This is a genomic window from Sterolibacterium denitrificans (assembly GCF_900174485.1).
GTDB lineage: Bacteria > Pseudomonadota > Gammaproteobacteria > Burkholderiales > Rhodocyclaceae > Sterolibacterium > Sterolibacterium denitrificans.
Map to the genome: position 1 here is coordinate 55,810 of NZ_LT837803.1, position 57,303 is coordinate 113,112.

The 57,303-nt window shown below is 65.6% G+C and carries 50 protein-coding genes, 1 tRNA gene and 1 riboswitch (2 of these 52 cut by a window edge); of the genes, 29 read left to right on the forward strand and 22 right to left on the reverse strand.

Going from position 1 to position 57,303, the window contains the following annotated elements; translation table 11 throughout:
* From rpoD to SDENCHOL_RS00305, 5 genes are all read left to right on the forward strand, one after another.
* A protein-coding gene (rpoD, locus tag SDENCHOL_RS00285) for an RNA polymerase sigma factor RpoD (protein ID WP_420031041.1) crosses the window boundary here: on the forward strand, positions 1-2,042 show its 3' portion. Its footprint begins 73 nt before the window's first position; the window shows 2,042 of its 2,115 coding nt (coding positions 74-2,115); the start codon falls outside the window, past its left edge; its stop codon occupies positions 2,040-2,042.
* 15 nt (positions 2,043-2,057) lie between these two features.
* A tRNA-Ile gene (locus SDENCHOL_RS00290) sits at positions 2,058-2,134 on the forward strand.
* 169 nt (positions 2,135-2,303) lie between these two features.
* On the forward strand, positions 2,304-2,579 hold the full coding sequence (locus SDENCHOL_RS00295) for a type II toxin-antitoxin system Phd/YefM family antitoxin (protein ID WP_154715638.1): 276 nt from the start codon (positions 2,304-2,306) through the stop codon (positions 2,577-2,579).
* Entirely contained in the window at positions 2,579-2,920 is a 342-nt protein-coding gene (locus SDENCHOL_RS00300) for a type II toxin-antitoxin system RelE/ParE family toxin (RefSeq protein ID WP_154715639.1), read from the forward strand. Before SDENCHOL_RS00295 ends, SDENCHOL_RS00300 begins: the two co-directional genes overlap by 1 nt.
* 296 nt (positions 2,921-3,216) lie before the next feature.
* The gene (locus tag SDENCHOL_RS00305; RefSeq protein WP_154715640.1) at positions 3,217-4,794 is read left to right on the forward strand and encodes a hypothetical protein; all 1,578 of its coding nucleotides are present in this window, start codon (positions 3,217-3,219) and stop codon (positions 4,792-4,794) included.
* A gap of 3 nt (positions 4,795-4,797) precedes the next feature.
* On the opposite strand, the gene SDENCHOL_RS00310 is transcribed toward SDENCHOL_RS00305, so the two are convergent.
* Entirely contained in the window at positions 4,798-6,426 is a 1,629-nt protein-coding gene (locus SDENCHOL_RS00310; RefSeq protein WP_154715641.1) for an AMP-binding protein, read from the reverse strand.
* Positions 6,427-6,443: 17 nt separating this feature from the next.
* A complete protein-coding gene (locus SDENCHOL_RS00315; protein ID WP_154715642.1) occupies positions 6,444-7,667 on the reverse strand; it encodes a thiolase family protein in 1,224 nt (407 codons plus the stop codon).
* Positions 7,668-7,839: 172 nt separating this feature from the next.
* On the opposite strand from SDENCHOL_RS00315, the gene SDENCHOL_RS00320 reads away from it, so the two are divergent.
* A complete protein-coding gene (locus SDENCHOL_RS00320; RefSeq protein WP_154715643.1) occupies positions 7,840-8,538 on the forward strand; it encodes a DUF4336 domain-containing protein in 699 nt (232 codons plus the stop codon).
* 39 nt (positions 8,539-8,577) lie between these two features.
* Here the strand turns inward: SDENCHOL_RS00320 and SDENCHOL_RS00325 are convergent, their stop codons facing one another.
* Together SDENCHOL_RS00325 and SDENCHOL_RS00330 are read right to left on the reverse strand one after the other, a co-directional pair.
* Complete coding sequence (locus SDENCHOL_RS00325; protein WP_154715644.1) at positions 8,578-9,366, reverse strand: nitroreductase family protein; 789 nt, start codon at positions 9,364-9,366, stop codon at positions 8,578-8,580.
* Between the two features lie 12 nt (positions 9,367-9,378).
* Complete coding sequence (locus tag SDENCHOL_RS00330; RefSeq protein WP_154715645.1) at positions 9,379-10,593, reverse strand: acyl-CoA dehydrogenase family protein; 1,215 nt, start codon at positions 10,591-10,593, stop codon at positions 9,379-9,381.
* Positions 10,594-10,760: 167 nt separating this feature from the next.
* On the opposite strand from SDENCHOL_RS00330, the gene SDENCHOL_RS00335 reads away from it, so the two are divergent.
* Together SDENCHOL_RS00335 and SDENCHOL_RS00340 are read left to right on the forward strand one after the other, a co-directional pair.
* Complete coding sequence (locus SDENCHOL_RS00335) at positions 10,761-11,390, forward strand: TetR/AcrR family transcriptional regulator (protein ID WP_172954953.1); 630 nt, start codon at positions 10,761-10,763, stop codon at positions 11,388-11,390.
* A gap of 21 nt (positions 11,391-11,411) precedes the next feature.
* A complete protein-coding gene (locus SDENCHOL_RS00340; RefSeq protein WP_154715647.1) occupies positions 11,412-11,984 on the forward strand; it encodes a Gx transporter family protein in 573 nt (190 codons plus the stop codon).
* On the opposite strand, the gene mtgA is transcribed toward SDENCHOL_RS00340, so the two are convergent.
* From mtgA to thiC, 8 genes are all read right to left on the reverse strand, one after another.
* A complete protein-coding gene (mtgA, locus tag SDENCHOL_RS00345; protein ID WP_154715648.1) occupies positions 11,929-12,636 on the reverse strand; it encodes a monofunctional biosynthetic peptidoglycan transglycosylase in 708 nt (235 codons plus the stop codon). The genes SDENCHOL_RS00340 and mtgA overlap by 56 nt on opposite strands.
* Entirely contained in the window at positions 12,633-13,442 is an 810-nt protein-coding gene (gene aroE / locus SDENCHOL_RS00350) for a shikimate dehydrogenase (RefSeq protein WP_154715649.1), read from the reverse strand. The genes mtgA and aroE overlap by 4 nt, the downstream gene beginning before the upstream one ends.
* Positions 13,443-13,459: 17 nt before the next feature.
* Positions 13,460-14,338: an energy transducer TonB gene (locus SDENCHOL_RS00355; protein WP_231912880.1), complete on the reverse strand. Its 879-nt coding sequence runs from the start codon at positions 14,336-14,338 to the stop codon at positions 13,460-13,462.
* Between the two features lie 32 nt (positions 14,339-14,370).
* Positions 14,371-16,368, reverse strand: coding sequence for a ribonuclease catalytic domain-containing protein (locus SDENCHOL_RS00360; protein ID WP_154715651.1), 1,998 nt, complete (start codon positions 16,366-16,368; stop codon positions 14,371-14,373).
* Between the two features lie 69 nt (positions 16,369-16,437).
* Positions 16,438-17,259 (reverse strand): undecaprenyl-diphosphate phosphatase, encoded by an 822-nt coding sequence (locus tag SDENCHOL_RS00365; protein WP_154715652.1) that lies wholly within the window; start codon positions 17,257-17,259, stop codon positions 16,438-16,440.
* A gap of 104 nt (positions 17,260-17,363) precedes the next feature.
* The gene (locus SDENCHOL_RS00370) at positions 17,364-17,621 is read right to left on the reverse strand and encodes a YkgJ family cysteine cluster protein (protein ID WP_154715653.1); all 258 of its coding nucleotides are present in this window, start codon (positions 17,619-17,621) and stop codon (positions 17,364-17,366) included.
* A complete protein-coding gene (locus SDENCHOL_RS00375; RefSeq protein WP_154715654.1) occupies positions 17,618-18,556 on the reverse strand; it encodes a hypothetical protein in 939 nt (312 codons plus the stop codon). Before SDENCHOL_RS00375 ends, SDENCHOL_RS00370 begins: the two co-directional genes overlap by 4 nt.
* A gap of 46 nt (positions 18,557-18,602) precedes the next feature.
* Positions 18,603-20,480 carry a phosphomethylpyrimidine synthase ThiC gene (gene thiC, locus SDENCHOL_RS00380; protein WP_154715655.1) on the reverse strand — a complete coding sequence of 626 codons (1,878 nt, stop codon included), beginning with the start codon at positions 20,478-20,480 and terminating at the stop codon, positions 18,603-18,605.
* A 148-nt stretch (positions 20,481-20,628) separates the two neighbouring features.
* Positions 20,629-20,855, forward strand: a riboswitch (cobalamin riboswitch).
* 145 nt (positions 20,856-21,000) lie between these two features.
* On the opposite strand from thiC, the gene SDENCHOL_RS00385 reads away from it, so the two are divergent.
* The 9 genes from SDENCHOL_RS00385 to SDENCHOL_RS00425 all read left to right on the forward strand — a co-directional run bounded on the left by SDENCHOL_RS00385 (position 21,001) and on the right by SDENCHOL_RS00425 (position 29,818).
* On the forward strand, positions 21,001-22,938 hold the full coding sequence (locus SDENCHOL_RS00385; protein ID WP_154715656.1) for a TonB-dependent receptor: 1,938 nt from the start codon (positions 21,001-21,003) through the stop codon (positions 22,936-22,938).
* 142 nt (positions 22,939-23,080) lie between these two features.
* Complete coding sequence (gene cbiB, locus SDENCHOL_RS00390) at positions 23,081-24,010, forward strand: adenosylcobinamide-phosphate synthase CbiB (protein WP_154715657.1); 930 nt, start codon at positions 23,081-23,083, stop codon at positions 24,008-24,010.
* Positions 24,003-25,016, forward strand: a complete 1,014-nt coding sequence (gene cobD, locus SDENCHOL_RS00395; protein ID WP_154715658.1) for a threonine-phosphate decarboxylase CobD — start codon at positions 24,003-24,005, stop codon at positions 25,014-25,016. The genes cbiB and cobD overlap by 8 nt, the downstream gene beginning before the upstream one ends.
* Positions 25,004-25,528: a bifunctional adenosylcobinamide kinase/adenosylcobinamide-phosphate guanylyltransferase gene (cobU, locus tag SDENCHOL_RS00400; RefSeq protein ID WP_154715659.1), complete on the forward strand. Its 525-nt coding sequence runs from the start codon at positions 25,004-25,006 to the stop codon at positions 25,526-25,528. Before cobD ends, cobU begins: the two co-directional genes overlap by 13 nt.
* The gene (gene cobT / locus SDENCHOL_RS00405; protein ID WP_154715660.1) at positions 25,525-26,583 is read left to right on the forward strand and encodes a nicotinate-nucleotide--dimethylbenzimidazole phosphoribosyltransferase; all 1,059 of its coding nucleotides are present in this window, start codon (positions 25,525-25,527) and stop codon (positions 26,581-26,583) included. The genes cobU and cobT overlap by 4 nt, the downstream gene beginning before the upstream one ends.
* Positions 26,580-27,212 (forward strand): histidine phosphatase family protein, encoded by a 633-nt coding sequence (locus SDENCHOL_RS00410; protein WP_154715661.1) that lies wholly within the window; start codon positions 26,580-26,582, stop codon positions 27,210-27,212. Before cobT ends, SDENCHOL_RS00410 begins: the two co-directional genes overlap by 4 nt.
* Positions 27,209-27,988 (forward strand): adenosylcobinamide-GDP ribazoletransferase, encoded by a 780-nt coding sequence (locus SDENCHOL_RS00415; RefSeq protein WP_154715662.1) that lies wholly within the window; start codon positions 27,209-27,211, stop codon positions 27,986-27,988. Before SDENCHOL_RS00410 ends, SDENCHOL_RS00415 begins: the two co-directional genes overlap by 4 nt.
* Before the next feature lie 49 nt (positions 27,989-28,037).
* A complete protein-coding gene (locus SDENCHOL_RS00420; RefSeq protein WP_154715663.1) occupies positions 28,038-29,027 on the forward strand; it encodes a FecCD family ABC transporter permease in 990 nt (329 codons plus the stop codon).
* The gene (locus SDENCHOL_RS00425) at positions 29,024-29,818 is read left to right on the forward strand and encodes an ABC transporter ATP-binding protein (RefSeq protein WP_231912881.1); all 795 of its coding nucleotides are present in this window, start codon (positions 29,024-29,026) and stop codon (positions 29,816-29,818) included. The genes SDENCHOL_RS00420 and SDENCHOL_RS00425 overlap by 4 nt, the downstream gene beginning before the upstream one ends.
* Positions 29,819-29,845: 27 nt before the next feature.
* Here SDENCHOL_RS00425 and SDENCHOL_RS00430 read toward each other — a convergent pair whose 3' ends face one another.
* A complete protein-coding gene (locus SDENCHOL_RS00430; protein WP_154715664.1) occupies positions 29,846-30,748 on the reverse strand; it encodes a cobalamin-binding protein in 903 nt (300 codons plus the stop codon).
* Positions 30,749-30,911: 163 nt separating this feature from the next.
* Here SDENCHOL_RS00430 and SDENCHOL_RS00435 point away from each other — a divergent pair, with 163 nt between their 5' ends.
* Positions 30,912-32,651: a proline--tRNA ligase gene (locus SDENCHOL_RS00435; protein WP_154715665.1), complete on the forward strand. Its 1,740-nt coding sequence runs from the start codon at positions 30,912-30,914 to the stop codon at positions 32,649-32,651.
* Between the two features lie 5 nt (positions 32,652-32,656).
* On the forward strand, positions 32,657-33,265 hold the full coding sequence (locus SDENCHOL_RS00440; RefSeq protein ID WP_420031042.1) for a lytic transglycosylase domain-containing protein: 609 nt from the start codon (positions 32,657-32,659) through the stop codon (positions 33,263-33,265).
* Between the two features lie 16 nt (positions 33,266-33,281).
* Here SDENCHOL_RS00440 and SDENCHOL_RS00445 read toward each other — a convergent pair whose 3' ends face one another.
* From SDENCHOL_RS00445 to SDENCHOL_RS00465, 5 genes are all read right to left on the reverse strand, one after another.
* Complete coding sequence (locus tag SDENCHOL_RS00445) at positions 33,282-34,118, reverse strand: DUF2145 domain-containing protein (protein WP_154715666.1); 837 nt, start codon at positions 34,116-34,118, stop codon at positions 33,282-33,284.
* Positions 34,119-34,127: 9 nt separating this feature from the next.
* Positions 34,128-34,931 carry a 16S rRNA (adenine(1518)-N(6)/adenine(1519)-N(6))-dimethyltransferase RsmA gene (rsmA, locus tag SDENCHOL_RS00450; RefSeq protein ID WP_154715667.1) on the reverse strand — a complete coding sequence of 268 codons (804 nt, stop codon included), beginning with the start codon at positions 34,929-34,931 and terminating at the stop codon, positions 34,128-34,130.
* Complete coding sequence (gene pdxA / locus SDENCHOL_RS00455; RefSeq protein ID WP_154715668.1) at positions 34,928-35,890, reverse strand: 4-hydroxythreonine-4-phosphate dehydrogenase PdxA; 963 nt, start codon at positions 35,888-35,890, stop codon at positions 34,928-34,930. The genes rsmA and pdxA overlap by 4 nt, the downstream gene beginning before the upstream one ends.
* Positions 35,887-37,209 (reverse strand): peptidylprolyl isomerase, encoded by a 1,323-nt coding sequence (locus SDENCHOL_RS00460; protein WP_231912882.1) that lies wholly within the window; start codon positions 37,207-37,209, stop codon positions 35,887-35,889. Before SDENCHOL_RS00460 ends, pdxA begins: the two co-directional genes overlap by 4 nt.
* 82 nt (positions 37,210-37,291) lie before the next feature.
* A complete protein-coding gene (locus SDENCHOL_RS00465; RefSeq protein WP_197706796.1) occupies positions 37,292-39,706 on the reverse strand; it encodes an LPS-assembly protein LptD in 2,415 nt (804 codons plus the stop codon).
* 96 nt (positions 39,707-39,802) lie between these two features.
* Between SDENCHOL_RS00465 and SDENCHOL_RS00470 the strand changes: the two genes are divergently transcribed.
* From SDENCHOL_RS00470 to hemF, 10 genes are all read left to right on the forward strand, one after another.
* Positions 39,803-40,816, forward strand: coding sequence for an aminoglycoside phosphotransferase family protein (locus SDENCHOL_RS00470; protein ID WP_154715670.1), 1,014 nt, complete (start codon positions 39,803-39,805; stop codon positions 40,814-40,816).
* A gap of 3 nt (positions 40,817-40,819) precedes the next feature.
* Entirely contained in the window at positions 40,820-42,100 is a 1,281-nt protein-coding gene (locus tag SDENCHOL_RS00475; protein ID WP_154715671.1) for an Eco57I restriction-modification methylase domain-containing protein, read from the forward strand.
* Positions 42,097-42,798, forward strand: coding sequence for an N-acetylmuramate alpha-1-phosphate uridylyltransferase MurU (murU, locus tag SDENCHOL_RS00480; RefSeq protein WP_154715672.1), 702 nt, complete (start codon positions 42,097-42,099; stop codon positions 42,796-42,798). Before SDENCHOL_RS00475 ends, murU begins: the two co-directional genes overlap by 4 nt.
* A 34-nt stretch (positions 42,799-42,832) precedes the next feature.
* A complete protein-coding gene (pepP, locus tag SDENCHOL_RS00485) occupies positions 42,833-44,152 on the forward strand; it encodes a Xaa-Pro aminopeptidase (protein WP_154715673.1) in 1,320 nt (439 codons plus the stop codon).
* Positions 44,145-45,389 (forward strand): FAD-dependent monooxygenase, encoded by a 1,245-nt coding sequence (locus SDENCHOL_RS00490; RefSeq protein WP_154715674.1) that lies wholly within the window; start codon positions 44,145-44,147, stop codon positions 45,387-45,389. Before pepP ends, SDENCHOL_RS00490 begins: the two co-directional genes overlap by 8 nt.
* 210 nt (positions 45,390-45,599) lie before the next feature.
* Positions 45,600-46,649, forward strand: a complete 1,050-nt coding sequence (gene dusB, locus SDENCHOL_RS00495) for a tRNA dihydrouridine synthase DusB (protein ID WP_154715675.1) — start codon at positions 45,600-45,602, stop codon at positions 46,647-46,649.
* Positions 46,646-46,879, forward strand: a complete 234-nt coding sequence (locus SDENCHOL_RS00500) for a helix-turn-helix domain-containing protein (RefSeq protein ID WP_154715676.1) — start codon at positions 46,646-46,648, stop codon at positions 46,877-46,879. The genes dusB and SDENCHOL_RS00500 overlap by 4 nt, the downstream gene beginning before the upstream one ends.
* Positions 46,880-46,923: 44 nt before the next feature.
* The gene (gene purH, locus SDENCHOL_RS00505) at positions 46,924-48,537 is read left to right on the forward strand and encodes a bifunctional phosphoribosylaminoimidazolecarboxamide formyltransferase/IMP cyclohydrolase (protein ID WP_154715677.1); all 1,614 of its coding nucleotides are present in this window, start codon (positions 46,924-46,926) and stop codon (positions 48,535-48,537) included.
* A gap of 82 nt (positions 48,538-48,619) precedes the next feature.
* On the forward strand, positions 48,620-49,927 hold the full coding sequence (gene purD, locus SDENCHOL_RS00510) for a phosphoribosylamine--glycine ligase (protein WP_154715678.1): 1,308 nt from the start codon (positions 48,620-48,622) through the stop codon (positions 49,925-49,927).
* Positions 49,928-49,956: 29 nt separating this feature from the next.
* Positions 49,957-50,910 (forward strand): oxygen-dependent coproporphyrinogen oxidase, encoded by a 954-nt coding sequence (gene hemF / locus SDENCHOL_RS00515; protein WP_154715679.1) that lies wholly within the window; start codon positions 49,957-49,959, stop codon positions 50,908-50,910.
* 31 nt (positions 50,911-50,941) lie between these two features.
* On the opposite strand, the gene SDENCHOL_RS00520 is transcribed toward hemF, so the two are convergent.
* The 4 genes from SDENCHOL_RS00520 to SDENCHOL_RS00535 form a co-directional block, all read right to left on the reverse strand.
* Positions 50,942-51,268: a DUF2149 domain-containing protein gene (locus tag SDENCHOL_RS00520; protein WP_154715680.1), complete on the reverse strand. Its 327-nt coding sequence runs from the start codon at positions 51,266-51,268 to the stop codon at positions 50,942-50,944.
* Positions 51,265-51,834, reverse strand: a complete 570-nt coding sequence (locus SDENCHOL_RS00525) for a MotA/TolQ/ExbB proton channel family protein (protein ID WP_154715681.1) — start codon at positions 51,832-51,834, stop codon at positions 51,265-51,267. The genes SDENCHOL_RS00520 and SDENCHOL_RS00525 overlap by 4 nt, the downstream gene beginning before the upstream one ends.
* Complete coding sequence (locus SDENCHOL_RS00530; protein ID WP_154715682.1) at positions 51,831-56,003, reverse strand: cobaltochelatase subunit CobN; 4,173 nt, start codon at positions 56,001-56,003, stop codon at positions 51,831-51,833. Before SDENCHOL_RS00530 ends, SDENCHOL_RS00525 begins: the two co-directional genes overlap by 4 nt.
* 87 nt (positions 56,004-56,090) lie before the next feature.
* A protein-coding gene (locus SDENCHOL_RS00535) for a TonB-dependent receptor plug domain-containing protein (RefSeq protein WP_154715683.1) crosses the window boundary here: on the reverse strand, positions 56,091-57,303 show its 3' portion. Its footprint extends 926 nt past the window's final position; only the last 1,213 of its 2,139 coding nucleotides appear in the window; its start codon lies beyond the right edge, outside the window — the gene reads right to left on this strand; its stop codon occupies positions 56,091-56,093.

Here is a 57,303-nt window from a genome sequence, read left to right on the forward strand (position 1 = left end):
TTCTGGCGAAAGCTGCTTCCAAGCAGAAGCCCGCGCCCAATGCCGCCGCCAAATCCGCCAAACCCGCAAAGCCTGCGAAGGTTGCGGCGGTCGAAACGCCCGTGGACACCGCCGCCACTCCCAGGCCGGCAGCGGACAAAGGCAAAAAGTCCTCCGGCAAGCGCGGCAAGGACAAGCTCATGCTGTCCTTGCCCTCCGTGGCGCCACTCGATCTGGATGCCCGCCGCACCCGTCTGAAGAGCCTGATCACCCTCGGCAAGGAACGCGGTTATCTGACCTATGCCGAAATCAACGACCACCTGCCCGACGATATGATCGACGCCGAGCAGATCGAGTCGATCATCAGCACCTTCAACGACATGGGCGTGCAGGTTTACGACGAGGCGCCCGATGCCGAAACCCTGCTGCTGACCGAAGCCACGCCGGCCGTCGTCGATGCCGCCGAAGTCGAGGAGCAGGCCGAACAAGCGCTGTCCACCGTCGACTCCGAGTTCGGCCGCACCACCGACCCGGTACGCATGTACATGCGCGAGATGGGCACGGTCGAACTGCTCACCCGCGAAGGCGAAATCGAAATCGCCAAGCGCATCGAGGACGGCCTCAAGCACATGATCATGGCCATTTCGGCTTGTCCGACGACCATTGCCGAGATCATCGACATGGCCGGCAAAGTGGCGCGTGATGAAATCCGCATCGATGAACTGATCGACGGCCTGATCGACCCGAACCAGCCGGACGATTTCGACGCCATGAGCGACGACGAAGACATGGCTGGCGACATCGACGACGACGACGATGGCGGCACAGCCATCGCCGCAGCACTCTCCAAGCTCAAGGAAGACGCGCTGGAACGCTTTACCGTCATCGTGCATCTCTACGAGAAGATGCGCACCGCGCTGATCAAGAAAGGTTCGCAGGACCGCACCTATCTCAAGCTGCGCCAGCAGATCACCAATGAGCTGATGAACATCCGCTTCACCGCCAAGTCCACCGAGCGCCTGTGCGACTCGGTGCGCAACATGGTCGAGGACATCCGCAAGCATGAGCGCAAGATCCTGCAACTGTGCGTAGACAAATCGCACATGCCGCGCCAGCACTTCATCAAGGTATTTCCCGGCAACGAAACCAACCTCGAATGGCTGAAACAGGAAATCTCCTCCTCGAAATCCTACGGCAGCCAACTGATGCGCGCCGCCCCGGCGATCATCGAAGAACAGCAAAAGCTCATCGAACTGCAGGCGCGCGTCGGTCTGCCGCTCAAGGAACTCAAGGACATCAACAAGCAGATGACCACCGGCGAAGCCAAGTCGCGCCGCGCCAAGCGCGAAATGACCGAAGCCAACCTGCGCCTGGTGATTTCCATCGCCAAGAAATACACCAACCGCGGCCTGCAGTTCCTCGACCTGATCCAGGAAGGCAACATCGGCCTGATGAAGGCGGTCGACAAATTCGAATACCGCCGCGGCTACAAATTCTCGACCTACGCCACCTGGTGGATCCGCCAGGCCATCACCCGCTCGATCGCCGACCAGGCGCGCACCATCCGCATTCCGGTGCATATGATCGAAACCATCAACAAGATGAACCGCATCAGCCGTCAGATCCTTCAGGAAACCGGCTCCGAGCCCGATCCGGCCACGCTGGCGATCAAGATGGAAATGCCGGAGGACAAGATCCGCAAGATCCTCAAGATCAGCAAGGAACCGATCTCGATGGAAACGCCGATCGGTGACGACGACGATTCCCACCTCGGCGATTTCATCGAGGACGCCGTCACCCTGGCTCCGGCCGAGGCGGCGATGTACACCGGCCTGCGCGAAGTCACCAAGGACATCCTCGACAGCCTCACCCCACGCGAAGCCAAGGTACTGCGCATGCGCTTCGGCATCGAAATGAACACCGACCACACGCTGGAAGAAGTCGGCAAGCAGTTCGACGTCACCCGCGAGCGCATCCGCCAGATCGAGGCCAAGGCCCTGCGCAAGCTGCGCCACCCGACGCGCTCGGAAAAACTGCGCAGCTTCCTCGACTCCGAAACCTGAACCCGCAAAATCACCGGGCCCGTAGCTCAGTTGGTTAGAGCAGAGGACTCATAATCCTTTGGTCCACGGTTCAAGTCCGTGCGGGCCCACCAATATTCAAGAAGCCAGCCTCGCGCTGGCTTTTTCTTTATCTGCCGCAGACTCCACTGGCTAGCTCATCGCCTTCAATTCCTTGATGGTGCCACCGCATCCGATTCGGACATCTTGTCACAAGACCATAAAAAGACTACATTAAGCCCAGACTGAATCTGGAGTACTGTCATGCGCTATTCATCACAAGTCAAGCCGATCAGCTACCTCAAAGCCAACGCTGCCGAGGTTCTGGCGCACCTTGCGGAGCAACGTGAACCCATGGTCATCACCCAAAATGGTGAAGCCAAGGCTGTCCTGCAGGACGTCGCCTCGTTCGAAGAAACGCAGGAAACCCTGGCGCTGCTGAAAATCCTCGCACTCGGCAACCAGGATGTAACCGCAGGCAAGGTCAAACCCGTGGCCGACGTCGTTGCCCGCCTTCGCGCCAAGCGAGCCACAGTCTGATGGCTGGCGCACCGGCCAAATTCAAGGTACTGCTTACCAAGGGGGCAGAGCAGGACCTGGAGTCCATCCACGACTACATCTCCGAGTTCGACTGCGTGGCCAACGCCAACTACGTGTTGGATGCGCTGATGAACGTTGTGGAGAGCCTGTCGAAATTTCCGGAGCGTGGCAGCTACCCGAAGGAGTTGACCGGACTCGGCATCAAAGAATACCGCCAGACCTTCTTCAAGCCGTACCGTGTGATTTACCGCATCACAGGCAGCCAGGTCATCATCTACCTGATTATTGACGGGCGCCGTGATATGCAATCGGTACTGGCTCGGCGCTTGCTCGGCGCTTGACCCGCACCAGTGCTCATTGGCCCCAATAGCGAATAGTTTGGTTGCAATCCCGCACCACCAAACCAAAAACCCAACCCTCATCGGTTGAGTTTTTATTGCCTGTCGCGCCAGCGTTGGCCCGAGCTCCGATAGGATCTAGTGCTTCGCCATCGCTCCGTGGAGCTTTCGATCCATCGCTTGCGTACTTGTGAGCTTGTGGTTGTGGCAGACTCGCCGATTGCGCTAACATCCAGTCAGATCGCGCCTGATGAAGGTTTCCGGCATGTTTCCCGGCGCTGACGAGGACACGCTAGCGTATGAGTTCCACCCCGTTTGGACTGGATCTGCCGCAGTTGTCGGCAGATGCGCCGCCGCTCTTCACCGATGCGGCTTCCTGCCGCGACTGGATCGGCGGCATCGTTACAGAACAGGTGCACCAGACACAGGCGCTGTTGTTGCGGCAGTTGAATCTGCTCAACCGTTATGCCCTGCCGGCAACGGAGCGCTACGCGATACTCGATCTGCTGCGCGAATCGGTACATGCCGCAAATGAAGATGGCGCGCTGCGCTTCACGGCCCGGCCGCTGCCGCTGACGCCGCCGGAGCAGGCAGCCTTCGATACCTGCCAGACGCTCTGGCAGGCGCTGGAAATCGGCTACCTGCACTGCCTGCAGAAATTCACCGGCAACGCATCCGGCTCGGGCTCGAGCCACGCCAATTCCCGACAGATTGCCCAGGCAGCCGCGCGCGTCCTGGGCTGCCTGTCGGCTTCGTACATCGATGCCTGCCGGGCGGCGATCCTGCCGCCGCCGGGCTTCTGGGCACGGCTGCACCGGATTCATCATCTACTCGAACAACGGCAACTGACCCAACTGGGCATCGACGATCCGCAGCGCGAATCCCATCCGACCGGGGCAACGCTGACTGCGGCGAGCCTCTATGTCGAACTCTTGCTGCTGGCCGCCGCGCACCCGCTGGAGCTCGACCCGGCGCAGTTATCCCAGGTCGTTTACTGGAGCAGACTGTGGGCGCACAAGGTCACGCCGCTCGTCGCGCCACCCGCCGATCTGCGCACGCCGCCACTGGGTATCGACATTTCCGGCGATGCGGCCGGCGCCTTCAAATCGCATCCTGCCGTCGGCAGCAACCTGCGCTGGCTGAACATGGCGAACCTGCGCCTGACCATCAAGCAGACATCCGCCATCCTGGAACAAGGTGACACGCTGGAATCGCTCTGGCTCGACCAGGATGCGCCGACTTCATTCGGTCTGGTCCTGCTGCGCCAGGTCTATCAGGACTGGTGTCGCGGCGGGCGCGGCGGCAGCGGTAGAAAAACCACGGGCCACTGTCGGCTGATACCCGGTGTCGAAGCCATACACCAGCGCCTCGCCGCTACGGGAGCCGAGACGAATCACCCGGCCGAGGACTGGCAGAAGATCAGCGAACACGTCGCCCGCATCCATCTGCAACGGCCACTCAACCAGGCCGGCAGACGACTGACGCGCACGCAACTGGTGGCGGTGTGCATGAACGATGGCGACAGCCTGCTGATCGGCAAGCTGCAATGGATCGCCATCGGCAGCACGCGCGATGCGCTGCTTGCCGGCATCCACATCCTGCCCGGCCGGCCGACCGCCGTCACGCTGCAGTCCGACGACGTCGCGGTCGGCGGCGCGCAGGCAGAGGAACATCGCGGCTTTCTGCTGCCCGCCATCCCCAGTCTCGACGAACCCGCCAGCATCCTGCTGCCGCCACGCTGGTTCAGGCCGGGGCAGGCCATCCGCATCGAAGCCATGGACACCCTGGACGTGCCGGCCGGCAGCCGCAAGATCTACCTGCGTGATCGTCTCGACAATGGCGTGGATTTCGTACGCTGCACTTTCATCGACGCCTGACGTTCATTCGCCGATGAAGGCTGCCCGGTCCCGGCTGTAGCGCTCGACCAGTTCCCGCTCCAGCGGCTTTTCCGACGCCGTCTTGGGAATCTCGTCGACCGGCAGCAGGAAGCTGGGCACGAAATTGGGCTCCAGACCGGCGCGGCAGGTGCGGAACACCGCCGCCGGATCGAAGCTGGCGCGATCCACCGGCACGATGGCCGCCACCACGTCGCTCTCCCCCGGCGCACCCGAGGCCGCCGGCACGCCGAAGACGAACACGTCGTCGACCTGCGGATCCTCGGCGATGACCTTCTCGACGAAACCGGGGTTGATGAAGTCGCCGTTGTGGCGAATGCCGCCACCCTTGCGGTAATCGAAATACAGCCAACCATCGGCATCGGCATGACCCATGTCGCCGCTGCGGTTCCAGCCGTCGCGCAGCTTCTGCCGCGATGCTTCGGGATTGCCGTGGTAATCGACCTCCACCGAGAGCGGCCCGCCCTCCTCGGCGCAGCAACAGATTTCGCCGACCACGCCGGGCGCGCACTCGTTGCCCTGGTCATCGAGGATTTTCATGACGAAGCCGGGCATGGGTTTGCCGAAGGAACCGATCGGCCCGTCGCCCGGCCGCCTGAATGCCATGCCGCCGCCGTCGCTGGCGCCGTAGATTTCGAAGATATCGACACCGAAACGGCGCTCGAATGCCGCCCAGATGCCCGCCGGCATGCCGCCGCTGATGACCAGGCGCACCGGGTTGTCGGCGTCATCCGGCCTGGGCGGCTCGCTGTAGATGGCCGTGGCCATACCGCCGAGCAGCGAGAAACTGGTGCAACCGTAGTGGCGGCAGATGTCCCACAGCTTCGACTTGCTGAAGCGCCGGCTGATCACCGCCCGATAGCCGCCGAACAGCGCCGGACACAGCGCGGTGGCCTGGGCGTTGTTGTGGGTCAGCGACAAACCGGTATAGGGACGCTCGTCCTCGCCATAGCCGAACAGCGAGCCCATCAGCCCGGTACCGCCGAAGCGGCGGTTCTTGCCGACGATGCCCTTGGGGTTGCCGGTGGTGCCCGAGGTGTAGATGATCTGGATCGGGTCGTCGAGCGTGACCGCCACCGGTTCGACACGCGGCACGGGGGTGGCGAGGATGGGCGCGAGGGCCGCCACCTCTGGATAGTCGCCGAGCGCCGGCACGCCCGGCTCGCCCGAGGCCAGCGCCAGCACCCAGTCCACATCCGGCAACTGCCGGCGCGCAGCGCTGACTTCCGCCAGGCAGTAATCCGCGCAAATGATGCCGCGGCTGCCCGAGTCGCGCACCATGAAAGCCAGCTTGTCGGCCCTGGCCCTCGGGTCGACCGGCACGAAGACGGCCCCGCAGATGGAGGCGGCGATCATCGCTTCGACGAACTCGGGATGATTCTTCAGCATGATGACGAAGCGCTCACCCTTCTTCAGCCCCAACTGCATCAGGTGCGCGGCCAGGCGATTGGCATGCGTGTCGAGCTGGCGGTAAGTGCGCACTTCGTCGGGCGTGGCGCCGCCGTCGAGACTCAGATGCTCGAAAGTCAGCACGTCACGCTCGGGCATCTGCTCGGCGCGGATTTCGATCAGGTCGGCGAGGATGAATTCATTGCGGGTGTCTGGATCGCGCATGGGGACTCCTTGTCATTTCACCGTACGACGATAGTGATGTTCATGACCGCCGTCTCGTTGCCCAGGCTGCCGCCGCCGTTGTGGGCCAAACCCACGCGCGCGCCTTCGACCTGACGCTGGCCGGCGCGGCCCTGCAGTTGCCAGGTCAGCTCGGCGAGCTGGGCCACGCCGGTGGCACCGACCGGGTGGCCCTTGCGCAGCAGGCCGCCCGAGGGATTGACGGGGATGCGCCCGCCCAGGCGCGCATCCCCGGCCTCGACGAAGCGGCGCACGTCCTCCGCCTTGCACAGGCCGAGGTGCTCGTAAGTCAGCATTTCGGTGACCACCGAGGAATCGTGCAACTCGACCAGATCGAGATCGTCGGGGCCGACGCTGGCTTCGCGGTAGGCATCGGCGATCGACAGGCTGGTGACGTTTTCCGCCGCGCCGTCGGGATGCTCGAAGTAGGAATGCACCACCGACGAGACGATGCGCACCGGTTTCTGGATGCCCAGTTGCCGCGCCTTGCGCTCGCTGACGAGAATCGCCGCCGCGCCGCCGTCACCGAGCGGGCAAATCATCGGCCTTGTGAGCGGATCGACGATCACCGGCTGGGCCAGCACTTCCTCGACGGTCGTCGCTTTCTGGAACTGAGCGCGCGGATTGAGGCTGCCGTGAAAGGACGCCTTCTCGGTGATCATGGCGAAATGGCGGATGTCGGTGCCGTGCGCCGCCATGTACTCGCGCGCCAGGTTGCCGTAGAAGTCGGCGAACATCGAGCGATCCTTGCCCGAACCGGCCGACGCCTCGGCGCTTTGCCCGGCGGTCATCGCCGCCATGAACCTGTCGCGCTCCTCGACGTCGATGGCGCCGTTGAAGGCGCTGTAGCTGACCATCTTGTTCTCGTGGAACAGCTTCTCGAAGCCGACCACCAGCACCACGTCGTAATAACCGGCGGAGACCATCATCGCCGCCTGGTTCAGCGCGGTGGAGCCGCTGCCGCAGGCGTTCTCGATGTTGATGATGGGAAACTTGCCCAAGCCGATGGAACTCAGCACCACCTGACCGCGGATCGACTCCTGGCCGGTCACCAGCCCCGCCGCGCAGTTGCCGACGTAGGCCGCCTCGATTTCGCCGGGCTGGATGCCGGCATCGGCGATGGCTTCCAGTACCGGCTGACCACCCAGCCACTTGATGCTTTTATCCAGATGCTTGCCGAACGGCGTCATGCCGACGCCGGCGACGATGGCGTTCACGCGCATGGTAATGGCTCCCACAAAGATGATCGGGTATTCATGATTTCAGCATATGGTACGAACCTTCCGGCCCGGGTAAAGTGCACCGTCGATGAAGAGCGCGCTGGCGCGTCGTATCGTCGTACGTATCCGATTCGAACGACGCACGGACATTTGACCACTGGAGCGACGAACCCCCATGAATCCGACCACGATGTTGACCCCGGTTGCGCAAGACCTGTGGACCGCGCATCACCCCATGCGCCTGCTCGGCATGCCGATGACCGCGGCGATGACCGTGGTGCGGCTGGCGCATCGCCTTTGGATCCACTCGCCGATCCCCTTGCCGGCCGCATTGCGCGGCGAACTCGATGCGCTCGGCGCCGCAGCCTGGGCCGTCGCACCGAACCGCCATCACCATCTGTTCGCGCTGGATTTCCTCGCGGCGTACCCGGCCGCGCAATTGTTCATCGCTCCCCGGCTCGTCACCAAGGTGGCCGGACTGGCAGGGTTTCCGACGATTCCCACCGATGCCTCGGCACCGTGGCACGGCGCCATCGATGGGCTGCTCATCGAGGGCAACTCGGAAATGAGCGAAACGGTCTTCTTTCATCGCCCCTCGAAAAGCCTGATCGTCAGCGACCTCGGCGTGCATTTCGGCCCGTGGAATGCCGGCATGACCCAACTTTATGCGCGGCTCAACGGTTGCCACGGTCGTTTTGGGCAGACCCTGCTGCTGAAGCTGCCGTATCGCGACAAGGCGGCCGCGCGCGCATCGCTGCAGCGCGTGCTGGCCTGGGATTTCGAGCGCATCGTCCCGGCCCACGGCCCCGTCATCGAAAACGGCGCGCACGCGGCCTTCGAACAGGCCTTCGCCTGGCTGCTGCGCGGAAAATGACCGGCCGTTCGACATCGCCTGCCGCCGCGACGGCGTACGTCAAATCATCCCGCTGCGCGGCAGCTCGTACTTCACCCGCAGCGCCTCGATCTCTTCCTCGCGGCCCGGCAGCTTGGCCGGCACCTGGATCATGCGCTGCGCCTTGAGTTCCTCGACCACGGCCTCTGAGCGCGGGAAGGGATTATCGATGGCGTTGTATTGAAACAGCTCCTCGAACGGCAGGCGCGGCCGCTGGCCGCCGGCTTCGCGCGATTCGGCCGGATAGCCGACGGTCTGCGCGACGACGATGCGGCAGCTCTCGGGCAGGCCGAAGGCCTTTTCGACGCGCTGCCAGTTGGCCGAGCCCTGGCAGCAGCAGCCCAGCCCTTCGGCGATCGCCACCAGCGTGGCCTGGGCCACGGCCTGGCCGAGATCCATGTCGACGAGACCCGGCTGCTTGAGATTTTCCGAAGCGGCCGTCATGATCGGCACGAGCACGTCGTTGAGTTCATCGAAGCGGTCGGGCCCGTAGCCGAGCGCGCCGGCCTCGACGAGTTCGACCAGGCGCTGCGCGGCTTCGTCCATGGCGTTCTGCTCGATGTACCAGAGGATGACGATCGGCGCCTGCTGGATCTGGTAGCCGCCCACCGGCGAGGGCAGCGACTCGAGTTGCTCTTCGGTGGCCGTGGCGCGGTTCACCACCAGCGCGCGGGCGGCGTTGTTGTTGCCGAAGTGCGAAGCCAGGCGCGCGGCTTCGAGCATTTTCTGGATTTTTTCGATCTCCACCGGCCGGTCGGGATCGAGAAAGCGGAAAGAACGGCGGCTGCCGATGGCGTCGTAAAGTTCCATGTCGATGCTCCCTCAGAAATTGTTGGCGGCGGTCAGGCCCAGCATGTGATTCTCCCCATCCTCGATCAGCCCGGCGCGGGCGTCGCGGAAAATCTTTTCCAGCGGATACTCGCGGCACAGGCCATTGCCGCCGAACATCTGCAAGGCTTCGGAAGCGATTTCAAACGCGCTCTGCGTCACCAGCACCTTGGAGGCGGCGGCGTAGTGGAAGGGAATCATGCCCATGCGCTGGTAGTGCTGGATCGCCACCTGGCGGGCGAAGCTGCGCGCCGATTCGAGCTTCATGAACATGTTGAACAGCCGCGCCTTCACGCTCTGGTGTTCGATGATGGGCTTGCCGCCCTGCACGCGCTCCTTCGCATAGGCCAGCGCATGATCGAAGGCGGCGCGGGCCACGCCGACGAACTGCAGGCCCATCGCGGTGTTGGCATGGGCGAGAAAGCCGCCCAGCATCATCGCGTACATGTCGGGATCGTCGGCAAGGAAGAACCGCGCCGGCACGCGCACCTCGTCGAAGAAAATCTCGCCCTGGTTCAGCGTGCGCTGGCCGAGCTTGTCGAGCGGCTTGCCGCGCGTGATGCCGGGCAGGTCGAGCGGCAGCAGGAATACCGCGCCGCCGGCACGGCCGATCTTCGAATCCTCGTAGGTCGCGAAGATCATGCCGCAGCCGGCGATGGTGCCGCAGGACACCCAGGCGGCCTTCTGGCCGTTGAGGATGTAATCCTCGCCATCGCGCCGGCAGCGCAGATCGGCGCGCCCGGCCGGGTCGCGGAAACTGGCGTCGTTGAAAGCCACCATGTCGGAACCGTGATTCGGCTCGGTCAGCGCCAGGCAGAAAAACTCATCGCGCTGGGCGAAGAATTCCGCCAGATCCTCGCGTCCCATCTGGCGCGCCACCGATGCGCCCAGATTCCACAGCGAATAGGTGATCGACAAACCGACATCGCCCCAGCACAGTTCCTCGATGACCATCGCATGCATCAGCGCGCGCGCTTCGGGCGTCAGGTCGGGGCCGTAACAGTCGGGCGCGCCGACCAGGCCGATGGCCTTGAATTTCTCCAGCCCTTGCCACAAGGGCGAATCCTCGGCGATGACTGCCTCGGGCGTCATGCGATCGAGCTGCGCGGCGATCGGACGCATGACTTCAAGCGCGAAACGATGCGTGGTATCGCGCAATGCCAGCATTTCCTCGCTGATGCCGACATCCAGGTCGATGGTAGGGCTCATGGGAACTCCTCGATAGTGATGAACTACCGGGTCATTCAAGCAGGCTTCCCTCCGCGCGTCAATCAATCGATTGATTAATTGACAGGCCGGCGGCAATGGGCCTAAATACGGTCTGCATGCATCTCAGGCTCCAACCCGCAATGAACCGACTCACGACTGCGAAACCAATGAAAAAAGCCGGCCGCCCGATGGGCGCCGACGTCGCCGTGGCGACGCGCAAGAACATACTCGACGCCGCCACGCTGTGCTTCGCCGAACTCGGCTACGCCGCCGCCAGCAACCGGGAAATCGCCAAGCGCGCCGGCGTGACCAGCGGCTCGCTGTATCACTATTTCGATTCCAAGGCCGCGCTCTACCGCGCCGCCCTGCAGGATGCCAACCGGCTGCTGATCAATGCCTACCTGGACGCCGCGCGCGAGATTCCCGAGGCCAGCAGCGTGGATCAGCTCTGCCTGGGCCTGGAGCGCGCCTTCGCCGTGGCGCGCGGCCGGCCGGGCATGATGAACTTCGCCTCCGCCTCGGCGCTGGAAATCCAGCGCAACAAGGAACTCGACTGGCTGGCGCGCGAAGATGCCGAGGCCTTCCCGCTGTTCTTCCGCAACCTGCTCAAGCGCGCGCGCAAGCGCGGCGAGCTCAACCCCGAAATGAACATCGACGCGGCGATGAACGTGCTGATCATCTCCTTCGCCAGCCTGGCCTTCCTGCAGGGCACCCAGGTCGACGAAGCCGCCTTCGACGTCTCGCTCAAGGCCTTTCAGCAAATGCTGCGCGGCGAAATGTTCATGCGGCCGAGCTGATTTTCGGCCCCGCCGGCTGCCGTGTCCGCCCCCGTCACCCTCCGCCTGCAACCAACGGCCGACGATCACCGCATCGCCCGCTATGCCGCCGCGGCGATCGCCCTGTCGGTGGTCGAAGCGGCGATTCCCAGCCCGCTACCGGGCGTCAAGCCGGGGCTGGCCAACATCATCACCTTGATCGTGCTCGCGCGCCACGGCTGGCGCGATGCGGTCTGGGTCACGCTGTTACGGGTCTTCGCCGGCAGCCTGGTGCTCGGCCAGTTTCTCGCGCCGGGATTTTTCCTCAGCCTCGCCGGTTCGCTAGCCAGCCTCGTCGTGCTGGGCGCGGCGCTGCATCTGCCGCAGCGCTGGTTCGGCCCGGTCAGCCAGAGCCTGCTCGCCGCCTTCGCCCACATTGCTGGACAACTGGTGCTGGCCCGGCTGTGGCTGGTGCCGCACGACGGCCTGTTCTACCTGGTCCCGTTTTTTGCCCTGGCAGCGCTGGCATTCGGCCTGGCCAACGGCCTGGCGACGGCAAAAATCCTTGCGGGCGATGGCATCAAGGCAACTGCGCATGCGGCATGCGCGCCAGAATCGTCTGCGTGCGACGATTGAGATAAGCCGACCAGGGATTCTTCTCGAAACGCCGGGGCGCCGGCAGCATCACCGCCAGCCGGGCCGCCTGCGCGGCCGTCAGTTGAGCGGCACCCACCCTGTAATAGCGCCGCGCGGCCGCCTCGGCGCCAAAGACGCAATCGCCCCACTCCACCGAGTTCAGGTACACCTCCAGTATCCGCCGCTTGTCCCAGGCGGTTTCCAGCATCAGGGTGATGATCGCTTCCTGCGCCTTGCGCCACGGCGTCTTGACCGGGGAGAGAAACAGGTTCTTGGCGAGTTGCTGGGTGATCGTCGAACCGCCGGCCACGAGCCGGCCTTTCCTGCGGTTTTTCTCCAGGGCCAACTGCATGCCTTCCCAGTCGAAGCCATCATGCACGGCGAACTTGTCGTCCTCGGCCGCGACCACCGCGCGCTTGAGATGCACCGAGATCTTCCCGTAGGGCTGCCAGTGGCGTTTCAGTTCAGCTTGCGGATTCGTCCTGCGCGCCTCGTCGAGGCGGATTTCCATGAAGCGCGTCATGCCCGGATCGAAGTATTTCCACCACATCACCCAACCCATGTACCAGCACTGGGTGAGCAGGATCAGCAGCACCAGTCCGAGCAGGATGCGCTTGAACCACTTGAAGGCGCCGCCCAGCAAAACCTTCATGACCGGCGCAACTCGGCCAGCACGGCCAGCGTATCCGGACGCAGGCCGCGCCAGACCAGAAAGGCCTCGGCCGCCTGTTCGACCAGCATGCCGAGGCCATCGCTGACCCGCGCGCCGGCACGGCGGGCTTGCGCCATGAAAGGCGTCTCGCGGCCATACAGCATGTCGTAGGCCAGGCAATCCGGCGCGAAGACGCCGTCGGGAATCTCCGGCGCGGCATCGCTGAGGCCGGCCGAGGTGGCGTTGATGACGATGTCGAATGACTGGCCGCTCAACTCGGCAAAACCGCAGCCCCGCAGCTTCCCGTGCGCTGCCAGCGCCTCGGCCAGCGTCCGCGCCCTGGCCGCCGTGCGGTTGGCGATCACCAGGCAGGCGGGCGCTTCCTGCAGCAGCGGCAGCACGCTGCCGCGCGCCGCGCCGCCGGCGCCCAGCAGCAGCACGCGCCGGCCGGCGATTTCCTGGGCGAGATTGACGCGGATGTCGCGCACGATGCCGGCACCATCGGTGTTGTCGCCGAGAATTTCACCGTGCCGGAAACTCAGCGTATTCACCGCGCCGGCCGCGCGCGCGCGATCGGTCAGCCGGGTGACCAACCGATACGCCTCTTCCTTGAACGGCACGGTGACGTTCAGGCCGCAGCCGCCGTCGGCAATGAAGCCGCGCACGGTCTCGGCAAAGCCGTCCAACGGCGCGAGCAGCGCGTCGTAATGCAAGTCCTGCCCGGTCTGCGCGGCAAAGCGGCGGTGGATCTGCGGCGACTTGCTGTGGGCCACCGGGTGGCCGATCACTGCGTATCTGTCTGTCATGGCCCGTTGCTGCGGCATCATTTGGCCTGCAGCCTGTCCTCGTTGGTAAACGACCAGGTGCGGGTGATGCCGATGATGTCGATATCGGAAAGGCTGGGCGGAAACGCCGGAAACGGCGCGGCCTGGTTGACGATGCGGATAGCCGCCTCATCCAGCACCCGGGTGCCCGAAGAGCGGTCGATGGTGATCGCGTTGATGCTGCCATCGGACTTGATTTCCACCGTCAGCACCAGCGTGCCATAGACCCGCCCCCGGGCGGCCTGCGGATAATTGAGATTGCCGACGCGCTCGATCTTCTGCCGCCAGTCTTCCTCGTACTGGGCAAAGCGGTATTCGGTGGCGCGCGCGCCGATGAACTTCTTGCGCGGCCGCTTGTTGTACTCATCGTATTGGCGTTCGATCTGCCCTTGCAGACGCGCCATGGCCATGGCCGAGGCGGCGAGGTCGCTCCCCGTGGCCGGCTGCGGTTCGGGCTCCGGCTTGTTCTGCGGCCGCTGCTGCTCGGATGAGTAGAGCTTTTCACGGCTCTTGATCTGGCTCATCAACTGGCGCTGCAGGGCTTCCATTTCGGCGATCCTGCGCTGCGCCTCGACCAGTTCGTTGCCCTGTCGCACCGCAGGCGTCACCGGCAGCGGCGTCCTGGCGATGCGTTTCTCGTCCGTATTGCCGCCGCCATCGAGATTGACCTGGGCGCGCGCCTGCGCCTGGGTGGGCGCCGGAGCCGTACTGCTCCTGGCGTTGACCAGGATGACTTCGAGCATCTGGTCGCTGGCCTTGGCCAGCTTGTGCGGTACCTCGAAGTGGATCGCCAGCAAGACGGCATGGATCGCCAGCGAAATACTCAACGCCACCGACAGCGTGATGCTTCGCGGCAGCAGGGCAATGATCCGGGACAACCGGGGAGGAATACTCGGCATAGCGGACGATTCTACCCGGCCCCGGCGCCCGCCTCCCCTGCCGAAGCATCGGCCGTGGCGACCGGCGGCCCCGCTGCCGCCGGCTGAGCCAGGATTTCCACTGCACCGTCATCGGCGGGCAGGGACAGGAGCGGCGCATCCGGCAGGGCTTCGATGAAGCGGGCGCGCGCCGTCGGCTCGTAGAGATCGATCGTCTCGATGACCAGCCGGATGCGCGTCCCATAATCGAGCGTCGGCAAGCCCGGCATGCGCAGCACCAGCGGCACGGCTTCGAGGCGCACCAGACCTTCGCGCAGCACGTGGGCCGTGGCCTCCTGCAGGTTTTCCTGCTGCAGCCAGCGCAGACACCAGTAACGCTCCATGCCGCGCTGGAATTCGCCATAGGCCGCATAGGTCAGCTCGAAGTCGCGCATGGCGGACAGCAGCTCGATGGAGCGGGCGGCGAACGGTGGCGGCTCGCCGCGCAGCCAGGCGATCAACTGCCACTGATTGAGCAGATCGACGTGGCGGCGCAAGGGCGAGGTCGTCCAAGTGTAGCAATCGACGCCCAGCCCCTCGTGCGCCGCGGCGACGGTCGTCATGCGCACCTTGCCTGCCGTCTGCGCCCGGTACAGCGCGGCCACGCCGGCATCGGCAAGATCGCGGCCCCAGCCGGCATTGGCGGCGATCATCAATTCCGCCACCAGCGTGTCGAGCGGCGAGCCGCGCTTGCGCCGCTCGATACGGATGCGTCCCGGCTCCGGCGATGAATCGGCCGACCAGTCGACGACATAGTTGTAATCCGTCTGGTTCTGCGTCTGACCGGCCTTGCCGCGCCCGACCTGCAGTGCCGTCGCGAACTCCCAGAGCAGCCGCAGCTCGTCGCGGAAATCGAAGTCCGGCAGGCCGCCGGCCAGCGTCTCTTCGTTGAACAGGGGCTCCATGTCGTGATGGCGCAGGTTTGCCGCGACGGCAACCGCCTCGATACGGGTCTCGCGGCGGCGGATGCTGAAATCGGCCGCGACATCGAGATACACCGACAATGCCGGATTGCTGCGCCCGGCCAGCAAGGTATAGCGCTCAACGACCGCCTCGGGCAGCATGGTGATCTTGCGCCCCGGCATGTACACCGTGGACAAACGGTTGCGCGCCAGACGCCCCAGTTCGTCGTCCGGCCGGATACCCAGTCCCGGCGCGGCAATGTGGATGCCGATGCGCCAGCCGCCGCCTTCATCCGCCGCCAGCGGCACGACCGAAAAGGCATCGTCGATTTCGGTGGTCTGGGCATCGTCGATACTGAAGGCGCGCACCGGCGCCTGCGGCAGGTCCGCCAACATGGCCGGCGGCAGATCGGCGGCAAACTTTTCGCCCTGCGGAAAATACTCGAACAAAAAGCGATCCAGATGATAGTCGTGGATCGACGACAGCGCGCCGCAGCGCGCCAGCAACTGCACCGGCGACAGGCCGCTGGCGGCACAGGCCGCCTCGAAGGCCTTGGTTTCGAGGCGGTTGCGATCCGGCTTGTAGAGCAACTGGCGCAGCAGCGGCCGCAGTTCCTCGGGCAGTCGTCCCGCCTGCAATTCGCCGCTCAGACGCTCGATGGCCAGCACCTGCTGGCGCTTCTTCTCCAGCCCGGCCAGCGCCGCCTGGAGAATTTCCGGCGGCGCCTTGCGATAACGCCCGCGCCCTTTGCGATGAAAGTAGACCGGCGCCGAATGCAGGCGCAGCAGCACCGCCGCCGCCTCGACGGCATCCGGCGCATGGCCGGCGTACTCGCGCGCCATGTCCTCGAAGCCGAATTCGGCATCGCCGCAGACTTCCCAGAGAAAATCGCTGTCGATCCCGGCGGCTTCGCTTTCGGCGCGCTCGAGCAATTCGGCCGCGCCCGGCGTGCTGAAACGCAGCAGGACATTGGCGCTCTTCACCTTGCTGCGCTTGCCCGTGGGCAGCTCGACCTGCAGCGAGGTGTTGTTATCGGCGAGGACGGCGCCAGCCTTGAAGGCGCCGTCCTCTTCGAACAGGACGTTCATCGGCAATCGGGGGGCTGGAAAAAAAGAAAGGGGCGGAATTATACCGCCCGCGCCGCGCCATCCGCGGCGCTACGGCGTCGTCCAATCGACCAGCCCGAATTGCCAGGTCGCCAGCACCACCAGACCGAAGACGATGCGATACCAGGCGAAGGGAGTGAAGTCGTGCGTGCTGATGAAACGCAGCAGCCAACGCACGCAAAGGAAAGCGGAGATGAAGGAAGCGATGAAACCCACTGCGAGCATGCCCAGATCGTCGGCGGAAAACAGCGCCCGCTCCTTGTAGAGTTCGTAGAAAGTGGCGGCGGTCAGCGTCGGTATGGCCAGAAAAAAGGAGAATTCGGTGGCGGCCTTGCGCGACAGGCCGAACAGCAGACCGCCGATGATGGTCGCGCCCGAGCGCGACGTGCCGGGAATCAGCGCCAGGCACTGGGCGCAGCCGACCTTGAAGGCGTCGAGCGGCGTCAGATCATCGACGCTCTCGACGCGAATCCGGTGATTGCGCTTCTCGGCCCAGAGGATCAGCACCGCGCCGACCAGAAACGCCATGGCTACCGGCACCGGCTGGAACAGATGGGCCTTGATCAGCTTGCCGAACAACAGGCCCAGGATGGCCGCCGGCATGAAGGCGATCAGCAGGTTGAGCACCAGGCGGCGCGCCACGGGATCATGCCCCAGGCCCGTCATCACGCTGCCGATCTTGCGCCGGTATTCCCAGACGACGGCCAGGATGGCGCCGAACTGGATGACGATCGTGAACACCTTGCCCTTGTCATCATTGAAGCCGAGCAGGTCACCGACCAGGATCAGGTGGCCGGTGCTGGAAATCGGCAAAAACTCCGTCAATCCCTCGACGATGCCGAGGATGAGCGCGTGCAGCAGGGTGAGATCCATGAGGTTCCGGATGAGGTGGTGGCGGTGTGGCGGGCGAGTCTAGCACAGGGGTATGGACGCACCCGAGCGCGGCCGGACGCTGAATTCACGCGAATCTATTGTGTCTATTGCGTCAGTCGTTCCAGTCGCGTCAGCCAGGCCAGCGCCTCATCCCGCGTCTGCCCGCACATTTCCAGCGAGGGCTGCAGGCCGCCACAACAGGCCGGGCGCTCGGGACGGCCGAACAGGCGGCAGCGCAGCGCGTCGTCGAGTTGCGGGCAAGGCAGTCCCGCGGGCTTGCCTCGCGGCAGGCCGGGAATGGCGCTGCTGATCGACGGCGCGATGCAGCAGGCCGCGCAGCCCGATCGGCAGGCCGTGCTCATGCGCCGCCGGGCGCAGTGGTATCGATCAGGCGCTGCGGCTGGCGATGCAGACGCTCCAGCCTGGATTCGTCGAGCAGTTCGGCGAGGAAACGGAAGTTGCGGTTGATCGCCGCCTCATAGGGACAGCTGCCGTCGAAATGTGCTTTCAGGTAACGATCGGCCGAGTCGTATTCCTCGCGGATGCGCGCGCTGAGCATCCCCGTATAGAAGGCCGGGGTTTCGCGCAGCAGGGCTTCCGGATCGGGATAGGCCAGATCCGGCGCGCCGGCCAGGCCGCAGGCGCTGAATTCGATGAACAGGAAGTCGCGGCATTTTTCCAGATAGTAGCGATCGGCCAACTGGCTGACGATGTCGGCCGTGCCCAGCAGGCAGGCCAGCGCCCGATCCAGCGGCGCGGTATCCGCCGGCAGGTGCCAGAACAGGCGGGTGATCATGATCAGTTGCGCCTTCCCGGCCAGATGCGCCAGCGGCGCCATGGCCGGACGCGACAGGTAATCGCGCATGAAGGCCACGCCGCGCGCTTCGTGGATCGGCGTCAGGCTGGCGCCGGTCAGGTGATGCTCATCATGGCGGCGCAGCAGGCCGATGTCGTGATACAGCGCCAGCAGCACGCCCAGCAGCGCATGCCCGGCGTCGAGATGTTCGGCCGCCGCCGGCGCCGTCTCGATGCCATGGCCGTCGATCAGCCGCGCCATCGCCAGCCCCGTGTCGAGCGCGTGGCGCAGGTCGTGATAATGCGTATCGCAGCGCAACAAGCCGGGGTGCTTGCCGCGAAAGGCCGCCGCCAGATCGTCGATGGCCTGCCTCAGCAGGGGACGCCCGTAATCCTCACCATAGCGCCGCGTCAGGAGTTGATCGATGGCGCTGAATACCGCGCCGGGATCCTGAAAATCCACCGTGCCGGTGGGATCGCTATGCCGGAGTTGCGGACTCATCGTCATCGGGGCTGGAAACGTGGAAGCACATCGCGGTCAGAGTTTCTCAGAGTTTCTGATAAACCTCTGCGCCCTTTTTCACGAATTCCACGGCCTTGGCTTCCATGCCCCTGGCCAGCGCCTCGTCTTCTTTCAGCCCTTCGGCGGCGGCGTAGTCGCGCACGTCCTGGGTGATCTTCATGGAACAGAAATGCGGCCCGCACATGGAACAGAAGTGCGCCTGCTTGGCGCCTTCCTGCGGCAAGGTTTCGTCGTGGAATTCGCGCGCCTTGTCCGGATCGAGGCCGAGGTTGAACTGGTCTTCCCAGCGGAATTCGAAACGCGCCTTGGACAGCGCATTGTCGCGGATCTGCGCGCCCGGATGGCCCTTGGCCAGATCGGCCGCATGGGCGGCGATCTTGTAGGCGATGATGCCGTCCTTGACGTCGTTCCTGTCGGGCAAGCCGAGGTGCTCCTTGGGCGTGACGTAGCAGAGCATGGCCGTGCCGTACCAGCCGATCATCGCCGCGCCGATGGCGCTGGTGATATGGTCGTAACCCGGCGCGATGTCGGTGGTCAGCGGGCCGAGGGTGTAGAACGGCGCCTCGTGGCAGAGCTTGAGCTGCAGATCCATGTTCTCCCTGATCATGTGCATGGGCACGTGGCCGGGGCCTTCGATCATCACCTGCACGTCGTGCTTCCAGGCGATCTGCGTCAATTCGCCGAGCGTCTTCAACTCGCCGAGCTGCGCCGCGTCGTTGGCGTCGTGGATCGAACCGGGCCGCAGGCCGTCGCCGAGGCTGAAGGCGACGTCGTAGGCCTTCATGATTTCGCAGATGTCCTCGAAGTGCGTGTAGAGGAAATTCTCCTGGTGATGCGCGAGACACCACTTGGCGAGGATGGAACCGCCGCGCGAGACGATGCCGGTCAGGCGCTGCGCCGTCAGCGGGACATAGCGCAGCAGCACGCCGGCATGGATGGTGAAGTAATCCACGCCCTGCTCGGCCTGCTCGATCAGCGTGTCGCGGAAGATTTCCCAGGTCAGCTCCTCGGCCTTGCCGTTCACCTTCTCCAGCGCCTGGTAGATCGGCACCGTGCCGATCGGCACCGGACTGTTGCGGATGATCCATTCGCGCGTTTCATGAATGTTCTTGCCGGTGGACAGATCCATCACCGTATCGCCGCCCCAGCGGATCGCCCAGGTCATCTTCTCGACTTCTTCCTGGATGCTGGAGCCCAGCGCCGAGTTGCCGATGTTGGCGTTGATCTTCACCAGGAAATTGCGGCCGATGATCATCGGCTCGGCTTCCGGGTGATTGATGTTGGCCGGAATGATCGCCCGGCCGCGGGCGATTTCGTCGCGCACGAATTCCGGCGTGATGATTTTCGGGATACCCGCCCCCAGCGGCTCGCCCGCATGCTGGCGGTTCAATAATTCGGTGAGTCCTTCGCGTTTCTGGTTTTCGCGGATGGCGACGAACTCCATTTCCGGCGTGACGATGCCGCGCCGGGCGTAGTGCATCTGGGTGACGTTCGCGCCAGCCCTGGCGCGGCGCGGCGCGCGCGTCAGGTTGAAGCGGATCGCCTCGCTGGCCGGATTGGCCAGGCGCTCGCGGCCATAGGCCGAAGACAGGCCGGCCAGCACTTCGGTATCGCCGCGTTCCGCGATCCAGGCGGCACGCAGCGGCGCCAGGCCGGCGCGGATGTCGATCCGCGCGTCCGGATCGGTGTAGGGGCCGGAGCAGTCATAGACGTGGATGGGCGGATTTTTCTCCACCGCCTCGCTGCCATGCAGGGGCGTGTCGGCCTGCGAAATCTCGCGCATCGGCACACGGAGGTCCGGCCGGCTGCCGACGACGTAGACCTTGCGCGAATTCGGCAAGGGCTGGACGCTGGCATCATCCACCCGGGCGTTGGAAGCTAGAAACTTGTCGCTGGCATTCATGGCAAAACTCCGCTTGCTGCATTGGCTGCTGGTGTGGCAATCACTGCAAATGATGAGGTTTCCCGCCGGGCGCGGGCAAATCGTCAAACTACTGGAAAGCCTGGGTGAATGCAACCGCCGAAACATTCGCCGCCATGCGCCATGCTAGAATCGCGGCTTCGTTCAAGGTGTCGTGGTCGGCCAGCAATGCAAACCGGCCACGCTGAAACGGGAAAGCGGTGCGCTTCCGATCTTTTGAAGCAATGCCGCTACTGCCCCCGCAACGGTAAGCGAGTGCGGGCGTGTCATCCAGCCACTGGGAATGGGTTGCATCCTGGGAAGGCGACACGTCAAGACTTGCGAGTCCGGAGACCGGCCTGAACGACCAGCGCAAGTGCCACGGGGAGTGGGCGCCAGCAGGAGCTGAGTCGAACGGCGGTTTCATCGTTGCGGCGCAAACTCCGGAACTCACTCATTTTCCCCCGGCACTTTCATTCATCGTTACCGGCATGCGGGGACGCCTGCCGGAGAGGGGAAAACCATGCATACCCGCCTGAAACCCATGGCAGCCGTGCTGCCGCTTCTTTTTGCGACTGCCTCTGCCGACGCTCAACAAATCACGACGCCCGGCGAAGTCGTCGTCACGGCAACCCGCTTCCATGAGTCAAGCGCGCCGGCGGCGACGAACGTCATCATCATCACGCGCGAGGACATTCAATCATCCGGCGCGCAGAGCTTGCCGGATGTACTGAAAAGCCAGGCCGGGCTCAACGTCGCGCCGCTGTATGGATCGCTCGGGGCCGATACGGCAATCGACATGCGGGGCTTCGGTGAAGGCGCGGCTTCGAGAACCCTGGTCTTGCTCGATGGGCAACGCCTCAACTCCCTCGACATGACGAACATCGACTGGGGGATCGTGCCGCTCGACAGCATCGAACGCGTGGAAATCATCAACGGCAGCGGCAGCATCCTGTATGGCGACAATGCGGTCGGCGGGGTGATCAACATCATCACCGGCAAGCGCAAGGATGGCGCGCACATCCAGTTGGGCGCAGGCAGTCAGGACGGCAAACAGATTTCGGCCGGTTTTTCCAGACAGCTCGGCGCCATCAATCTGGCGCTTTCCGCGAACCGCCAGGATGCCGACGGCTGGCGTCAGAACAACAAGCAAAAGCGCAACAATGTTGCCGGGCGCGTCAGCACGAATTTCGACAGGGGCGAGGCGTTCGTCGATCTGGGCTGGTCGTCGCTGGACAGCGGATTGCCCGGTGCATTGACCAAGGCCCAATACGACGGCAATCCAAAACAGGCCGTCACGCTCGATAGCTACATCGAGCGGCGCAGCGCTTATGTCAGGCCCGGCGTGTCCATGCAAATCACCGACACCCTGAAATTCCTGGCCGAGGCCGGTTATTCGAAAGTGGAAAACACGTCCTGGATTTCGGACTGGTTCAGTTTCGACGATCGCAAATCCACGGTTCTTTCATTTACGCCCCGCTTGCAATGGCAGCATGGACTGGGCGCCCTGGCAAGCAGGACGACCATCGGCTTTGATTATTACGATGGCGATCTGACTTCCGACAAATCGGCGAGCGATCATGGCTCGATCACCAAAACGGTCAGGATCGATCAAAAGAGCCAGGCGGTTTATCTTCAGAATCAAACCGGCTTGACGACCGGTCTGACCCTGACTGCCGGCGCCCGCCACCAGAAAATCGATCAATCGGCAACCGATTCGAGCGGCCTCAGGATGACCAACGATCACGCCAAAACCATCGGCGAGCTGGGCCTGAGCTATCAACTGGCGACGGGTGTCCGCGTTTTCTCGCGGTTCGGCAGCACTTTCCGCTATGCGAATATGGATGAACTGACGACTTTTACCGGCTTCGCCGGCAAGCCGGTCCGGCCCGAACAGGGGAAATTCATCGACGCGGGGATCGACCTGAATGGCGCCGCCTATGGGTTGAAAGTCACCGCGTACAGCCTGGGCATGAAGGATGAAATCGCCTATAACGGCCTGACTTTCGAGAACGAGAACCTTGCCAAAACACGCCACGAAGGGATCGACATCAGCGCTCGCTACGACCTCGATCGGCAATGGCAACTCATTGGCGGCCTCAATCTCCAGAAGGCGAAATTCCGCGAAGGCGCGGATAGCGGCAAGAAAGTGCCGCTGGTTCCCGGCGTCAAGGCCAATATCGGCATCAACTTCAAACCGGTTGCTGCCCTCAATCTGTCTCTCTTGGCCAACCATGTCGGCCGACGCTATTCCGGCGGCGATACGAGCAACAGTTTCTTCGAGCAGCTTGCCGCCTACACGACGGCGGATTTCGTCGCGAGCTGGCGCCAATCGAACTGGACCGCGCGCGCCAGAGTCGTCAACCTGACGGACAGGAAATACGCTCCATCCGGCTACTATGGCTCGTACTATCCTGCCGACGGACGGACGTTCTTCGCCGATCTGCGTTACGATTTCTGAAGCCCTGAAGCCCGTCTGCGGGCACCGGCTTCCGCCGCAGCACAGCGGCGCCTGCATTCCACTGGAGGAATGCAGGCGCCATTTTTCATCCAGCCCGCGCGGTACCACCTGTTTCCGTGCCTGACGCCATGATCCATCGCCAGTGACTCCCGACCTGCCTTTCATCCTCAGCCTGCTGGCCGGGGTAGCCATCGATCGCTGGCTGGGCGAGCCACGGCGCTGGCACCCGCTGGTGGGCTTCGGCCGGCTGGCCGACGGTATCGAGCGCGGCTTGCGCCGGGGCGTGCCGGGCCATGCCCTGGGCAACCGTCTGCGCGGCCTGCTCGGCTGGCTGCTGCTGGTGTTGCCGCCGGTGCTGCTGGCCGCCTGCTGGCGCCACCCCATCCTCGATGCCCTGCTGCTGGGTTTCGCCCTGGGCGGCCGCAGCCTGATCGAACATGCCCGGCCGATCGGCCAGGCTCTGCTGGACGGACGGCTGGAAGAAGCCAGAAGGGCGGTGGCGCGCATCGTCTCGCGCGATTGCGATCAACTCGACGAAACGGCCGTCGCCGGCGCCGGGGTCGAATCCGTGCTGGAAAACGGTCACGATGCCGTTTTCGCCACCTTGTTCTGGTTCTGCGTCGCCGGCGGCGCCGGGGCCTTGCTGTATCGCCTGGCCAACACCCTGGATGCGATGTGGGGCTACCGCGATGCGCGCCGCCGCTACTTCGGCTGGGCGGCCGCCCGCCTCGACGACCTGCTGGGCTGGCTGCCCGCGCGCCTGACCGCTATCACCTATGCCCTGCTCGGCAACCCTCAACATGCCTGGCGTTGCTGGCGCGAGCAAGCCGGCCGCTGGCAAAGTCCCAATGCCGGCCCCGTGATGGCGGCAGGCGCCGGCAGCCTGGGCGTGCGTCTGGGCGGCGCGGCGCGTTATCACGGCGTCCGGGAACATCGTCCAGAACTGGGCTGCCGGCGCCCGGCGCGCGCCGCAGACATCGAGCGCGCCCTGTCCCTGGTAAATGGCGGCGTGCTGCTGTGGCTGGGCCTGAGCCTGGTCTGGGCCGTGCTCTGGAGACTGCTGCATGCTTGAACATGGCGGTCGCCTGCGGGCTGCGGCGCTGCGCTACGGCATCGCGGCAGAGGACTGGCTGGATCTGTCCGCCGGCATCAATCCGCATCCCTGGCCAGGACTGCAGTCACTGCAAATCCCGACCAGCGCCTGGAGCCGCCTGCCGGAAGATGAAGACGGGCTGATTGGCGCCGCCTGTGCCGCCTATGGCGCGGCGCATGCGCTGCCGGTCGCGGGTACGCAGGCGGCGATCCAGGCGCTGCCGCGTCTGCGCGCCCCCGGCCGGGTGGCCATCGAAACCCCGGGCTATGCCGAACACGCCCAGGCCTGGCAACGGGCCGGTCATCAATGCCTGAACTGGCAAAGCGAATGCGCGGATGAGGCGCTGCTCGACACGCTCGATGTACTGGTGCTGATGCAACCCAGCAATCCCGGCGGCGTGCGCAACGATCCGCAACGCCTGCTGGCCTGGCATGAGCGTCTGGCCGCCCACGGCGGCTGGCTGGTGGTCGACGAAGCCTATGTCGATGCCACGCCCGGGGACAGTCTGGCCGCCTGCAGCCAGCGTCCCGGCCTGATCATCCTGCGCAGCCTGGGCAAATTCTTCGGCCTGCCGGGCGCGCGCGTCGGTTTCGTGCTGGCGGCACGCGGCCTGCTCGATGAACTCGCCGACGATCTGGGGCCCTGGCCGCTGGCCGGCCCCTCGCGCTGGCTGGCCACGTCGGCCTTGCGGGATATGGACTGGCAGGCGGATCAGCGCCGCCACTTGACCGAACAAGGACGGCGATTGGCCAAACTGCTGACAGAATACGGTCTGCCACCGGCGGGAGGTTGCGCCTTGTTTCAATGGTCGATCACCCCGCAGGCCGAACGGCTCTACCGGCAACTGGCGCAACGCGGCATTCTGGTGCGCCTGTTTCGGTCGGAACCCGGCCCGGCCAGTCTGCGTTTCGGCCTGCCCGGCGCCGAATCCGGCTGGCAACGTCTGACCACTGCGCTCAAGGAAATTTCGTCATGCAAACCCTGATACTCGGCGGCGTGCGCTCCGGCAAAAGCCGCCTGGCCGAACGCCTGGCGGTAGACAGCGGCCTGCCCGTGAGCTACATCGCCACGGCGCGCGCCGACGATGCCGAGATGCAGGCGCGCATCCAGCACCACCAGGCCAATCGCCCCAGCCACTGGCGGACGGTGGAAGCGCCGCTGGCGCTGGCCGACGCCCTGCAACGGGAGGGAAGCGCCGAACCCAGGCGCCTCATCCTCGTCGATTGCCTGACCTTGTGGCTCACCAATCTGCTGCTCGATCCCGATCCCGCGCGCCTGGCCCGCGAGCGCGCCGCCTTGCTGACCACGCTGCCGCAACTGCCGGGCGAGCTGATCATGGTCAGCAATGAAACCGGCCTGGGTATCGTGCCGCTGGGCGAACTCACCCGCCGCTATTGTGATGAAGCCGGCCGCCTGCATCAGGACATCGCCGCCTCGAGCGGGCGCGTCATTCTCACCATCGCGGGCCTGCCGCATTACCTGAAAGGCAAACCATGAATCCGACTGACGACTGGATCAGCCAGCCGCCCCATTCCCTCGATGCCCATGCCGAAGCCGCCGCCCGCGCGCGGCAAGACCAGCTCACCAAGCCGCCCGGCGCGCTGGGACAACTGGAAACGCTGGCCATCCGCCTGGCGGCTTTGCAGGGGCGCGCGCAACCGCAGGTGGAAAAAATCCATATCGCCGTCTTCGCCGCCGATCATGGAGTGATGGCCGAAGGCGTCTCCGCCTTTCCGCAGGCGGTCACTGCCGAGATGATCAGGAACTTCGCCCGCGGCGGCGCAGCCATCAGCGTGCTGGCGCGCACGCTCGGCGCCCGTCTGGAAGTCATCGATCTGGGCACGGCGGGCGGCTTGGCGGATGTTCCCGATGTGCGCCATCTCGCTCTCGGCCCGGGAACGGCCAATCTGGCGCAGGCGGCGGCCATGACGGCCGAACAGCTTCAAGCCGCGCTGGCCGCGGGCCGCGCCAGCGCCGAACGCGCCGCGGCGGCAGGTGCCGAACTCTACATCGGCGGCGAAATGGGTATCGGCAACACCACCGCCGCCGCGACGCTGGCCTGCGGTCTGTTGAATGAAAGCCCGACGCGGCTGGCCGGCCCAGGCAGCGGTCTGGATGCGCCCGGCGTAAATCGCAAAATCGAAGTCATGCAACGCGCGCTGGATTTCCACTACCCCAATCTATGTCAGCCGCTGGAAACGCTGCGCCGCGTCGGCGGGTTTGAAATCGCCGCGCTGGCCGGCGCGTTCCTGCGCTGCGCCCAACTGGGGCTGCCCGTGCTCGTCGATGGTTTCATCGTCACCAGCGCGGCGCTGGCCGCCGAGCGCATCAATCCGGGCACGGCCGAGTGGTTTCTTTACGGCCATGCTTCGGCCGAACCCGGCCATCAACGCCTGCTGCAGGCATTGGGTGCCCAGCCGCTGCTGCAACTGGGTCTGCGCCTGGGAGAAGGCAGTGGAGCGGCTGCCGCCGTGCCGCTGCTGCGCCTGGCCTGCGCGCTGCACAACGACATGGCGACTTTTGCCGAAGCCGGCGTCTCGGAAAAGCTATGAATATCGGTCTGCTGCGCCATGGCGCAACCTGCGAAACGAGCGACGGCGTATTGCGCGGACGCGGCGACGATGCGCTGTCTCCCGAAGGCTGGCGGCAACTGCGGCGTGCCGCAACCACGACGGCCCAGCCGCACCGCTGGCGGCGCATCGTCAGCTCGCCGCTCAGACGCTGCGCCGACTTCGCTCATGAGCTGGCCGCGCAGTGGGCGCTGCCGCTGAGCATCGATGCGCGTCTGAGCGAACTCGATTTCGGCGCTTGGGAAGGCCGGCATTTCAACGACCTGCTCGCCGAGCCGGACAGCGCGGCGGCCCTACAAGGCTTCTGGGAAGATCCCTGGCGCCATCCGCCGCCGCAGGGCGAAACCCTGCTTGCCTTTGAAGCCCGCGTGCTGGCCGCCTGGAATGAACTCAGCGCGGTTTGCGCGGCCGAGGCCGAGGCCGAAACTTCGGCCACCCTCGTCATCACGCATGGCGGCGTCATTCGCCTGCTGCTGTGCGCGATGCGCGGTCTCCCGCGCACGGAACTGCTCAAGCTGGACGTAGCCCATGCCTCGCTGCATCTGCTGCCCAGCCAAGCATTGCGCCCCCTTTCGAGGCCCGGCGACGTCAGCATGCCGGCATCGACATGAACCCTGTGCGCCTGTTCTTCATCGCCCTGCAGTTCCTCACCCGGCTGCCCAGTCCGCTCAGGCGCCTGCCGAGCGAAGTGGAAATCGGCCGCGCCGTGCTCTGCTATCCGCTGGTGGGCCTGCTGATCGGCAGCCTGCTGGCGGGCATGGCCTGGCTGCTGGCCGCGCATCTGCCTCATCTTCCCGCCGCCGCCCTACTGCTGGCGTTCTGGATCTGGCTGTACGGCGGCCTGCACCTGGATGCCCTGGCCGACAGCGCCGATGCCTGGGGCGGCGCTGTCGGACAAGTTCAGGGCCAGAGCCGGCGCGAGCGCGCCCTGGCGATCATGAAGGATCCCAACTGCGGGCCGTTTGGCGTGGTGGCCGTCGTCATCCTGCTGCTGTTGAAGTTCGCTGCCCTCGCCAGCCTGCTGGATCGGCCGGCGGACGGCCGGGCATTCGATTTCCTGCCGCTCATCCTGGCGCCGCTGCTCGGCCGCACCCTGCTGCTGCCGCTGTTCATGACGATGGACTACGTGCGTCCCCAGGGGCTGGGCAGCGCCATGCACGCCCATTTGCCCCGGCCCGCCGCCTGGCTGCTGCTGGCCGCAATCATCCTGCTGGTCGCGCTGCTTTGCGGCCCGCGCGCGCTTGCCCCGCTGCTCGCCGCCGCCGGCGTGTTCCTGTTGCTGCGCCGCCTGATGCTGCGGCAGATCGGCGGCATGACCGGAGATACCGCCGGCGCCCTGGTCGAAGTCGTCGAAGCCGCCGTCCTGCTGGCGTGCCTGTGGTATTGAAGTCCGCATGAATACAATCCGGCAAATCGCAACCAGGAAGAAGCAAGCCATGTCCTCCCGTCGCCGCGCCATATTGGTTCTCGTTCTGCTCACGCTGCTGGGTCTGGGCAGTCTGGCGCTGGCGCTGGGGGCGGGCACCCTGTCGATTCCGCCCGGCGAAATCCTCGCGGCCCTGGCGGGTCAGGACACCGCGTCGCGGGCCATCATCATGGATCTGCGCCTGCCACGCGCGCTGGCCGGCTTTGCCTGCGGCGGCCTGCTGGCGCTGGCCGGGGCGCTGATGCAGGTGCTCTTGCGCAATCCGCTGGCCGATCCCTATGTGCTGGGCATTTCCGGCGGCGCCGGAGTGGGCGCACTGCTGGCGATGCTGCTCGGGCTGGCCGGCTGGTTGTTGTCGGGTTTCGCCTTTGCTGGCGCGCTGGCCGCCATGCTGCTGGTCTTCGGCCTGGCGCGCGGCGACGGCAGCTGGACGCAGACCCGTCTGCTGCTCACCGGCGTGGTGGTGGCTGCCGGCTGCGGCGCGATCATCGCCCTGATTCTCAGCATCGCGCCGGAACAGCAGCTCCACGGCATGCTGTTCTGGCTGATGGGCGATCTGTCGCAGGTCATCGCCAGCACGCCGGTATTGCTGCTGCTGGCGCTGGCACTGGCGGTCGTCCTGCCCTTCGCGCGCGAACTCAACCTGCTGACGCGCGGCGCGGATCAGGCGCACGCGCTCGGCGTGGCGGTGACGAGGCTGCGCCGCATCATCTACGTCGTCGCCTCGCTGGCGACGGCTGGCGCGGTAACTGTGGCCGGTTCGATCGGCTTCGTCGGCCTGATCGTGCCGCACCTGGTGCGTCTGTCCATCGGCAACGCCATGGGCAGCGATCATCGCCTGCTGCTGCCCGCCACCGTGCTGGCCGGCGGCAGCCTGCTGGTGCTGGCCGATACGCTGGCGCGCACGGTGATTGCGCCGACGCAATTGCCCGTCGGCGTGCTTACCGCGCTGATCGGCGTGCCGGTGTTCCTCTTTCTGCTGGGCAGGGGACGGCCATGAGCGGCATGGACAACGTTTCGGCTTCGGCTGCATCGCCTGCGCTGCTGCAGGCGCGCGAACTGTCGGTCAGCATCGGACTGCACAAGGTCTGCCTCGGGCTGGATTTCGAACTGCCGCCCGGCAGTTGCCTGGGCATCCTCGGCCGCAACGGCGCGGGCAAATCCACGTTGCTGTCGACGCTCGCCGGCTTGCGTCCGGCCGATGCCGGCACGCTGCGCCTGGCCGGCAAGACCTATGCGGAACTCGGCTTGCGCGCGGCGGCGCGCCTGCGCGGCTGGCTCGGCCAGGATCGCCACGATCCTTTCGCCAGCAGCGTGCTGGACAGCGTGCTCAGCGGCCGTCATCCGCACCTCGATCGCTGGTCCTGGGAGTCGGCCGGCGACACCGCCATCGCCCATGCCGCCCTGGCCGCGACCGGGCTGACCGGCATGGCCGAGCGCGAGATTCATACCCTTTCCGGCGGCGAGCGCCAGCGCGTGGCCATCGCCACCCTGCTGGCGCAGGAACCGCGGGTTTATCTGCTGGACGAGCCGCTGGCGCATCTCGACCTGAATCACCAGATCGCCACCCTCGAACTATTTTCCCGTCGCGCCCGCGATACGGGCGCGGCCGTCATCATGGTGCTGCACGATCCCGGTTTCGTCCTGCGCTACTGCGACCAAGCTTTGCTGCTGTTCGGCGACAGCCGCTATCTGGTCGGCCCGGTGGAGCAGGTGCTCGACGAAACCACCTTGACGAGTCTGTACGGCCACCCGCTGCGCCGGGTCGAAAACGCCTTCATTCCGCAGTAGTCGCGGGCGTTGCCCCATTCACGCCGCTCATGGCCGGCGGCTGCGGGCGATTTCCAGTTGCTGGCAGAGTTGCTCCGTCCCCGCCACCAGCCGCGGCGTGGCACGCTGGATCAGATCGGGTGGAATGAAAAACAGATTGTCGCGGCGCACCGCCGTCAGGGACGGCCAGCGCCGCCAGTCATTCAACCAGTCCGGCCGCACGGCCTCCATGCCGCTGGCGATGATCGCTTCCGGATCGGCGGCGATCACCGTTTCCACCGATATCGTCGGCGCCAGCGTGCGCAGCGCGGCGAAGACGTTCACTCCGCCGCACGACTGCATGACTTCGCTGATCAGTTGATCGCCACCCACCGTCATCAGCGGCTGCTTCCAGATCTGGTAGAACGCGCGCACCGGCGGCAGCGCCGCATAACGGGCGCGCAGTTCGCCCATGCGCTGGCGGAAATGATCGGCGGCCGCCTGCGCCTCGACCAGCGTGCCGGCCAGCCGGCCATAGCGTTCCAGATCCTTGGCCACATCATCGATGCGCTGCGCATCCACCATGAACACGGGAATGCCCAGGGCGCGCAACTGCCTGACATGCGCCAGCGAATTGCCGCTGATCCAGCCGATGGCCAGATCGGGCTTGAGCGCGGCGATGGCCTCCAGATCGGGCTGGATATAGCTGCCGATGCCGGTCACTTTTCTGGCGGCGGGCGGAAAATTGCTGTACTCGACCACGCCCACCACCTGCTTTCCCGCACCAGCGGCAAACAGCGTTTCCGTGACATGCGGCGCCAGGCTGATGATGCGCCGGGCCGGCGCGGCCAGGCGCAGCGTATCGCCCCGGTCGTCCGTCACGACGATTTCAGCCTGGGCCGATGCGCTCGATGCGTTCGATGCGCTCAACCCGGCCAGGGTCAGCAACAACAGCAAATACAGGGTTCTCATGTGACGCCTTTGGCAAACGGGATCGGCAGTTTACTGTGTGGGGGGGCTCGTCGGATAACGGGGGGGGACACGTGGGTCGGGCGGACACATGGGTCCGCCCCTACGACACAAGGTAGAATCTGCATTCTCTTTCCATCTTTCATTTTCTTGCCAACGGTCCGTCATGCGCGCCTCACAATTTTTCATCAGTACCCTCAAGGAAGCTCCCTCCGACGCCGAGATCGTCAGCCATCAACTGATGCTGCGCGCCGGCCTGATCCGCCGTCTGGCCGGCGGCATCTACAGTTGGCTGCCGATGGGGCTGCGCGTGCTGCGCAAGGTCGAGAACATCGTGCGCGAGGAAATGAACCGCGCCGGCGCGATCGAGTTGCTGATGCCGGCGGTGCAACCCGCCGAGCTGTGGCAGGAATCCGGCCGCTGGGAGCAGTACGGCCCGGAGTTGCTGCGTTTCAAGGACCGGCATCAGCGCGATTTCGTCATCGGCCCGACCCACGAGGAAGTGATCACCGACATCGCCCGCCGCGAGATCAAGAGCTACCGCCAGTTGCCGCGCCACTTCTACCAGATCCAGACCAAGTTCCGCGACGAGATCCGCCCGCGCTTCGGCGTCATGCGCGGGCGCGAGTTCCTGATGAAGGACGGCTATTCCTTCCACACCTCCTTCGCCGACCTGCAGCGCGAATACGCCAGCATGCACGCCACCTACACGCGCATCTTCAGTCGCCTGGGCCTGCAGTTCCGCGCCGTGGCCGCCGACACCGGCTCGATCGGCGGCAGCGGCTCGCACGAATTCCACGTGCTGGCCGATTCCGGCGAGGATGCCATCGCCTACTGCCCGGCGGCGGATTCGGACTATGCCGCCAACGTCGAGCTGGCCGAGGCCCTCGCGCCCGCCGCGACGCGGGCCGCGCCGGAACTGATGCTGGCGAATGTGCACACGCCCGGCAAGACGCGCTGCGAGGATGTCGCCGCGCTGCTGGATCTGCCCGTGCAGCGGATGGTGAAGACCATCGCCGTGGTGCGCAATGAACTCGAAGTCGGCGCGCCGGGCTGGTTCTGCCTGATCCTGCTGCGCGGCGACCACGATCTGAACGAAATCAAGACGCAGAAGCTGCTCGGCGATTTTCGCTTCGCCAGCGATGAGGAGATCAAGCGCGCCATCGGTTGCCTGCCGGGTTACATCGGCCCGGTCGATCTGCGCTTCGCCCACATGATCGCGGTGTATGCCGACCGCGCGGTGATCAACATGAGCGATTTCGTCTGCGGCGCCAATGCCGAGGGCTATCACCTCACCGGCGTGAACTTCGGCCGCGACGTGCCCGAGCCCTATCAGGTCGACGACTTCCGCAACGTCGTTGCCGGCGATCCGTCACCGGACGGCAAGGGTCTGCTCGAGATCTGCCGTGGCATCGAAGTCGGCCACATTTTCCAGTTGCGCACCAAGTACGCCGCCGCCCTGAAATGCACTTTCCTCAACGAAAGCGGCCAGCCGCAGACCATGGAAATGGGCTGCTACGGCATCGGTGTCTCGCGCATCGTCGGCGCGGCCATCGAGCAGGGCAATGACGAGCGCGGCATCATTTTTCCGGCAGCGCTCGCGCCCTTCGAGGTGGTCATCGTGCCGATGGGCTATCACAAGTCGGAAGCCGTGCGCGCGGCGGCGGATCGGCTGCTGGGCGATCTCGCGGCAGCCGGCATCGACGCCATCCTCGACGATCGCGACGAGCGCCCCGGCTCGATGTTCGCCGACTGGGATCTGATCGGCGTGCCGCATCGCGTCGTCGTCGGCGAGCGCGGCCTGAAGGAAGGCCGGCTCGAATACAAGGGTCGCCGCGATGCCGAGGCGCAGATGCTGGCCGCGGCCGAGGTACCGGCCTTCCTGCAGGGCAGGTTGTGCGACTGAAGACGCTGATCCTGGGTCTGGGCTGCCTGGCCATCGTCGGCACGGCTCAGGCCGGCAATCAGCGTTACGAGCCGCTGGCCGCCAGCGTGCGCGCCGCCCTGCATGCCGCCATTGCGGATCGCGCCTCGCCCGAACCGCGCTTTCCCAGCCTGGAAGAAAAGATCAACTGGCTGACCGAGATGTCGCGACGCCTGGAAAAACGCATGCCGGATCGCACCGCCCGCCTGGAGTTTCTCAAGACCGTGCATTACGAAGCCACGCGCGCCGGTCTCGATCCACAACTGGTGCTGGGCCTGATCCAGGTCGAAAGCGGCTTCAAGAAATACGCCGTCTCCTCCGCCGGCGCGCGCGGCTACATGCAGGTGATGCCGTTCTGGATCCGGGAAATCGGCCAAAAGGACAACAACCTCTTCCACCTGCGCACCAACCTGCGCTACGGCTGCACCATCCTGCGCCATTACCTGGACATCGAAAAGGGCGACCTGTTTCGCGCCCTCGGCCGCTACAACGGCAGCCTGGGCAAACCGGAATACCCCAACATGGTGCGCGCGGCCTGGGAACGGCACTGGCACTGGCCGCAACACCAGATGCTCAGTCAGAACACCCGGAACTGAAGCGCCGCGTTGCCCTCTACCGCGAGTGAGCCGCAGTACCGGAGAGCGGCGAAATTCCGGCCGGCTCGCCGGCAAACCTCAAATATTCCACCCGGCTGCCCGGATCGACCTGCTGCAGATAGGCGGCGATGCGCTCGAAGGTAGCGGTGACGGCCGTGCCGGGTTGATCGATCAGCGCCACTTCGCGGCGGAAGATGCCGGCCAGAAGCAACTTGACGGGGTTCACCCGCACCGGCTCGGCGATGAAATGAGCTTGCGTCAGCGCTTTGATGCGCTGGATGTCGGCGGTTTGATGAAGCGCGGCGTGGATCACGTCGAGGATGAATTCGGTGCAGTTCTGCCGTCCCAGATTGTAGGGGTTGGCGATCAGGGAATAGCGCGGATCGTGCAGCGCGGCGTAGGTTGGCGAGTGGATCACCGCCAGCAGGCGTTGCTGGAGCTCGCTCGAGGGAATCAGGATGCCGGCTTCCAGCTCGGCGACTTCGCTGAAGAAAGCCGCCGGCGCGTCGTCTTCCAGGCGGCTGCGGTCCGGGCGGTCGTCGTATTGATAGAGATTGTGGATGACATAACCCGCGCCCGTGGCCGAGCGTTCGGCCAGACCGACGTGGGTGAAGCGCATGCCCTCGGGCATTTCAGCCAGCGGCCGGCCCATGCGGGCGAGCAGCACCAGGCGGGCGCCGCTGGCGTCGAGGGCGGCACTGACCTGCCGGGCGAACGCCTGGCGTTGCGCAGCGGTGGGGAGCGTGTCGGCTGGAGCGTTCTCGGTCTCGGCCGCTGCAGTTTCGGCCTGGGCGAGGGGTGCGGCCAGAAACAGCAAGCTGCTCAACAGGCACAGGCGCAGGATGGATTTCATGGAGACTCCCTATACGGTCGCGGCATTCGCCAGACGCACGAAATCATCCAGCGCCAGTTCTTCGGCGCGGGCGGTGGCGGCAATGTCCAGCGCTTGCAGCGCCGCCGGGGTGAAGAATCCGGCCAGCGTATTGCGCAGCATCTTGCGGCGCTGGCTGAAGGCGGCGGCGACGATGCTGGCGAACAACGCTTCGTCCTTCGCGCCGAGCGCCGTGGCGGGCAACGGCACCATGCGCACGATGGCGGAATCGACCTTGGGGGCCGGGCTGAAGGCCGTCGGCGGCACGAGGAACAGCAGTTCCATGGCAAAACGGTATTGCAGCATCACCGACAGCCGGCCGTAGGCGGCCGTGCCAGGGGCGGCGACCATGCGCTCGACGACTTCCTTCTGCAGCATGAAATGCATGTCGCGCACTTGCCCGGCGCAGGCGGCCAGATGAAAGAGCAGCGGCGTCGAGATGTTGTAGGGCAGATTGCCGACGATGCGCAGCTTCCCCGCTGCCTGCGGCAGGCTGGCGAAGTCGAATTCCAGCGCATCGCCTTCGTGGATGGTCAGGCGCCCGGCCGGGAAACGCTGCTTCAGGCGAGCGATCAGGTCGCGGTCGATTTCGACGACGTGCAAATGCTTGAGCGTGTCGAGCAAGGGCGTGGTGAGCGCTGCCAGGCCCGGGCCGATCTCGACCATGCAGTCGTCTGCCTGCGGCGCGATGGCGGCGACGATGTCGTGGATGACGCCCTGGTCCTGGAGGAAGTTCTGACCGAAGCGCTTGCGCGCCCGGTGGTGTCCGCCCTGTTCGCTGCGTTGACTTTTCATCGGCAGAGTTCGAGCGCGGCCGCAATCGCCGCACGCAGGCTGCGACTATCGGCCCGGCCCGTGCCGGCCAGATCCAGCGCCGTGCCATGGTCGACCGAAGTACGCACGATGGGCAGACCGAGGGTGATATTCACGCCGTCTTCGAAGGCGGCATATTTCAGCACCGCCAGCCCCTGGTCGTGGTACATCGCCAACTGGGCATCCGCGTCTTGCAGTTGGTGTTTGGTGAACAAGGTATCGGCCGGCAACGGGCCGACCAGGTTCATGCCTTCGCCGCGCAGTTTTTCCAGCACCGGCGCGATGACTTCGATTTCCTCGCGCCCCAGGTGGCCGCCTTCGCCGGCGTGCGGGTTGAGGCCGGCGACGAGGATGCGCGGTGCGGCGATGCCGAACTTGCGCACCAGATCGCGATGCAGGATGCGCAGCGTGGCGGTCAGATCATCCGGCCTGATGGCGTCCGCCACCTCTCGCAGCGGCAGGTGGGTGGTGGCCAGCGCCACGCGCAGGCCGGCGCCGGCGAGCATCATCACCACGCGCGGCGTGCCGGTCTTTTCGGCCAGGTATTCGGTATGGCCGGTGAATGGCAGACCGGCTTCGTTGATGATGCCTTTATGCACCGGCGCGGTGACCATGGCGGCGAATTCGCCGCTGCGGCAGCCGGCCAGCGCCTGGTCGAGCAGTTCGATGACGTAGGCGGCGTTCTCGCGCGCCAACCGGCCCGGCTGGCTGGACACGCGCAGCGGCACGTGGCGGATTTCAAAACGTCTGCACGCTTCGAGCGAACCCGGCTCTGCGCCGATCAGTTGCGCCCGTTCGGCCAGCAGATTGCGGTCGCCGAGGATGACCAGGCGCGCGGGGAAATCATGGCCGGTCAGCGTCAGGCACAGTTCGGGGCCGATGCCGGCCGGCTCGCCGCTGGTGATGACGATCCGCGGCAGCTGATCGTCAGCCGGGGTCATTTTTCTTCCAGATGCAGCTCGACGTAGGCGCCGTCGCGAATCTGCCGGATCCAGTCCTGATAGGCCTCGTCCAGCCGGCTTTCGCGGATCGCCTGGCGGGCGGCCAGGCGCTGGCGATCGACCGATTGCGTCTCGATGCGGCGGCCGAGCACCTGGATGATGTGCCAGCCGAACGGCGACTTGACCGGCGCGCTGATCTCGTTGTCGCGCAGCGCATTCATCGCCTGCTCGAACTCCGGCACGGTATCGCCCTCGTAGAGCCAGCCCAGATCGCCGCCCTTGGCCGCGGAGAGATCATTGGAATTGGCGCGCGCCAGTTCGGCGAAGTCGTCGCCGTGATCGAGACGCTCCTTGAGCTGCTGGGCCTTGCGCTTGGCCTCGGCCTCGGGCACCAGCTCATTGACCTTGATGAGGATGTGCCGCGCATGCGTCTGGCGCATCGGCCGAATCGACTTGCCGGCCGCGCTGCGTTCGATCAGCTTGACGATGTGATAACCGGCCGGACTCTGCAGGACGTTGCTCACCCCGCCCGCTTCGAGCTTCTTCACCGCATCGGCATACAGCGGCGGCAGGTGTTCGAGCGGACGCGGCCCCAGCAGGCCGCCGCTCATGGCGTCCGGCGCATCGGAAAAGCTCGCGGCCACGCGCGCGAAATCATCGCCCCGCTGCAACTGCGACAGCGCCTGCTCGGCGCGCGCGCGCGCGCGCAGCAACTGCTCGGTTCCGGCCTGCTCGGAAACCCGCAGCAGGATGTGGGCGACGTTGTACTCCTCGCCGCCCTGGGTCGTTGCCGCCGGCGTCGCCAGGTAGTTGTCGACCTCGGCTTCGGAAATCATGATGCGGCTGTCGACCTCGCGCTCGCGCACGCGGCCGATGATCATCTCCTCGCGCACGCCTTCGCGGAACTTGCTCCAGGTGATGCCGTCCTGCTCGATCGCATAGCGGAATTCGCTGAGGCTCATCTTGTTCGATTCGGCAATGCGGCGCAGATAATTATCGAGCTGTGCGTCATCGACCTGGATGCCGTTTTCCTTGGCGAACTGGAGCTGTATCCGATCGATGACCATGCGATCCAGCATCTGCTTTTCCAGTATCTCGCGCGGCGGCAATTGCGTGCCCTGTCCGCGCAGTTGCCGCTCGACGGTTGCCAGGCGCTCCCTGAGTTCATTGAGCGTGATCGCATCCTCATTGACCACGGCGACGATCCGGTCGGCCAGCGCGGGCGCATCGGTGATCGCGGCAAAAGCCGTGGACGGAACCAAAAGACCGAGGCCCGCAAGCAGGCTGGCGAATAGCGAAGCAAGAATCTGCGATTTCATGGGCATTCCATCATGGGTGAAAGTTGCAGAACGGGGACGTGTTCAATGTTGCAAGGACGCAGGCGGGTATTTTCGAACAGCTTCACGGCATCGCGCCGGCCGCTTGCGCGGAGCGGCCATAGCCGGGAATGCTGCGCTTGAGCAAGTCCAGGGGGTTGGAGCCGACACTGGCGAAACCGTTCAATTCGAGCTGTATGAAGAAAGCGGTGCTCGAATCGCCGGTTGCCGTGGCGATGCGCTGCAGTACCACGCGCGAACTCCAGCAGTCCGCATTGTATTCAAGACCGCCGACGCTCTCGATGACGCGATGATCTTCCAGCGAATAGTTGTAGCGCCCGACCACCGACCAATTGATGGACAGCGGCCACTGCCCGGCAATGTCGATCTGGCGCACATCGCCGCTGGTCAGCGAAGTGAGTTGGTTGCGGTTGTAGCGATAGCCGGCGGAAAGCACCTTGCCCGGCTCCGGCTGGTAGCGGCCGGAAATGGACAGCCGGTGCACCTGGTCGTCATGCGGGTTGAATTGCAGGCCGGCATCGAGCGTCAGCCGGGGCGCGATCTCGCCGCTCAGCGCCGCCAGAAAATCGGCGGTTCTGGTCGTGCGCACCGTCTCGCCCGGCAGCGTCACCAACTGGTCCTTGAAATAGAAACGCTGGCCGATGGCGCCGCGCAGCAGTTCGGCGCCCGTCTCCGGGTCTATCAGCCGCGAAGTCACCGCCGCGGTCAACTGGTTGGCATCACCGATGCGGTCGTCGCCGCTATAGCGGTTCTCGGAAAAAATCTGCGCGAAATTGAAGTCGGTCAGGCCGCTGTCGAAGACCGGGATCCGGCTCTGCTCGCGTGTCGGCACGCGCAGGTAGTACAGGCGCGGCTCCAGCGTCTGGGTCAGGCTGCGTTCGGCAAGTTCGAGCGGACGCTCGAAAACCACGCTGCCATCGAGACTGAACAAGGGCACGTTGCGCGTCAGGCGCTCGCCCGGCTTGCCATTCCAGCCAGCCAGGTCGTAGGTCGTCGAATGCAGCGCCAGCTTCGGCGTCAGGGAAAACGCCGCCGTCTGGATGGGCAGCTCGAACTGCGGATTGAGGATGGTGCGCGTCCCCTCGATCTGGTTCGGATGAACGAAGCGGACGAACTCGCCGCGAAAACCGAAATGGCCGTCGAACGGCAGGTCGGCACGATTCGCATTCAGCGTCAGTTGCGGCAGACGGCGGTAAGGAATGGCCATCGGCGGCAGGGCGGGATCCTGCAGGGTCTGGTAACTCTGCGCCATCAGGCTGGCATTCCACCAGGTGCTGGCATAGCCGAACACGCCCTGGCGCAGCAGGTTGTTCCGCGCGATATTGGTCATCCGCGACGACAGGTCACTGAAATAGGTGTCGTCGGAAACGCCGTTGAGATCGAGGCTGCCGGTAAATCCGCGGCCGAAATTCTGGCTGTGGTTGTAGCTGTAGCTGCTGCGTTGCCGGTGCGCCACCCGGTCGTCGGGCAGCACGTCCGCCTGCAGGGTGCCGCTGTAATTTTCATCGAGATAGCGGAACTCGCTGCCCAGGGCCAGGCCGCGCTTGGTCATCAGGCGCGGGGTGAAGGTCGCATCCATGTTCGACGCGATATTCCAGTAATAGGGAACCGAAAGCTCGAAACCACTCTTGCTGGTGGTGCCGATGGTGGGCGCCAGCACGCCGCTCTTGCGCTTGTTGTTGAGCGAGAAAGTCAGCCAGGGGGAATACAGCAGCGGCACGTCCTGAAAGACCAGCGTGGCATCGTCGGCATCGCCGACTTCGGTGTCGTAATCGAGCTGAATGCTGCTGGCGCGCGCGAACCAGGCCGGATCGGAAGGCGCGCAGGTGCTGTAGGTCGCACTGCTGAGCCGATAGTGGTTCTTGCCCTCGAAGTCGATGCGCTGCGCCGCGCCGCTGCCGACCGTCAGCGGACCGGAAGCCCCGCCGGCCGGCGCCCGCTTGATGGTATAGCGCGGCGCCTCGAAGAAACCGATGTTGTCCGCCATTTTCAGGCGCAGATGCGGGCCGCTGATCACATCCTCGTTCTGTCTCAATTCCACGTTGCCGATGGCCTCGACCTCGTCATCGTTCTGTCGATACACGAGGCGATCCGTGGTCAGCACGTTGTCCGCGCGCCGCACGCTGACGTTGCCTTCCGCCACCGTCTCGACGTCGTTCAGGCCGGTGATGCGATCCGCCTCGATGAAGGACGGCAGCGGCGCATCCTTGCCTTCCACCGGCGGCGTACCGAATTCGTAGCTGATTTGCAGGGAGCGGTCCCGCACCACACCCGAACCGGCCGCGCGCGCGGACTCGTGCAAGCCAAGCGCCGTCACCACCAGCAGCGGCAGCAATAACCGCCGGAAAGCCTGGCCTCGCCGAAGAAAACGCATGTGCACGATGAAGTCGGGTTTCCGATTGTTGGTTTGCTGAATCGTTGAGTCGTTATTTCGAGCGGCGGACGCGGCTGCCGCCAGCGCCGGGGCCTGGGACGTCACGGGCGGGTGCTAGAATCGGCCGATTCTAGCATTGGCTCGCACGCCGCCCAAGGTGCTTGCGCCGCCTGCATCCATCCCGCTCCATTCCACCTCAGCATGGAACGCCAACGACAAATCATCGACTGGCTGCAGCAGCTCCAGCCCGGCCGCGACTTCAGCCTCGCCCCGGCCTCGGCCGATGCCAGCTTCCGCCGCTATTTTCGCGTCCGCTACGGCGACGGCCGGACGCTCATCGTCATGGATGCGCCGCCCGGCCGGGAAGACTGCCGTCCCTGGCTGCACGTCCAGCAGCTCTTCGCAGCCACCGGCGCGCACGTGCCGGAGGTGTTGGCGCAGGATGCCGAACGCGGCTTCCTGCTGCTCTCCGACCTGGGCGGCACCACCTACCTCGCCGTACTGCAGGCCGACCCGGGCCGGGCGCGGACGCTCTACGAGGATGCCGCCACGGCGCTGATCCGCATCCAGGCGGCAAGCCGCCCCGGCGTGCTGCCCGAATACGATCGCGCCCTGCTGCTGCGCGAGCTGATGCTGTTTCCCGACTGGTACGTGGCGAAGCACCTCGGCATCGACATGAACGCTGCCCAGCGCAACGTAATGGAACGGGCCTTCGAGCGCATCCTCGCCGTCAATCTCGACGAACCGCGCGTCTTCGTGCACCGCGACTACCACTCGCGCAACCTGATGCTGCTGGACGGTGAAGACGGCAACAATCCGGGCATCATCGACTTCCAGGATGCCGTCTACGGCCCGCTCAGCTACGACCTCGTCTCGCTGTTCAAGGATGCCTACATCGAATGGGACGAAGAACAGACGCTGGACTGGCTGGTGCGCTACTGGGAAAAGGCGCGCAAGACCGGCCTGCCGGTGCGCGCGGACTTCGGCGAATTCCATCGCGACTACGAATGGATGGGCGTGCAGCGCCACATCAAGGTGCTCGGCATCTTCGCCCGTCTCTGCCACCGCGACGGCAAGGAGGCTTATCTCAAGGACATGCCGCTGGTGATGAAATACCTGCGCCACGCCGCCGACCGCTACCGCGAACTCGGCCCCTTCCTCAAGCTGCTCGACGAACTGGAAGGCCGGCAGGAGGAAGTGGGGTATACGTTTTGAATCATGGGGCGAAAATCAAGCTCATCGGCCGTACGAACCGTACAAACGGTACCAACGGCACCAACCGTACGTAACGTCGAAACCCTCGGCCAGGTCTTCACGCCGCCCTGCGTGGTGCGGGCGATGCTGGCGCTGCGCAGGCAGGCCGGACGGGTGCTGGAACCCGCATGTGGCGATGGCGCCTTCTCGAACGAACTGCCGGATTGCGTGGCCATCGAGCTGGATCGCCGCCATGCGCCGCCGGGCAGCCTGAACATCGACTTCTTCGCCTATCCGGAAACGGAGAAATTTTCCACCATCATCGGCAATCCGCCCTACGTCCGCCATCAGGACATCCTTCCGGAAAGCAAGGCGCTCATCGCATCGCAGTTGTTCGATCAGCGTTCCAATCTCTATCTGTTTTTCATCGAGAAGGCCGTGCGTCACCTGATGCCGGGCGGCGAGCTGATTTTCATCACCCCGCGCGACTTTCTGAAAACCACCTCCAGCGTGCGGCTGAATCGCTGGCTGCATGAACATGGCACGATCACCCATGCCATCGAGCTGGGCGATGCCCGAATCTTCACGGCGGCCGTCCCCAACTGCCTGATCTGGCGTTTCGAGAAGGATTGCCGCGATCGCTCGGTGCAGTACGCGGAAATCGGCAACCGGGACGCGCTCGCGACGGCGCTGGCCGCGCCGCGCTGGGAGCGGCGGCATTTCGTCGAAAACGCAGGCCATCTGATCTTCGCGAAAGCGCTGCACAGCCTGCAGCTAAAGGACATCGCCCGCGTCAAGGTCGGCGCCGTGTCGGGCGCGGACGACATCTACGCAGACGAAAAACTCGGCAACCGCGACTTCGTCTGCGCCGCCACCGCCAGGACCGGCAAGACGCGCCGCATGATCTGGGTCGACAAGAACGCCCGGCCGCCGAAGGCGCTGCTGCCCCACAAGGCTCGCCTCATCTCGCGCGGCATCCGGCCGTATGACGAATCCAACTGGTGGCAGTGGGGACGCGGCTATCCCATCACGGACGCGCCCCGGGTATATGTGAATGGCCGGACGCGCCAGTCGCAGCCATTCTTTCTGCATGCCTGCAAGAACTTCGATGGCGCGGTATTGGCCATCTTTCCGCACGACCCGGGCATCGACCTGGCCGCCTTCTGCGCGGCCTTGAATGCGGTCGCCTGGGATCAGCTCGGCTTCGTCTGCGACGGGCGCTACCTATTCACCCAGCGCAGTCTGGAAAACGCGCCCCTGCCGGCATCCCTCGAACGATTCATCCCCGGGCATACGCCACCATGAAAGCCATGATCCTCGCCGCAGGACGCGGCGTACGCATGCGGCCGCTGACCGACAGCGTGCCCAAGCCCCTGCTCCCCGTAGCCGGCAAGCCGCTGATCGTCTGGCAGATCGAGCGGCTGGCGGCGGCTGGCATGATTGATCTGGTCATCAACCATGCCCATCTCGGCGCGCAGATCGAGGCGGCGCTGGGCGATGGCGCGCGCTTCGGCGTGCGCATCGCCTACTCGCCGGAAGCCGAGGCGCTGGAAACCGCCGGCGGCATCCGCCAGGCCCTGCCGCTGCTCGGCGACCAGCCTTTTTTCGTCGTCAGCGCCGACATCCATTGCGCCTGCGACTATCGCCAACTGCTCGACGATCTGCCACTGGCCGACGACGCGCTGGCCTGTCTGTGGATGGTCGCCAATCCACCCTGGCATCCCGGTGGCGACTTCGCGCTGCGCGAGGGCCGCCTGCGCCTGGCCGATGACGGTGGGCCGCGCCTGACCTACGCCAACTTCGGCCTGTTCCGCCCGGCCATGTTCGCGCAGATTGCGCCGGGCACCAAGCTACCGCTGCGACCGCTGCTCGATGCGGCGATTCCTGCCGGGCGCATCCAGGGCGCGCGGCTCGATGCGGTGTGGGACAATCTGGGCACCCCGGCCCAGCTCGCGGAACTCGATGCGCGGCTGCGCCGGCAACTCCAGAATCCGAAATCCTGAAACCGATTTCGCCGTCCTTGCACTCATGGCACTCATGAACATCCAGCCTTTCATCGCGCGCCGCGCGCGCCTGCTCGAACACATGCAACGCCACGGCGGCGGACTGGCCGTGATTCCCACCGCGCCCGAGCAACTGCGCAACCGCGACACCCATTATCCCTATCGCCCCGACAGCTACTTCCATTACCTGAGCGGCTTCGGCGAGCCGGAAGCCGTGCTGCTGCTGATCGCCGGCGACAATCCCCGCAGCATCCTGTTCTGCCGCGAGAAGGACGTCGAGCGGGAAATCTGGGACGGCTTCCGCTGGGGGCCGGAGGCGGCGCGCGAAGCCTACGGTTTCGATGCCTGCCATCCCGTCGCGCAATTCGACGACAAACTTGCCGAACTGCTGGCCGACCAACCCGCGCTGTGGTTTTCGCTGGGCTTCGATGCCGTCTGGGATGCGCGCATCGCACAGGCCCTCAACGCCGTGCGCGCCCAGGCGCGCAACGGCAAGCGCGCGCCGGCGCAGTTGCAGGACGTGCGCGCCGCGCTCGACGAGATGCGCCTGATCAAGGACGCCAGCGAAATCGAACTGATGCGCCGCGCCGCCGACATTGCCGCCAGCGCCCATCGCCGCGCCATGCAGGCAACGCGCCCCGGCCTGCCCGAATACGCCATCGAAGCCGAACTGCTGCACGAATTCCGCCGCCATGGCTGCCAGGCGCCGGCCTACGGCAGCATCGTCGCGGGCGGAGCCAATGCCTGCATCCTCCACTACATCGACAACGATCAGCCGCTCAGGGACGGCGAGCTGCTGCTGATCGACGCCGGCGGCGAGCTCGACGGCTATGCCGCCGACATCACCCGCACTTTCCCGGTGAATGGCCGGTTCAGCGGCGCGCAGGCCGACGTATATCGACTGGTGCTCGCGGCCCAGGAAGCCGCCATCGCCACGGTCAAGCCGGGTGTCGGCTTCATCGCGCCGCACGATGCGGCAGTGCACGTGCTGGCGCAGGGGATGCTCGACCTCGGGCTGCTGCGCGGCTCGCTCGACGGCATCATCGAATCGGAAGCCTACAAGCGCTATTACATGCACCGCACCAGCCACTGGCTGGGCCGCGACGTGCATGATGCGGGCGACTACAAGCACGGCGAGCAATGGCGCGCGCTCGAACCCGGCATGCTGCTGACCATCGAACCGGGCTGCTACATTCGCGCCGCCGACGACGTACCCGCCGCCTTCCATGGCATCGGCGTGCGCATCGAGGACGATGCGCTGGTCACCGGCGACGGCTGCGAAATCATCACCCATGAAGCGCCAAAGAACATCCGCGAAATCGAAAACCTGATGGCCGAGGCGCGGCATGGCTAAGTCAGGCGATCCGACCTACTTCGGCGCCCATCTGGCGGACATCGCGGCGCCGCCGCGCACGGCAGAGGAGGCAACCCCGGTCGCCATCATCGGCGGCGGGCTGGCGGGGATGACGCTGGCGCTGGCGCTCAGGCAGCACGGCATCGGCGCCCGCATTTTCGACGCCCGGCCGCGCGGCGCGGCGCGTCATGATCCGCGCGCGCTGGCGCTCTCGCACGGCTCGCAGCAGACCTTCGCCTGGCTCGGTCTTTGGCCGCAGATTGCCGCCGCCGCCACGCCGATCGTCAGCATTCACGTCTCGCAGCGCGGCGGCTTCGGCCGCACGCGCATCACGGCGGCCGAACAGGACGTGCCGGCGCTGGGCCAGGTCGTTGCCGCCGGACACATCGCCGCCGTGCTCGATACCGCGCTCGCCGCCGCAGGCATCGAGTACCACGAGCACACGCGCATCGACTGCGTGAATATGGATGCAGATACCGGACGCGTCTGGCTGCGCGATGACCGCGGCGACGCACGGGACAGCGCGCGCCTGGTGATCTATGCCGAAGGCGCGGTCGACGCGGCGCATGCCGACGCTGCCACGCAGACGCGAACCCGCGACTACGGCCAGCATGCGCTGGTCTGCGAGGCCCGCACGAGCACGCCGCACCACGGCACGGCTTACGAGCGTTTCACCGCGCAGGGGCCGTTGGCCCTGCTGCCCTGCGGCGCGGCCGACAATTTTTCGGTGGTCTACACTTGCTCGCCGGACGAAGCCCGGCGTCTCCTGAGTCTGGACGACGCCGCTTTCCTCGCCGCGCTGCAGGCTCACTTCGGACTCGGGCAGCGCCTGCGCTTCGTCGCCGCCACGCCGCGCCACGTCTTTCCGCTCGGCCTGCGCTATCGCCGCTCACCCATCGGCCCGCGCCGCGTCTGGCTCGGCAACGCCGCGCAGACCCTGCATCCGGTGGCCGGCCAGGGTTTCAATCTGGCGCTGCGCGACATCCGCGATCTGGCCCGCGTGCTGACCGGCAGCCCCGATCCGGGGGCAAGGGCGACACTCCAGCGCTACGCCAATACGCGCCGTATCGACCGCGCCGGAACGATCGGCTTCACCGACGGCATCGTGCGCCTGTTCAGCAACGACCTGCCGCTGCTGCGCGAAGGCCGCGGCCTGGCCCTACTCGCGCTCGACCTGCTGCCGCCGCTGCGCGGCCTCGTCGCGCGGCGCATGATGTACGGCACGCGCGACGGTTAGACGCCAGGACAGCAATCCACACCCTGCCTGTTCCTGCAACACCACACGCCACGTCCGGCGGCTGCCTGCCAGGCGCCTGCACCACATTGACCGCTTTCGATCTCCCTGCATTTCTTCCGGAAAACAGCAGCCAGTCCTTTGCGGTAAAATCCCCCGCTTCCCCATTTCGTCTTCAGTCTTGCAGCCGCCCTGCTGCATTGCGCTCCGTCTATGGAATTCGTCGGCTACACGCTCAGAAACAATCTGTTCGTCGCCCCCATGGCGGGCGTGACGGACCGGCCGTTTCGCCAGTTGTGCAAGCAACTGGGCGCCGGGCTGGCGGTTTCCGAAATGGTGACGTCCAACTCGCTGCTGTACGGCAGCGCCAAGACGCTGCGGCGCGCCAACCATGAAGGTGAAGTCGAGCCGATCTCGGTGCAGATCGCCGGCGCCGACCCGCGCATGATGGCCGAGGCGGCCAGGCACAACGTCGATCACGGCGCGCAGATCATCGACATCAACATGGGCTGCCCGGCGAAGAAAGTCTGCAACGTCATGGCCGGCTCGGCCCTGATGCAGGACGAGCCGCTGGTGGCGAAGATCCTGACGGCCGTGGTCGATGCCGTGCCGGATACGCCGGTGACGCTGAAGTTCCGCACCGGCTGGAATCGCGACAACCGGAACGCGCCCGCCATCGCGCGCATCGCCGAGGGCAGCGGCGTGCGCGCCATCGCCATCCATGGCCGCACCCGCGCCGACCAGTATCGCGGCGCGGCCGAGTACGACACCATCGCCCTGGTGAAGTCGCAGGTCAACATCCCGGTGATCGCCAATGGCGACATCAATACGCCGCAGCAGGCCCGCTTCGTCCTCGACTACACGAAGGCCGACGGCCTGATGATCGGCCGCGCCGCCCAGGGCCGGCCCTGGCTGTTCCGCGAGATCGAGCATTACCTGAATACCGGCGAGCTGTTGCCGCCGCCGTCGGTGGGCGAGATTCACCGCATCCTGCGCCAGCACCTGGCCGACCTGTATGCGTTCTATGGCGAAGATACCGGGGTGAAAATCGCCCGCAAGCACATCGCCTGGTACACCAAGGGCATCGCCGGCGCGGCGACGTTCCGCCATGCCATGAACCAGCTCGGCAACGTGCGCGACCAGTTGCAGGCCACCGACGATTTCTTCCACGCCCATGCCCGGACGCATGCGCGTTACGAGCAGGAAGCCGACGACGCGCTGCCTGCATTTCCTACCGCCGTCAAAGAGGTGCTTGCCGCATGAGTTCGAATGATCTGGCCGATTGCGTGCGCCGCTCCCTGAATCGTTACTTCCGCGATCTGGAAGGCGAGAAGCCGCATGACATCCACGCCATGGTGGTTTCCAACGTCGAGCGCGCGATGCTGGAAATCGTCCTGAAACAGGCCGACGGCAACCAGACCGTGGCCGCCGAAATGCTCGGCATCAACCGCAACACCCTGCGCCGCAAGCTCACCGAATACCAACTGCTGTAATCCTCTTTACGACTCGCCACCAACCCCTTACACCTGTGACACCCATGACCCCAATCACCCAGGCCCTGATCAGTGTTTCCGACAAGCGTGGCGCGATCGAGCTGGCCCGCGAGCTGCATGCGCTCGGCATCAAGCTGCTGTCTACCGGCGGCTCGGCAAAACTCTTGCGCGATGCCGGCCTGCCGGTCACCGAAGTTTCGGACTACACGGGTTTTCCGGAAATGCTCGATGGCCGCGTCAAGACCCTGCATCCCAAGGTGCATGGCGGCATCCTCGGCCGCCGCGACCTGCCCGAGCATCTGCAGACCATGGCGCAGCACGGCATCGAGCGCATCGACCTGGTGGTGGTGAATCTCTATCCTTTCGCCCAGACCGTCGCCAGGCCCGGCTGCACACTGGAGGACGCCATCGAGAACATCGACATCGGCGGCCCGACCATGGTGCGCGCGGCGGCGAAGAATCACGGCAACGAACAGGGCGGCGTCGGCATCGTCACCGATCCGGACGATTACGCCGGCATCGTCGCCGAGCTGAAAGCGAATGGCGGCGCGCTCGCCTATGCCACGCGCTTTGCCCTGGCGAAGAAGGCGTTCGTCCATACCGCCCGCTACGACGGCATGATCGCCAACTGGCTAACCTCGCTGGATGCGCAGGATCAGCCGGGCATCTATCCGGAACGCCTGCAACTGGCCTTCGACAAGGTGGATGCCCTGCGCTACGGCGAAAACCCGCATCAGTCGGCGGCCTTCTACCGCGAGCCGCAGGCCGCCGCCGGCAGCATCGCCACCTACCAGCAACTGCAGGGCAAGGAACTCTCTTACAACAACATCGCCGATGCCGATGCGGCCTGGGAGTGCGTCAAGGCTTTCCGGGATGGCGGCAATGGCGCGGGTGACTCCGCCGCGGCCTGCGTCATCGTCAAGCACGCCAATCCCTGCGGCGTGGCGCTCGCGGCGACGGCGGAAGCCGCCTACCGCAAGGCGTTCAAGACCGATCCGACTTCGGCATTCGGCGGCATCATCGCCTTCAGCGTCGCCATCGACAAAGCCGCCGCCGAAGCCGTCGCCGGCCAGTTCGCCGAAGTCATCATCGCTCCGGCAATCACGCCCGAGGCGCGCGCGGTGTTCGCCGCCAAACAGAATCTGCGCGTCATGGTCGTGCCGCTGGACGAGGCAGCATCCGCAACGCACGCTGCGTTCGATTACAAGCGCGTCGGCGGCGGCCTGCTGATGCAGACCGCCGACCATGCCGTGATCGGCCAGGCCGATCTCAAAATCGTCACGAAGCGCGCGCCGACGCCGACGGAAATGGCCGATCTGCTGTTTGCCTGGCGCGTGGCCAAATACGTCAAGTCGAACGCCATCGTCTATTGCAAGGACGGCATGACCACCGGCGTGGGCGCGGGCCAGATGAGCCGCGTAGATTCGGCCCGCATCGCCGCCATCAAGGCCGAGAACAACGGCCTCACCGTCGCCGGTTCGGTCGTCGCCTCCGATGCGTTCTTCCCCTTCCGCGACGGCCTCGACGTGCTCGCCCAGGCCGGCGCCACGGCGGTGATCCAGCCCGGCGGCTCGGTGCGCGACGAAGAAGTCATCGCCGCGGCCGATGAGCAGAACGTGGCCATGGTATTCACCGGCTTCCGCCATTTCCGTCACTGACCGGCGGCAGGACGCGAGGTGCAACAAGACCCCGCTTCCCGTCCTGCTTCCTGACTCCCGACTCCTTCCTCCTCACTGAATCATGAAACTACTCGTCATCGGTTCCGGCGGTCGCGAACATGCCCTGGCCTGGCGTCTGGCGCAGGCGCCGGGAGTGCAGACCATCTATGTCGCGCCCGGCAATGCCGGCACGGCGCGCGATCGCGAGCTGAAGAACCTGCCGCTCACCGACCCGGCCGCCCTGGCCGAATTCGCCAGCCGCGAGCACGTGCATTTCACCCTCGTCGGGCCGGAAGCGCCGCTGGCCGCCGGCATCGTCGATCTGTTCCGCGCCCGCGGGCTGCGCATCTTCGGCCCCACCCAGGCGGCAGCGCAACTGGAAAGCTCCAAGGATTACGCCAAGAATTTCATGGCCCGCCACGGCATCCCGACGGCGAAGTTCCAGACCTTCAGCGATGCCCAGGCGGCCCATGCCTACGTCGATGCCGAGGGCGCGCCCATCGTCATCAAGGCCGACGGCCTGGCCGCCGGCAAGGGCGTCGTTGTTGCCATGTCGCTCGAAGAAGCCCATGCCGCCATCGACATGATGCTGCTCGACAACAAGATGGGCGATGCCGGCGCGCGGGTGGTGATCGAGGAGTTCCTCGACGGCGAGGAGGCCAGCTTCATCGTCATGGCCGACGGCACGCACGCCCTGCCGCTCGCCACCAGCCAGGACCACAAGCGCCTGCAGGACGGCGACCAGGGGCCGAACACCGGCGGCATGGGCGCCTATTCGCCGGCGCCGGTGGTCACGCCCAGCCTGCACGCCAAGGTCATGCGCGAAGTGATCATGCCGACCATCAACGGCATGAACAGGGACGGCATCCGCTATACCGGCTTTCTCTACGCCGGCCTGATGATCAAGCCGGACGGCACGCTGAAGGTGCTGGAATTCAACTGTCGCATGGGCGACCCGGAAACCCAGCCGATCATGATGCGGCTGAAAAGCAATTTCGTCGAACTGGTGGATGCCGCCATCGACGGCCGCCTCGATCAGGTCGAAGCCGAATGGGATCGGCGCATGGCGCTGGGCGTGGTGCTCGCCGCGCACGGCTATCCCGACCATCCGCGCAAGGGCGACCCGATCCTGGGTCTGGGCGGGGCAAACGGCGCGCAGGCGCAGGATGAGGCCGATGCCGACGGCAGCGATGTTCAGGTCTTTCATGCCGGCACGGCCGAGCAGGACGGCCAGGTGGTCACCAGCGGCGGCCGCGTGCTCTGCGTGACCGCCCTGGGAGACAGCCTGCGGACGGCGCAGAAACGCGCCTATGAGGCCGTCGGCGAACTGGATTTCGCCGGCATGCAATATCGCCGCGACATCGGCCATCGCGCCCTGCAACGGAAATAAGTTCTCCCTTTCCCGAGGAAAGGCGCTTCATGCCGTCCATCGACGCTGCCCTGCCCGCCGCATATTTCAGCCAGTTGCAGGAGCGCATCGTGGCCGCGCTGGAAGCCTGCGACGGCCAGCAGTTCCGCGTCGATGACTGGACGCGACCCGATGGCAGCGGTCATGGCAGCAGCCGGGTGATCGAGGAAGGCAACGTGTTCGAGCGCGGCGGCGTGAACTTCTCCCGCGTGCGCGGCGCAAGGCTGCCCGCCTCGGCCAGCGCGGCGCATCCCGGGCTGGCCGAGGCCGGTTGCGACTTCGAAGCCATGGGCCTCTCGCTGGTGCTGCATCCACGCAATCCCTATTGCCCGACGGCGCACATGAACGTGCGCTGTTTCATCGCCCGCCGCCCCGATGGCGACCCGCAGGAAGCTCCCCTGTGGTGGTTCGGCGGCGGCATGGATCTGACGCCCTACTACCCGTTCGAGGAAGACGTGCGCCATTTTCACGCCCGCTGCCGCGACGCGCTGGCGCCGTTCGAGGACGGCACCGACAGTCACGCCCTGCATGCGCGATACAAGGATTGGTGCGATCGCTATTTCTACCTGCCGCACCGCCAGGAGCCGCGCGGCGTGGGCGGCATTTTCTTCGACGATCTCGACAGCGGCGGCTTCGAGCGCTGTTTCGCCCTGGCGCGCAACGTTGGCGACAGCTTCATCGATGCCTATCTGCCACTCATCGAACGCCGCCGCGATCTGGCCTACGGCGAGCGCGAGCGGGATTTCCAGGCCTATCGCCGCGGCCGCTACGTCGAATTCAACCTGGTCTGCGATCGCGGCACGCTGTTCGGCCTGCAGTCCGGCGGCCGCAGCGAATCCATCCTCATGTCGCTGCCGCCCATCGTCCGCTGGCGCTACGACTGGCAACCCGCCGCCGGCAGCGCCGAAGCGCGCCTGTATACCGACTTCCTGCCGCCGCGCGACTGGCTGGCGGAATCACAATAACCCCAATCCCGCGCGCCAGCCGGGGCCGGTCTCACTTCCCGCCGTCTCCGCCTTCCGGCACGTACACCATCGAGCCGTCCTTCATGCGATAGGCCACCCCGGCCTTCTCGCCGTCGCCGCTGCCGACCTGGCCGCTGGACTGATATTTCTCGATCTTCTCGCCCTTCTTGACGATCATCTGCATGTTCGGCTTGCCGGGGTCGGTGATCACCGTGACGTCCTGCTTGCTGAAGGGGTTGATCAACGGGTTCTGCGCCACGGTGATCAGGAGCGCGGCGATGATGACGAGGAAGATGTCGATGAGGTTGACGACCGAGAGGATGGGATCGTCGGATTCCGGTTCGTGCAGGAACTTCATGCCGCCGCTCCCGCTTCATCGCCTTCGTCGAGCCGCGCTTCGCGTCCGGCCGCAGCGACAGGCCGGCGCTCCGGCTGCGCCATCAGCCAGGCCAGTTCCTCGGCCAGCCAGCGGCGCTTGACCGAGACGATCCAGTAGGTGATCGAAGCGGCGATCAGCGCCAGGATGACGGCGGAAAAAGCCACCGCCAGGTTGTCGGACACCTGCGCCAGATTGCCGTCGGACAGCCCCTTCAGCGCCGGCCCCATCGGGATCATCGTCGCCACCAGCCCCAGCATCGGCGCGATGCGCGTGGCCAGACGCGGCGTTTCCAGCATCTTGTGGGCGATGACGTCGAGATCGTCGTCGCTGATGCCGGGCCGGCTGCGCGCCCAGAGGATCAACGGATAGCCGCCGGCCGTGCCCGCCATGCCGTTGCGGCCGCCGCGCTTGCGCTGCCAGCCCTGGACGAGAAAGGCGCCGAGAGCGTAGAAGGAATAGAGGAACATGACGGAGATGACCAGCAGGGTCGGGATCAAGAAGATCTGACCGACCTGGTACATCATGACTTCGAGCATTTGACTCATGGAAAACTCCTGTGGGTAGTCGTTGGGAAACGGAATGAAAATGTGGGCAGACGCCCGGCCTGGCGCAATGCGCCCGCCGCGGTGCTGACCGCGAGCAGCACGAGCGCGAGCACGAGGAACGCCGGCAGGTCGGCCGGCGGCGTGGCGGCGCTGCCCTCGTCCTGCCTTTCGAGACGCTGGCCCTCGATCTGCGGCGGCTGCGCGGCCACCTTGCCCGGCGCCGGCGTGACAAAATCGAGACCGTAGCCGCTGCTCTTCAACTGCTCGACGAAGGGCATCACCTTCTCGTTCATCGGCTCGAAGCCGTGGCGGCGCATGGCATCCTCGACGACCTCGACCAGTTCCTTCAGCGTCGCGGCGTCGGCCTGCCAGTAGCCCTTGCGATTGGCTTCGAGCATGCGCTCGGCGATCTGCGCCAGCGCGCGCGGATTCTTCTCCTCGAACCACTCGCGCGTGCCGAGCTTGAGCTTGTCGCGGACGTAGACATCGTGGAATTCCTGCCACTGGTCTTCGCGCACGGCGTTCGGGTCGACGACCTGCCAGCCCCAGAAGTTCTCGACCGCATCGAGCACGTTGAGCGTGCCGGAATAGCCCTGGTCGCGCTGCGCGACGATCCACTGCGGATGGAACTGGCGTCCCTTCAGCTCCTGCGCCATGAAGCGGGCCGTGGGTTCCATGCGTGGATCGTCAGCCGAGCGCAGGTTGGCGATCAGGCTGTCGGGCGACTTGCCGGAAAGCTTGCGGATGACCAGCGACAGCGCGCCGAAATAGCCGTAGGGATCGTCGGAGGTGAGCAGCCCATAGAGGTTGGAGGTGCGCGAGAACATCACGGCGTCCGAGCCGGCGAGGTTCTTCGCGTAGAGGTCGAGGCCCGCCCGCTTCTCGCCCCAGCGCTTCTCGTCGGCGCCGAAGTAGTAGCCGAGAGTGTTCAGATAGCTGCGCGCGATCGTGTCGTCCGTCTCCCAGGTATCGGAGGCGGCGGCGACTTCGGAAACGCCGTTGCCGTACTGGCCCACCTGGCTGGAGAAGACGCGCACGGTGGACAGCATCTCGGCCTCGTCCCCGGCCAGCCCCTGGCCGGCGAGCATCTGGCGCAGGCTCTGCGTGTTGCGGCGGATGAAGTTGTCGCGCTCGTCGAGTTCCGCCACCTTCTTCACCGCCTCGGCCAGGCGCTTCATCGGGCCGGGAAACGTATCGCGGTAGAGGCCGGTGACCGAGATCACCACGTCGATGCGCGGGCGATTCAGCTCGCTGGCCGGGATCGCTTCGACGCCGATGATGTCGTCGCGGCCGATGTTGCGCATGTCGTGCATGCGCGCCAGCGGGATCTTGCTTTTCACCCGCTCGGGCAGATAGTCGGCGATCTTCAGCAGGCGGTCGCCGGTCAGCGTGTTGACGGCGAGCCTGGAGATGAACTCGGGCATGTTGCGCAGCCGGTCGCGCACCATCTCGGCGACGTTGTCGTTGAGCATGCCGGTTTCGTTCCACACCGGCCGCGCGCCCATCAGCGCGAGGATCTGCGCCTCCATGACGCCGAAGTGGCGCATGGTCTCCAGCGACCAGAGGTTGAAGACCAGCTTCTCCGGATAGCGGCCGTGCTGCTTGCGGTAGTCCGCGATCGTCTGCTCGGCGAGCTGCTTGCCGGTTTCCCAGGCGCTGCGCGTCGGCACCTTGGCCGGGTCGAAGGCGTACATGTTGCGGCCAGTGGGCAGCAGGTCGGGATTGCGCACCACGTCGCCGCCGTAGCCGGTGGGGATGTAATGCCCTTCGAGGCCGGCGAGCAGACTGCCGATTTCGTCGCTGGCCTGGAAGTTCGCGTAATGGCCGCGGGCGGTTTCAAGATAGAGGCGCAGCGTGGTGGACACGCCGTCCAGCGGCTTGCCGTCGATGACGTGCTCGGCCAGCAGGCGGGCGGCGTTGGATGTTTCGAACAGCTTGTAGTCGCGCGTGTTGGCGGCTTCCGGCCCGTCGGCGGCAACGAGGAAATCCTTGCCGAGCATCAGCGCCAGCGTCGACACCATGTGCTCACGTTTGGGCAGGCGCCCCAGGGTGTGATTACCCAGCGGCTGCGCCTGGTTGGACAACCCCAGCAGGAAGTCGTGCAGGACATCGAGAAAACCCTCGGGGTCGCGCACGGCCCGCGCACGCGCGTTGTCTTCGCGGCTCTCCCAGTCCATGTCCAGATAGAGCTTGGTCGCGATCACCTTGTCCAGAATGTTCTGGAACACTTTTTCCTTCAGCGACTCGACACCGGCCGAGGCATGCTCGTTGATGAGGCGGCTGATTTCGCTCATTTCGTCGAAGGTGCCGGTCACGGCAAACGGTGGTGTCAGATGCGAGATCAGCGTGGCACGACCGCGCCGCCGTGCCTGGATGCCCTCGGCGAGGTTATCGGCGATGTAGGGATAGAACACCGGCGTATCGCCGAGGATCAGGTAGGGGTCGTCATACACCGACAGGCCGCGCTCCTTGCCATGCAGCCATTCCTGCGTGCCATGCGTGCCCAGGTGCACCAGCGCATCGACGCCGACCTGTTCGCGCAGCCACAGATAGGTGGCGAGATAGGAATGCGTCACGGGCACCTTGGTGTCGTGGTAGAGCTGCGCATCGCCCTGGCTGTTCTCGCTCTCGTTGCGACGCGGCTGCGGCAGCACGATGACGTTGCCCAGCGCCACGCGGGGAATGACGAAATGACGCTGGCCCTGGTGCATCACCGTCATGTGGCTCTTTTCCGGCGCGCCCCAATATTTCTCGATGCCGGCGCGCACCTCGTGCGGCAGGCGGTCGTACCAGCGGCGGTAGGCCGCCACTGGCCAGAGCGCGGCATAACCATTCTTCACCAGCGCCGGAACGTCGGCAGCAACATTCTTGCTGTAGTAGGGCGCCAGCGTCGCCAGGGCATCCTTCTCGAAGAATTCGGCGTCGCGTGGTTCGACGCTGTAGCCACGTTGCTGCAGCGCCTGGGTGAGTGCCGCCAGCGATTTCGGTATGTCGAGGAAGGCCGCGCCGAGGTTGGAGGTGCCCGGCGGGTAGTTGTAGAAGAACAGCGCCAGCTTCTTGTCGGCGTTGGGCCGCTGCGCCAGCCGCGTCATGCTCACCGCCTTGCCGACCAGCGCGTCGAGCTGTGCCGGAATCAGCTCCATGCGTTTCGTCCTGGCATCCTGCGCGGCGACGATCATCGGGTCGATGAAGCCGATGATTTCCGGCATCACCAGCGTCATCGGCACCTGCGTCAGGTGAATGCCCGTGAGGTCTTTTTTCCACACTTCGACGTCGCCGTCGCGGTAATGCAGCGCATGCAAAATGGGCACGCCGATGCGCGCGGCCTGGGCGCGCACTTTTTCGGCATCGATGATCATTGCCTGATGCGTGATGACCACCTGGGCGCGCGGCTTACCGTCCTTCATCAGGAACTTTTCGCCAAGATAATCACTGACGATGTCGGAGTAGTAAGGCAGCACCGCCAGGCCACGCTTTTCCAGCGCGCGTATGGTGGCATCGACCGGCGCCAGCGAATCGGCGGCCAGATGGTTGCGGTGAAAGATCACTGCCACCGTCGCCTGTCCCGGCTTGGCTGGCCGCCAGCGCAGATAGCTTTCCGTATCCTTGAAAATGAGCTGCGGCGCATCCGGATGGTAGAGCGCTTCCTGCGGGAAGATCAGCGGCGGCTCGACCTTGCCAGGCTCACCGAGCAGGCGCACCTTGAGAAATTTATGCAGCCGGCTGAAGTTCTCCTGACCGCCGTTCTGCAGGTAGGGATGCAGCTCGCCTTCGATTCCCTCGGGCGCATTCTGCGTCAGCGGCGTGCCGGGCAGCCCGGCGGCGACGGCGATCAGGCCGGGATTGGCGGCGACGGCCCGACCATAGGCGCTGGCCACCGGGGCCAGCGAATCGGGGCCGGAGAGGGCATCGAAAATGACGATGCGGTACTGCGCGAACAGCGCCCGCGCCGCCTCGGGACTCACCTCGTCGGTGAAGCGGTGATCGACGCTCATCCCCTTCCCGGCCGCCGTGCGCGCGAAGGCGGCGTACTTCGCCTGCTGCGACGGCTTGCCCATGATCGGCGAAAAGAACAGCACCCTGTCTGCCGTGGGCGCGGCGGGCGCTGCATGCGCAACCACGCTGCAGAGCAGGTAAAGCACGAGGGCGAGCAGGGAAGCGGATTTCATGTCGTATGTCGTGGCAGGAAAATGAATCGAGGATGCGGCGCCGCGCCGTTCACCGCAGGCGGCGCGGCAGGGCGCGGCGCGCGGCCGTTACCACTTGCCCTCCAGCGACAGCAGCCAGGTGCGCTGGCCGCGCTCGGCGGTGTCGAGCGACCAGGCATCGGCGCCGTCGATTGCGGTGGCGTAGCGGCGGGTATCGGCGCCGAGCAGATTCTGGACGGCCAGGCGCAGGTTGAAGGACGCATCGAGGCGACGCACCAGATGGACGTCGAGAAGATTGCGCGACTTGCTGTCGGAAACCAACTCATCCGCCACGCGGCTGCGCGTCGTGCCGCTGCGCTGGAGCTGGAATCCGAAACTCACCGGCCAGCTCGTCAGGCTCTGCTCGTAGCCCAGCGAGGCGGTATGGCTGGGCATGTCGCGCACCGCGCGGCGCAAACCGAGGCGCTGGTCATCCACCTCGCCGCGCGGCAGGGTCAGGTTGGCGCGCAGGCTGGCGCTCGGCGGCAGCCAGGGCAGCGCCGTGCCGCGCAGCTTGGCCGACCACTCCATGCCCCAGTGACGCGCCAGGCCGGTGTTCTCGGGACGATCCACCCAGCGCATCCCTTCGAGCGCTTGACGCCGCTCGACGAAGTCGCGGGTGCGCCGCAGATACAGGTTGACGCCGATCACGCCGGCCTCCTCGGCGAGATTGCGATCGAGTCCCGCTTCCAGATTGACGATGCGTTCGGGGCGCAAGGCCGGATTGCCGCCGCGATCCGGTTCCAGCGGCGAATTGGCCGAAGCCGCCCGGCTGGTGACCGAGGTCAGCTCCTCCAGCTTGGGAAAGCGGATGGCGCCGCCGGACGACAGCCGCGCAACCCAGCCCGGCGCGGCTTCCCACTTCAGTGCCAGCGAGGGCGTGACCGCGCCATGCCGCCGCGTCGCGTTGTTTGCCGACAGGCTCATGGTTTCGCCGCGCAGGCCGGCGGTCAGCGTCAGGTCGGGCTGCGCCCGCCATTCGTCCTGCAACCAGGCCGACCACTGGCGTTCGCGGCCGATGAAGTTGCTGGCGCTGCTCAGGCCGCCGGTGAACCACTGTCCATCCTCGCGGCGATGCCGGGCGGCATCGAGGCCGGCCGAGAAGTAATGCGCATCGTCGGCGCCCAGCGGCAGGTCATAGCGCAGGCTGGCCGACAGCTCGCCATCCTGGCGCCGCTCGATCTCCTGCCAGGCCGCCGCGCTGGTGGGCCGTCGCTCGCGGTCGGCCTCACGCCGGCCGTCCATCACGGCGGCGCGGGCGGAAAGCTTGCCGCTGCCGATG

Coding starts and splice junctions, on each gene's coding strand:
- SDENCHOL_RS00295 (WP_154715638.1), top strand. CDS start 2,304: ATGCGCTATTCATCACAAGTCAAGCCGATCAGCTACCTCAAAGCCAAC.
- SDENCHOL_RS00300 (WP_154715639.1), top strand. CDS start 2,579: ATGGCTGGCGCACCGGCCAAATTCAAGGTACTGCTTACCAAGGGGGCA.
- SDENCHOL_RS00305 (WP_154715640.1), top strand. CDS start 3,217: ATGAGTTCCACCCCGTTTGGACTGGATCTGCCGCAGTTGTCGGCAGAT.
- SDENCHOL_RS00310 (WP_154715641.1), bottom strand. CDS start 6,426: ATGCGCGATCCAGACACCCGCAATGAATTCATCCTCGCCGACCTGATC.
- SDENCHOL_RS00315 (WP_154715642.1), bottom strand. CDS start 7,667: ATGCGCGTGAACGCCATCGTCGCCGGCGTCGGCATGACGCCGTTCGGC.
- SDENCHOL_RS00320 (WP_154715643.1), top strand. CDS start 7,840: ATGAATCCGACCACGATGTTGACCCCGGTTGCGCAAGACCTGTGGACC.
- SDENCHOL_RS00325 (WP_154715644.1), bottom strand. CDS start 9,366: ATGGAACTTTACGACGCCATCGGCAGCCGCCGTTCTTTCCGCTTTCTC.
- SDENCHOL_RS00330 (WP_154715645.1), bottom strand. CDS start 10,593: ATGAGCCCTACCATCGACCTGGATGTCGGCATCAGCGAGGAAATGCTG.
- SDENCHOL_RS00335 (WP_172954953.1), top strand. CDS start 10,761: ATGAAAAAAGCCGGCCGCCCGATGGGCGCCGACGTCGCCGTGGCGACG.
- mtgA (WP_154715648.1), bottom strand. CDS start 12,636: ATGAAGGTTTTGCTGGGCGGCGCCTTCAAGTGGTTCAAGCGCATCCTG.
- aroE (WP_154715649.1), bottom strand. CDS start 13,442: ATGACAGACAGATACGCAGTGATCGGCCACCCGGTGGCCCACAGCAAG.
- SDENCHOL_RS00360 (WP_154715651.1), bottom strand. CDS start 16,368: ATGAACGTCCTGTTCGAAGAGGACGGCGCCTTCAAGGCTGGCGCCGTC.
- SDENCHOL_RS00365 (WP_154715652.1), bottom strand. CDS start 17,259: ATGGATCTCACCCTGCTGCACGCGCTCATCCTCGGCATCGTCGAGGGA.
- SDENCHOL_RS00370 (WP_154715653.1), bottom strand. CDS start 17,621: ATGAGCACGGCCTGCCGATCGGGCTGCGCGGCCTGCTGCATCGCGCCG.
- SDENCHOL_RS00375 (WP_154715654.1), bottom strand. CDS start 18,556: ATGAGTCCGCAACTCCGGCATAGCGATCCCACCGGCACGGTGGATTTT.
- thiC (WP_154715655.1), bottom strand. CDS start 20,480: ATGAATGCCAGCGACAAGTTTCTAGCTTCCAACGCCCGGGTGGATGAT.
- SDENCHOL_RS00385 (WP_154715656.1), top strand. CDS start 21,001: ATGCATACCCGCCTGAAACCCATGGCAGCCGTGCTGCCGCTTCTTTTT.
- cobD (WP_154715658.1), top strand. CDS start 24,003: ATGCTTGAACATGGCGGTCGCCTGCGGGCTGCGGCGCTGCGCTACGGC.
- cobU (WP_154715659.1), top strand. CDS start 25,004: ATGCAAACCCTGATACTCGGCGGCGTGCGCTCCGGCAAAAGCCGCCTG.
- cobT (WP_154715660.1), top strand. CDS start 25,525: ATGAATCCGACTGACGACTGGATCAGCCAGCCGCCCCATTCCCTCGAT.
- SDENCHOL_RS00410 (WP_154715661.1), top strand. CDS start 26,580: ATGAATATCGGTCTGCTGCGCCATGGCGCAACCTGCGAAACGAGCGAC.
- SDENCHOL_RS00415 (WP_154715662.1), top strand. CDS start 27,209: ATGAACCCTGTGCGCCTGTTCTTCATCGCCCTGCAGTTCCTCACCCGG.
- SDENCHOL_RS00420 (WP_154715663.1), top strand. CDS start 28,038: ATGTCCTCCCGTCGCCGCGCCATATTGGTTCTCGTTCTGCTCACGCTG.
- SDENCHOL_RS00425 (WP_231912881.1), top strand. CDS start 29,024: ATGAGCGGCATGGACAACGTTTCGGCTTCGGCTGCATCGCCTGCGCTG.
- SDENCHOL_RS00430 (WP_154715664.1), bottom strand. CDS start 30,748: ATGAGAACCCTGTATTTGCTGTTGTTGCTGACCCTGGCCGGGTTGAGC.
- SDENCHOL_RS00435 (WP_154715665.1), top strand. CDS start 30,912: ATGCGCGCCTCACAATTTTTCATCAGTACCCTCAAGGAAGCTCCCTCC.
- SDENCHOL_RS00445 (WP_154715666.1), bottom strand. CDS start 34,118: ATGAAATCCATCCTGCGCCTGTGCCTGTTGAGCAGCTTGCTGTTTCTG.
- rsmA (WP_154715667.1), bottom strand. CDS start 34,931: ATGAAAAGTCAACGCAGCGAACAGGGCGGACACCACCGGGCGCGCAAG.
- pdxA (WP_154715668.1), bottom strand. CDS start 35,890: ATGACCCCGGCTGACGATCAGCTGCCGCGGATCGTCATCACCAGCGGC.
- SDENCHOL_RS00460 (WP_231912882.1), bottom strand. CDS start 37,209: ATGAAATCGCAGATTCTTGCTTCGCTATTCGCCAGCCTGCTTGCGGGC.
- SDENCHOL_RS00470 (WP_154715670.1), top strand. CDS start 39,803: ATGGAACGCCAACGACAAATCATCGACTGGCTGCAGCAGCTCCAGCCC.
- SDENCHOL_RS00475 (WP_154715671.1), top strand. CDS start 40,820: ATGGGGCGAAAATCAAGCTCATCGGCCGTACGAACCGTACAAACGGTA.
- murU (WP_154715672.1), top strand. CDS start 42,097: ATGAAAGCCATGATCCTCGCCGCAGGACGCGGCGTACGCATGCGGCCG.
- pepP (WP_154715673.1), top strand. CDS start 42,833: ATGAACATCCAGCCTTTCATCGCGCGCCGCGCGCGCCTGCTCGAACAC.
- SDENCHOL_RS00490 (WP_154715674.1), top strand. CDS start 44,145: ATGGCTAAGTCAGGCGATCCGACCTACTTCGGCGCCCATCTGGCGGAC.
- dusB (WP_154715675.1), top strand. CDS start 45,600: ATGGAATTCGTCGGCTACACGCTCAGAAACAATCTGTTCGTCGCCCCC.
- SDENCHOL_RS00500 (WP_154715676.1), top strand. CDS start 46,646: ATGAGTTCGAATGATCTGGCCGATTGCGTGCGCCGCTCCCTGAATCGT.
- purH (WP_154715677.1), top strand. CDS start 46,924: ATGACCCCAATCACCCAGGCCCTGATCAGTGTTTCCGACAAGCGTGGC.
- purD (WP_154715678.1), top strand. CDS start 48,620: ATGAAACTACTCGTCATCGGTTCCGGCGGTCGCGAACATGCCCTGGCC.
- hemF (WP_154715679.1), top strand. CDS start 49,957: ATGCCGTCCATCGACGCTGCCCTGCCCGCCGCATATTTCAGCCAGTTG.
- SDENCHOL_RS00520 (WP_154715680.1), bottom strand. CDS start 51,268: ATGAAGTTCCTGCACGAACCGGAATCCGACGATCCCATCCTCTCGGTC.
- SDENCHOL_RS00525 (WP_154715681.1), bottom strand. CDS start 51,834: ATGAGTCAAATGCTCGAAGTCATGATGTACCAGGTCGGTCAGATCTTC.
- SDENCHOL_RS00530 (WP_154715682.1), bottom strand. CDS start 56,003: ATGAAATCCGCTTCCCTGCTCGCCCTCGTGCTTTACCTGCTCTGCAGC.